At 71.6% G+C, this 55395-nt stretch carries 52 protein-coding genes and 1 pseudogene; 24 read left to right on the plus strand and 29 right to left on the minus strand.

Translation table 11 applies throughout. The annotated features are described in order from the left end of the window. Positions 1-131: 131 nt before the first annotated feature. Both ACFYXB_RS15330 and ACFYXB_RS15335 read right to left on the minus strand, forming a co-directional pair. The gene (locus ACFYXB_RS15330; protein ID WP_389581969.1) at positions 132-950 is read right to left on the minus strand and encodes a hypothetical protein; all 819 of its coding nucleotides are present in this window, start codon (positions 948-950) and stop codon (positions 132-134) included. A gap of 305 nt (positions 951-1255) precedes the next feature. Further along, positions 1256-2503, minus strand: a complete 1248-nt coding sequence (locus tag ACFYXB_RS15335; protein ID WP_389581972.1) for a YncE family protein — start codon at positions 2501-2503, stop codon at positions 1256-1258. 180 nt (positions 2504-2683) lie between these two features. On the opposite strand from ACFYXB_RS15335, the gene ACFYXB_RS15340 reads away from it, so the two are divergent. Further along, the gene (locus ACFYXB_RS15340) at positions 2684-3343 is read left to right on the plus strand and encodes a TetR/AcrR family transcriptional regulator (protein ID WP_389581974.1); all 660 of its coding nucleotides are present in this window, start codon (positions 2684-2686) and stop codon (positions 3341-3343) included. A 279-nt stretch (positions 3344-3622) separates the two neighbouring features. Here ACFYXB_RS15340 and ACFYXB_RS15345 read toward each other — a convergent pair whose 3' ends face one another. Further along, on the minus strand, positions 3623-3988 hold the full coding sequence (locus ACFYXB_RS15345) for a nuclear transport factor 2 family protein (protein ID WP_389581977.1): 366 nt from the start codon (positions 3986-3988) through the stop codon (positions 3623-3625). A gap of 175 nt (positions 3989-4163) precedes the next feature. On the opposite strand from ACFYXB_RS15345, the gene ACFYXB_RS15350 reads away from it, so the two are divergent. Then, positions 4164-4460 carry a hypothetical protein gene (locus ACFYXB_RS15350; protein WP_389581979.1) on the plus strand — a complete coding sequence of 99 codons (297 nt, stop codon included), beginning with the start codon at positions 4164-4166 and terminating at the stop codon, positions 4458-4460. Between the two features lie 79 nt (positions 4461-4539). On the opposite strand, the gene ACFYXB_RS15355 is transcribed toward ACFYXB_RS15350, so the two are convergent. Continuing rightward, positions 4540-6297, minus strand: coding sequence for an ABC transporter ATP-binding protein (locus ACFYXB_RS15355; protein ID WP_389581981.1), 1758 nt, complete (start codon positions 6295-6297; stop codon positions 4540-4542). A gap of 54 nt (positions 6298-6351) precedes the next feature. Between ACFYXB_RS15355 and ACFYXB_RS15360 the strand changes: the two genes are divergently transcribed. From ACFYXB_RS15360 to ACFYXB_RS15380, 5 genes are all read left to right on the plus strand, one after another. Further along, complete coding sequence (locus tag ACFYXB_RS15360; protein ID WP_389581984.1) at positions 6352-6639, plus strand: metal-sensitive transcriptional regulator; 288 nt, start codon at positions 6352-6354, stop codon at positions 6637-6639. Between the two features lie 118 nt (positions 6640-6757). Next, the gene (locus ACFYXB_RS15365) at positions 6758-7870 is read left to right on the plus strand and encodes an S-(hydroxymethyl)mycothiol dehydrogenase (RefSeq protein ID WP_351348104.1); all 1113 of its coding nucleotides are present in this window, start codon (positions 6758-6760) and stop codon (positions 7868-7870) included. Next, positions 7870-8499: an MBL fold metallo-hydrolase gene (locus tag ACFYXB_RS15370; protein ID WP_389581987.1), complete on the plus strand. Its 630-nt coding sequence runs from the start codon at positions 7870-7872 to the stop codon at positions 8497-8499. The genes ACFYXB_RS15365 and ACFYXB_RS15370 overlap by 1 nt, the downstream gene beginning before the upstream one ends. A gap of 51 nt (positions 8500-8550) precedes the next feature. Further along, a complete protein-coding gene (locus ACFYXB_RS15375; RefSeq protein WP_389581989.1) occupies positions 8551-8919 on the plus strand; it encodes a DUF4180 domain-containing protein in 369 nt (122 codons plus the stop codon). A 74-nt stretch (positions 8920-8993) separates the two neighbouring features. Beyond that, positions 8994-9908, plus strand: a complete 915-nt coding sequence (locus ACFYXB_RS15380; protein WP_389581992.1) for an SDR family oxidoreductase — start codon at positions 8994-8996, stop codon at positions 9906-9908. A gap of 1 nt (position 9909) precedes the next feature. On the opposite strand, the pseudogene ACFYXB_RS15385 reads toward ACFYXB_RS15380, so the two are convergent. Then, positions 9910-10330 (minus strand): annotated as a pseudogene (locus ACFYXB_RS15385) (hypothetical protein). 62 nt (positions 10331-10392) lie between these two features. Between ACFYXB_RS15385 and ACFYXB_RS15390 the strand changes: the two are divergent. Together ACFYXB_RS15390 and ACFYXB_RS15395 are read left to right on the plus strand one after the other, a co-directional pair. Further along, on the plus strand, positions 10393-11184 hold the full coding sequence (locus ACFYXB_RS15390) for an SDR family NAD(P)-dependent oxidoreductase (protein ID WP_389581994.1): 792 nt from the start codon (positions 10393-10395) through the stop codon (positions 11182-11184). A gap of 191 nt (positions 11185-11375) precedes the next feature. Continuing rightward, the gene (locus tag ACFYXB_RS15395; RefSeq protein WP_351348094.1) at positions 11376-12071 is read left to right on the plus strand and encodes a L,D-transpeptidase; all 696 of its coding nucleotides are present in this window, start codon (positions 11376-11378) and stop codon (positions 12069-12071) included. 39 nt (positions 12072-12110) lie between these two features. Here the strand turns inward: ACFYXB_RS15395 and ACFYXB_RS15400 are convergent, their stop codons facing one another. Further along, positions 12111-13322, minus strand: coding sequence for a Gfo/Idh/MocA family protein (locus tag ACFYXB_RS15400; RefSeq protein WP_389581998.1), 1212 nt, complete (start codon positions 13320-13322; stop codon positions 12111-12113). A 128-nt stretch (positions 13323-13450) separates the two neighbouring features. Here ACFYXB_RS15400 and ACFYXB_RS15405 point away from each other — a divergent pair, with 128 nt between their 5' ends. Both ACFYXB_RS15405 and ACFYXB_RS15410 read left to right on the plus strand, forming a co-directional pair. Next, positions 13451-14599 carry an ROK family protein gene (locus ACFYXB_RS15405; protein WP_389582001.1) on the plus strand — a complete coding sequence of 383 codons (1149 nt, stop codon included), beginning with the start codon at positions 13451-13453 and terminating at the stop codon, positions 14597-14599. 100 nt (positions 14600-14699) lie between these two features. Continuing rightward, positions 14700-14885, plus strand: coding sequence for a hypothetical protein (locus tag ACFYXB_RS15410; protein WP_389582004.1), 186 nt, complete (start codon positions 14700-14702; stop codon positions 14883-14885). Positions 14886-14950: 65 nt separating this feature from the next. Here the strand turns inward: ACFYXB_RS15410 and ACFYXB_RS15415 are convergent, their stop codons facing one another. From ACFYXB_RS15415 to ACFYXB_RS15430, 4 genes are all read right to left on the minus strand, one after another. Continuing rightward, a complete protein-coding gene (locus ACFYXB_RS15415) occupies positions 14951-15637 on the minus strand; it encodes a class I SAM-dependent DNA methyltransferase (RefSeq protein ID WP_389582007.1) in 687 nt (228 codons plus the stop codon). A 97-nt stretch (positions 15638-15734) separates the two neighbouring features. Next, positions 15735-17108 carry a S1 family peptidase gene (locus tag ACFYXB_RS15420; RefSeq protein WP_389582009.1) on the minus strand — a complete coding sequence of 458 codons (1374 nt, stop codon included), beginning with the start codon at positions 17106-17108 and terminating at the stop codon, positions 15735-15737. Positions 17109-17246: 138 nt separating this feature from the next. Next, positions 17247-18077: an SAM-dependent methyltransferase gene (locus ACFYXB_RS15425; protein ID WP_389582012.1), complete on the minus strand. Its 831-nt coding sequence runs from the start codon at positions 18075-18077 to the stop codon at positions 17247-17249. Between the two features lie 50 nt (positions 18078-18127). Next, positions 18128-19195 (minus strand): hypothetical protein, encoded by a 1068-nt coding sequence (locus ACFYXB_RS15430; RefSeq protein WP_389582015.1) that lies wholly within the window; start codon positions 19193-19195, stop codon positions 18128-18130. Between the two features lie 147 nt (positions 19196-19342). On the opposite strand from ACFYXB_RS15430, the gene ACFYXB_RS15435 reads away from it, so the two are divergent. Next, a complete protein-coding gene (locus ACFYXB_RS15435; RefSeq protein WP_389582018.1) occupies positions 19343-19729 on the plus strand; it encodes a PPOX class F420-dependent oxidoreductase in 387 nt (128 codons plus the stop codon). Between the two features lie 25 nt (positions 19730-19754). Here the strand turns inward: ACFYXB_RS15435 and ACFYXB_RS15440 are convergent, their stop codons facing one another. Both ACFYXB_RS15440 and ACFYXB_RS15445 read right to left on the minus strand, forming a co-directional pair. Beyond that, on the minus strand, positions 19755-20174 hold the full coding sequence (locus tag ACFYXB_RS15440; RefSeq protein WP_389582020.1) for a Zn-ribbon domain-containing OB-fold protein: 420 nt from the start codon (positions 20172-20174) through the stop codon (positions 19755-19757). Between the two features lie 175 nt (positions 20175-20349). Then, entirely contained in the window at positions 20350-21084 is a 735-nt protein-coding gene (locus tag ACFYXB_RS15445) for a TetR family transcriptional regulator (RefSeq protein WP_389582023.1), read from the minus strand. Positions 21085-21283: 199 nt separating this feature from the next. On the opposite strand from ACFYXB_RS15445, the gene ACFYXB_RS15450 reads away from it, so the two are divergent. Together ACFYXB_RS15450 and ACFYXB_RS15455 are read left to right on the plus strand one after the other, a co-directional pair. Beyond that, complete coding sequence (locus ACFYXB_RS15450; protein WP_389582026.1) at positions 21284-22123, plus strand: hypothetical protein; 840 nt, start codon at positions 21284-21286, stop codon at positions 22121-22123. Positions 22124-22188: 65 nt separating this feature from the next. Beyond that, positions 22189-22794 carry a peptidoglycan-binding protein gene (locus ACFYXB_RS15455; RefSeq protein ID WP_389582028.1) on the plus strand — a complete coding sequence of 202 codons (606 nt, stop codon included), beginning with the start codon at positions 22189-22191 and terminating at the stop codon, positions 22792-22794. Positions 22795-23090: 296 nt separating this feature from the next. Here ACFYXB_RS15455 and ACFYXB_RS15460 read toward each other — a convergent pair whose 3' ends face one another. The 3 genes from ACFYXB_RS15460 to ACFYXB_RS15470 form a co-directional block, all read right to left on the minus strand. After that, positions 23091-23471: a hypothetical protein gene (locus ACFYXB_RS15460; protein ID WP_389582031.1), complete on the minus strand. Its 381-nt coding sequence runs from the start codon at positions 23469-23471 to the stop codon at positions 23091-23093. Positions 23472-23874: 403 nt separating this feature from the next. Then, complete coding sequence (locus ACFYXB_RS15465) at positions 23875-24798, minus strand: MurR/RpiR family transcriptional regulator (protein WP_389582033.1); 924 nt, start codon at positions 24796-24798, stop codon at positions 23875-23877. Between the two features lie 133 nt (positions 24799-24931). Continuing rightward, entirely contained in the window at positions 24932-26641 is a 1710-nt protein-coding gene (locus ACFYXB_RS15470; RefSeq protein ID WP_389582036.1) for an ArnT family glycosyltransferase, read from the minus strand. A gap of 174 nt (positions 26642-26815) precedes the next feature. Between ACFYXB_RS15470 and ACFYXB_RS15475 the strand changes: the two genes are divergently transcribed. Beyond that, entirely contained in the window at positions 26816-28651 is a 1836-nt protein-coding gene (locus ACFYXB_RS15475; protein WP_389582037.1) for a hypothetical protein, read from the plus strand. Positions 28652-28703: 52 nt separating this feature from the next. Beyond that, the gene (locus ACFYXB_RS15480; RefSeq protein ID WP_389582039.1) at positions 28704-29258 is read left to right on the plus strand and encodes a TetR/AcrR family transcriptional regulator; all 555 of its coding nucleotides are present in this window, start codon (positions 28704-28706) and stop codon (positions 29256-29258) included. A gap of 23 nt (positions 29259-29281) precedes the next feature. Here the strand turns inward: ACFYXB_RS15480 and ACFYXB_RS15485 are convergent, their stop codons facing one another. Further along, positions 29282-29959, minus strand: coding sequence for a nucleoside/nucleotide kinase family protein (locus ACFYXB_RS15485; protein ID WP_389582042.1), 678 nt, complete (start codon positions 29957-29959; stop codon positions 29282-29284). A gap of 109 nt (positions 29960-30068) precedes the next feature. On the opposite strand from ACFYXB_RS15485, the gene ACFYXB_RS15490 reads away from it, so the two are divergent. Beyond that, positions 30069-30806, plus strand: a complete 738-nt coding sequence (locus ACFYXB_RS15490) for a beta-phosphoglucomutase family hydrolase (protein ID WP_389582045.1) — start codon at positions 30069-30071, stop codon at positions 30804-30806. Next, the gene (locus tag ACFYXB_RS15495; protein WP_389582048.1) at positions 30803-33145 is read left to right on the plus strand and encodes a glycoside hydrolase family 65 protein; all 2343 of its coding nucleotides are present in this window, start codon (positions 30803-30805) and stop codon (positions 33143-33145) included. Before ACFYXB_RS15490 ends, ACFYXB_RS15495 begins: the two co-directional genes overlap by 4 nt. A gap of 7 nt (positions 33146-33152) precedes the next feature. Here the strand turns inward: ACFYXB_RS15495 and ACFYXB_RS15500 are convergent, their stop codons facing one another. Both ACFYXB_RS15500 and ACFYXB_RS15505 read right to left on the minus strand, forming a co-directional pair. Next, a complete protein-coding gene (locus ACFYXB_RS15500) occupies positions 33153-34046 on the minus strand; it encodes a M48 family metalloprotease (protein WP_389582051.1) in 894 nt (297 codons plus the stop codon). Then, positions 34043-34426: a BlaI/MecI/CopY family transcriptional regulator gene (locus ACFYXB_RS15505; protein ID WP_351348053.1), complete on the minus strand. Its 384-nt coding sequence runs from the start codon at positions 34424-34426 to the stop codon at positions 34043-34045. The genes ACFYXB_RS15500 and ACFYXB_RS15505 overlap by 4 nt, the downstream gene beginning before the upstream one ends. Before the next feature lie 168 nt (positions 34427-34594). Here ACFYXB_RS15505 and ACFYXB_RS15510 point away from each other — a divergent pair, with 168 nt between their 5' ends. The 4 genes from ACFYXB_RS15510 (at position 34595) to ACFYXB_RS15525 (ending at position 38857) form a co-directional block, all read left to right on the plus strand. Continuing rightward, positions 34595-36073: a hypothetical protein gene (locus ACFYXB_RS15510; protein WP_389582113.1), complete on the plus strand. Its 1479-nt coding sequence runs from the start codon at positions 34595-34597 to the stop codon at positions 36071-36073. Beyond that, positions 36070-37017 (plus strand): lysylphosphatidylglycerol synthase domain-containing protein, encoded by a 948-nt coding sequence (locus ACFYXB_RS15515; protein WP_389582055.1) that lies wholly within the window; start codon positions 36070-36072, stop codon positions 37015-37017. Before ACFYXB_RS15510 ends, ACFYXB_RS15515 begins: the two co-directional genes overlap by 4 nt. Before the next feature lie 98 nt (positions 37018-37115). Next, the gene (gene prcB / locus ACFYXB_RS15520; RefSeq protein WP_389582058.1) at positions 37116-37973 is read left to right on the plus strand and encodes a proteasome subunit beta; all 858 of its coding nucleotides are present in this window, start codon (positions 37116-37118) and stop codon (positions 37971-37973) included. A gap of 68 nt (positions 37974-38041) precedes the next feature. Continuing rightward, positions 38042-38857 (plus strand): hypothetical protein, encoded by an 816-nt coding sequence (locus tag ACFYXB_RS15525; RefSeq protein ID WP_389582060.1) that lies wholly within the window; start codon positions 38042-38044, stop codon positions 38855-38857. A gap of 7 nt (positions 38858-38864) precedes the next feature. On the opposite strand, the gene ACFYXB_RS15530 is transcribed toward ACFYXB_RS15525, so the two are convergent. Genes ACFYXB_RS15530 through ACFYXB_RS15550 form a run of 5 tightly spaced genes read right to left on the minus strand, consistent with a single transcriptional unit; the run spans position 38865 to position 42903 of the window. Further along, on the minus strand, positions 38865-40232 hold the full coding sequence (locus tag ACFYXB_RS15530; protein WP_389582063.1) for a sensor histidine kinase: 1368 nt from the start codon (positions 40230-40232) through the stop codon (positions 38865-38867). Continuing rightward, positions 40229-40894, minus strand: a complete 666-nt coding sequence (locus ACFYXB_RS15535; protein ID WP_389582066.1) for a response regulator transcription factor — start codon at positions 40892-40894, stop codon at positions 40229-40231. The genes ACFYXB_RS15530 and ACFYXB_RS15535 overlap by 4 nt, the downstream gene beginning before the upstream one ends. Next, complete coding sequence (locus ACFYXB_RS15540) at positions 40848-41645, minus strand: phosphatase PAP2 family protein (protein ID WP_389582069.1); 798 nt, start codon at positions 41643-41645, stop codon at positions 40848-40850. Before ACFYXB_RS15540 ends, ACFYXB_RS15535 begins: the two co-directional genes overlap by 47 nt. Then, positions 41642-42244: a phosphatase PAP2 family protein gene (locus ACFYXB_RS15545; protein ID WP_389582072.1), complete on the minus strand. Its 603-nt coding sequence runs from the start codon at positions 42242-42244 to the stop codon at positions 41642-41644. Before ACFYXB_RS15545 ends, ACFYXB_RS15540 begins: the two co-directional genes overlap by 4 nt. After that, entirely contained in the window at positions 42241-42903 is a 663-nt protein-coding gene (locus ACFYXB_RS15550; RefSeq protein ID WP_351348038.1) for a DedA family protein, read from the minus strand. The genes ACFYXB_RS15545 and ACFYXB_RS15550 overlap by 4 nt, the downstream gene beginning before the upstream one ends. 294 nt (positions 42904-43197) lie before the next feature. Between ACFYXB_RS15550 and ACFYXB_RS15555 the strand changes: the two genes are divergently transcribed. After that, positions 43198-44274 carry a HoxN/HupN/NixA family nickel/cobalt transporter gene (locus ACFYXB_RS15555; RefSeq protein ID WP_388500306.1) on the plus strand — a complete coding sequence of 359 codons (1077 nt, stop codon included), beginning with the start codon at positions 43198-43200 and terminating at the stop codon, positions 44272-44274. A 13-nt stretch (positions 44275-44287) separates the two neighbouring features. On the opposite strand, the gene ACFYXB_RS15560 is transcribed toward ACFYXB_RS15555, so the two are convergent. The 4 genes from ACFYXB_RS15560 to ACFYXB_RS15575 form a co-directional block, all read right to left on the minus strand. Next, positions 44288-45247: a hypothetical protein gene (locus ACFYXB_RS15560; RefSeq protein WP_389582077.1), complete on the minus strand. Its 960-nt coding sequence runs from the start codon at positions 45245-45247 to the stop codon at positions 44288-44290. Positions 45248-45264: 17 nt separating this feature from the next. Beyond that, positions 45265-46737, minus strand: coding sequence for an APC family permease (locus tag ACFYXB_RS15565; protein WP_389582079.1), 1473 nt, complete (start codon positions 46735-46737; stop codon positions 45265-45267). Positions 46738-46969: 232 nt separating this feature from the next. Continuing rightward, the gene (sthA, locus tag ACFYXB_RS15570; protein ID WP_351348032.1) at positions 46970-48379 is read right to left on the minus strand and encodes a Si-specific NAD(P)(+) transhydrogenase; all 1410 of its coding nucleotides are present in this window, start codon (positions 48377-48379) and stop codon (positions 46970-46972) included. A gap of 599 nt (positions 48380-48978) precedes the next feature. Beyond that, the gene (locus tag ACFYXB_RS15575) at positions 48979-49194 is read right to left on the minus strand and encodes a hypothetical protein (RefSeq protein ID WP_351348030.1); all 216 of its coding nucleotides are present in this window, start codon (positions 49192-49194) and stop codon (positions 48979-48981) included. A gap of 181 nt (positions 49195-49375) precedes the next feature. Here ACFYXB_RS15575 and ACFYXB_RS15580 point away from each other — a divergent pair, with 181 nt between their 5' ends. Continuing rightward, positions 49376-51217 carry a glycoside hydrolase family 15 protein gene (locus ACFYXB_RS15580; RefSeq protein ID WP_389582082.1) on the plus strand — a complete coding sequence of 614 codons (1842 nt, stop codon included), beginning with the start codon at positions 49376-49378 and terminating at the stop codon, positions 51215-51217. 3 nt (positions 51218-51220) lie between these two features. On the opposite strand, the gene ACFYXB_RS15585 is transcribed toward ACFYXB_RS15580, so the two are convergent. Both ACFYXB_RS15585 and ACFYXB_RS15590 read right to left on the minus strand, forming a co-directional pair. Then, positions 51221-52540 (minus strand): hypothetical protein, encoded by a 1320-nt coding sequence (locus tag ACFYXB_RS15585; protein WP_389582084.1) that lies wholly within the window; start codon positions 52538-52540, stop codon positions 51221-51223. A 33-nt stretch (positions 52541-52573) separates the two neighbouring features. After that, a complete protein-coding gene (locus ACFYXB_RS15590) occupies positions 52574-55321 on the minus strand; it encodes a SpoIIE family protein phosphatase (protein ID WP_389582086.1) in 2748 nt (915 codons plus the stop codon). Positions 55322-55395 lie beyond the last annotated feature (74 nt).

Below are 55395 nucleotides of genomic sequence, written 5' to 3' on the forward strand. Positions count from 1 at the left end.
GGGGGTGTTGGGGGGGGGGCGGGGGGGGGGGGGGGGGGGGGGGCGCCCCCCCCCCCCCCCCCCGGGGGGGGGGGGGCCCCCCCGCCCCCCCCCCCCCCCCGTCCGGGTTCCGGCGATCTGAAGGCGCTGGCCTAGCTGTTGATCGCGCCCGGAAGCGGTGTGTGCAACATGTTCCAGGAGGCGGCGCAGGTCAGTGTGGCCGGGGTCGGGTCGCCGAGAAGCATGTTCTCGTCGCAGAGGATTTCCCAGACCTGCCCCGTGGTGGTGACGACGTCGATGGTGATGGGGTCGCTCTGGGCGTGCTGGTTGACGGACACGCCGCAGGGGACGCCGGCGTCGCCGCCCGAGGGGTAGTTCGTCCGGCCGCTGAGGTCGGTCCACCTCAACGTGTGGTCCACGTTGGTCCGGGTGTCACGGATTCCCGCGTACGTGATCCCGCCGGTCAACGCTCCTCGGAGCTCGAAGTTGGACGAGTCCTGTGCCGCGTCGATGTCGGAACACGGCCCGGTCGTTCCAGTCGCGCCGGTGGGCCCGGTGGGCCCGGTGGGACCGGTGGAGCCGTTTTCGCCGTTGGAGCCGGTGGGACCGGTGGGACCAGTGGAGCCGTTTTCGCCGTTGGAGCCGGTGGGCCCGGTGGGACCAGTGGCGCCGGAGCCGGTGGGACCGGTAGGCCCGGTCGGGCCCGTCTTGCCTCTCGGGCCGGTCGGGCCGGTCGGGCCCGTGCAGCCGCGCTCGCCGCCGCCGCCGAGCGAGGCCGAACGGTGGTCCTTCTTGCAGTTGTCGCCGCCCTGGACGTATCCATGACTTGACATGCTCTGCGCGGCCGCCGCGGTGGGGCCGACCAGGCCCACTGCCATGACCACCGCGAACGAGGCCAGCGTACCGGCCTTCCTGAAGCCGTCTCGCGCCAGCGGTCCCAGCAGCCGGGACGTCCTGTTCTCAGGACTCATGCATGTGCTCCTTGTGTGTATCGGGTCGGGTGATGGCCGATGCCATGGGCGAGATTGGCTCAGCTACACCGCCCAGATCTATGCAACTCGCAAGGAAACATGCAAACAAACACAAAGTGGACTATTAAGCACATTTGTTTCTTGCGGCCCGTGCCTTGCCGCGCTGCGCGCAGGATGCCCGCGTGCCGGTGGCGGACGTACGTCCGCGTCGCCGCGACCGCCGTGCAGTGCATGGCGACGGAGGGCGCGGCGAGCCGCACGATCAGGGCGGTGGAGCACCTGCCGGTCCGGGGCGCCGGTCGGCACTATCCCGCGGACGGGCCGGTCCAGCCGGCCGGTACGTGGCCCAGCCGTACACGTTGCGGATGGTCGCCGACCGGAACGGACACCAACTTCTCCCCGGTCGCGAAGTCGATCGCCGTGACCTGGTCGGCGCCGCTCTCGGAGACGATGCAGTCCTTGCCGTCGCCGCTGATCGTCGCCCAGTACGGCTTGGACGCGCCGACGAGCGGGCCCTCCTGCAGCGTGGCGCGGTCGACGACCGTGGCGTAGTCGTCCATGGTGCCCGCGACGCACAGCTTGGTGCCGTCCGGGTTCATCGAAATGCCGTGGTGGCGCGAGTCGTTGACCCAGGTGGTGCGGTCCTCGCTGGTCGCCGGGTTCTTCGGCAGCGTCTTCACCCGGGTGATCCGGTCGGTGGCGATGTCGTACTCCAGGAACCCGTTGAAGAACGAGACCTGGAAGTACAGCTTCGACTCGTCGGGGGAGAAGACCGCGGGGCGCACCGCGTCCGAGAAGTCCTTGAGCCCGATGGCGTCCAGTCGGGCCCGCATGTCGATGACCTTGACCTGCTTGTACGTCGTCGCGTCCACGACCGTGATGTGCCGGTCGCCCTTGGTCCAGTCCCAGAACGGGTCGTCGAGGTCGGTGTTGACGTCCCCGATGGCCATGTTCCAGATGTACTTGCCGTCCTTGGTGAAGATGTTCTCGTGCGGCTTGTCGCCGGTGCCGAACGAGCCCAGTTGTGCGCCCGTGTTGATGTCCAGCACATGCACGGTGTTCGACGTCGAGGCGGAGACCGCGACCCGGGTGCCGTCGGGGGAGACGGCCATGTGGTCGGCACGGTAACCGGACACCGGGAAGCGCCAGTTGACCCGGCCCGTGGCCAGATCGAGGGAGACGACGTCGGCGAAGCTCGGCCGGGAGACCACGACCGAATTTCCGTCCGGCGTGGCGTACATGTCGTCCACGAACTGGTCGTGGCCTTCGCCGACGGAGTTGCGGATGGCCATGAAGTAGATCCACTTGATCGGGTCGGCGTTGATCTCGGCCATCCGCTGGTCCTTGTCCGGGATGACGTTGATCCGGCCGACCTTCGCGAAGTCGCCGGAGGACTTGATGACGTCCGCGGTGCCGTCCCAGTTGTTGCCCACGAACAGCACCTCGCGCAGGGAGGCGTCGGACGCGGCGGTGGCGGCGGTCGCGGGGGCGGTGACAGTCAGGACGAGGGCGGCGGCTACGGAGCAAAGGTGCCTGGTTCTGAAGGCAGGCATGACTGCTCTCTCCTCTGGGTGGGGTGTGGACGGAGCACGTGCCCGGGCAGGCCGTTGAATCTGAACACGCGTGCATTCAGAGTTAACTTACTGAAAAGTAAGGAGGGGGCGGCTTCTCCACAAGACTGCGTACACGACAAAATTGGCGCTCTGTCGGGCGAGTTGGAGACGGGAGGGGCCGTGACGGGCAGGCTCAGGGCGCCGACCGGCCGCTATGCGGGCAAGTCCGCGAAGGAGCGGCAGGCCGAACGGCGGCGGCGTTTTCTGGACGCGGCGCTCCAACTCTTCGGCGACACCCCGGGCTTCCGCACGACGACCGTGGCCGCGCTCAGTGAGGCGGCCGGGCTCTCCACCCGACAGTTCTACGAGGAGTTCCGCACCCTGGAGGACGTCCTCGCCGCCCTGCACCTCCAGGTCAACGACTGGGCCGAGCAGGCCGTGACGGCCGCCCTGCCCGACGCGGAGGACCTGCCGCTCGCCGAGCGAGCCGCGGTGATCTTCCGCACGTACGCCGCGAACGTCACGGCGGATCCGCGCCGCATCCGCATCACCTTCGTCGAGATCATCGGCGTCAGTCCCCGCCTGGAGGAACAGCGCCTCGCCCGCCGCTCCCGCTGGGTCGACCTGATCTGCGCCGAGGCGCGGGCGGCGGTCGAGCGGGGAGAGGCGGCGCCGCGCGACTACCGCCTCGCCGCGACGGCCTTTATCGGCAGCGTCAACGGCCTGCTCCACGACTGGAACGCGGGCTGGGTGGACGCGACGCTGGACGAGGTGGTCGAGGAACTGGTGCGGCAGTTACTGGCGATCCTGCGGCCCGCCGAGTGGTCGCCGGGGGGTTGAGGGCGTGCGTCGGGCCGGGTGCTGTACGGAACGTGGCCCGCTCGTCGACGCGAGTGCCTCAGCGCGGTCGTACGTGCCGCGTCCGGAGCGCGTGGGTGGCGGGAGTGCGCGTGTGGGGGCGTACCGCCCGTAGCACGGACCGAAGCAGCGCGGCGGACGCCAGCCGGCCTGTCGTGGAGGGGTGTCGAGGCCGGGTCCGGTGTCCTTGTCCCAGTGCCGCGCGGGCCGAGAAGGTCCAGGTCAGCCGGGAAGTGACCTGGACCCTCGCGACTCTCTTCGCTACTCGTCCCATGCCTGGATCATGATCTGTTCGGCGATCTTCCCGTCGCGCAAGGTGATCATCGACTCGGCCAGGACACGGACGCCGTCCCCGTACGCGCAGGACTCGCTGAAGGCGGCGCGGTCGCCCTGCACGATGCACTGCTCCAGCTTGTGCGTCATGTCGCGGCTGTAGACGTCGTCCAGCATCGCCGCTATCTCGGGTCGGCCGTGCAGGATCCTGGGGTGGCTCGGCTGGGTGTTGCGGTCGATGATGCGGATCTCCGCGTCGTCCGTGTAGAGCGACAGAAGGGTGTTCCCGGTGTTCCCTTCTATGCCTCGGCGCAGGGTCTCGATGTCGAAGGCGGAGCCTGTCGCGGTGCCCATGGTGACCTCCTTCAGGGGTCGCGCGACCCGGTGAGGAGCGGGCCGTCAGAGGCCCCCTTGATACGAGACTCCTCCGCCCCGGCGCCCTCGGCAAACGCAGCTCAGGGCTCCGCCCGACGGGTGAGCACAGCCGTGCGACCGTGTCCGCACGGGCCCCGGCGCCGTTGCTGAGGACATGATCTCAACACGACGTATCGTCGCCGCCGTCGGTCTCGCCGCGGGTGTCACGGGCCTCGCCGCACCGTTGGCGAGCGCGGCCCCGGCGGGCGCACAGGAGAGCGGGAAGATCAGCCCGATCGCCACGCTCGACTCGCTCGCCGTCAGCGACATTCCCGCGGAGCACAGGGACGAGATCCCGGGGATCTCCGAGCAGTTGCAGGGTCTTGGTCGTCTCAACGAACTCAACCAGCTGCACCAGGTGACCGACCTGGCCGCACCCGTGACCCAGCTGCTGCCCGCCGTCGAGTACTGAGCGCCGCGCGCCGCACCGAGCGAGGGCCGTCCGGAAACGGGCGGCCCTTCGTCGTGCCTCTCGGGTTCCGGTCCTGGCGTCAGCCGGCCGTCGCCAGGAACTGCGTCGCCGCCAGTTCCGCGTACAGCGGGTCGGCGTCCACCAGTTCGCGGTGCGTGCCCACCGCGCGCACCCGGCCCGCGTCCATGACCACGATCCGATCGGCCATCGTCACCGTGGAGAGCCGGTGCGCGACCACGAGGACCGTCGTCGTCCGCGCGACGTCCGCGACCGTGTCCCGCAGGGCCGCCTCGTTCACCGCGTCCAGCTGGGACGTCGCCTCGTCCAGGAGCAGCAGCCGGGGGCGGCGCAGCAGGGCGCGGGCGATCGCGACACGCTGGCGCTCACCGCCCGACAGCTTGGTCCCGCGATGCCCGACCAGCGTGTCCAGACCCAACGGCAGCCGGGCCACCAGCCCGTCGAGGCGGGTCGTCGCCACCACCCGCGTCACCGCGTCCTCGTCCGCCTCCGGGTTGCCCAGCAGCAGGTTGTCCCGCAGCGAGCCCGACAGGACCGGCGCGTCCTGCTCCACGTAGCCGATCGCGGAACGCAGCCGGGGCAGCTCCCAGTCGGCCAGCGGACGGCCGTCGAGCGTGATGGCGCCGGAGTCGGGGTCGTAGAACCGCTCGATGAGGGAGAACACCGTCGTCTTGCCCGCCCCGGACGGGCCGACGAACGCCGTCATGCCCCGGGCCGGGATGTCGAAGCTGACCCCGTGGTGGACGTACGGCAGGTCGCCGTCGTACCGGAAGCGGACGTCCGTGAAGGCGAGCGACGCCGGCTCGGCGCCCGCAGAGGGCAACGGGGCGGGCTCGGACGACGGTTCGGCGGGCAGCCGCAGCGCCTCCTGGATCCGGGCCAGCGCCCCGGCACCCGTCTGGTACTGCGTGACGGCGCCGACGACCTGCTGGATCGGCGACATCAGATAGAAGACGTACAGTAGGAACGCCACCAGCGTGCCGACGTCGATCGCGCCGGTCGCGACCCGCGCGCCGCCCACGGCGAGGACGGTGATGAAGGCGATCTGCATCGCGAGTCCGGCCGTGTTGCCCGCGGCCGCCGACCACTTGGCGGCGCTCACGCTCTGCCGCCAGGACTCCTCGGCGGCCTCGTGCAGTGTGCGCTCCTCCCGGTGCTCGGCCCCGGACGCCTTCACCGTGCGCAGCGCGCCGAGGATCCGCTCCAGCGACGCGCCCATCACGCCGACCGCGTTCTGCGCGCGTCTGCTGGCCCGGTTGATCCGCGGCACGATCGCACCGAGCACCGTGCCCGCACCGGCGATCACCGCCAGAGTGACCCCGAGCAGCACGGGGTCGACCACGCCCATCAGCACCACCGTGGCGATCAGGGTGAGCCCGCCGGTGCCGAGGGCCACCAGCGAGTCGGTGGTGACCTCGCGCAGCAGCGTGGTGTCCGAGGTGATCCGGGCCATCAGGTCGCCCGGCTCGCTGCGGTCCACGGCGGTGATCTTCAGGCGCAGCAGATACGACGACAGGGCGCGCCGGGCACCGAGCACCACTGACTCGGCGGTGCGGCGCAGCACGTACGAACCCAGCGCGCCGAGCGCCGCGTTGGCGACGACCAGGCCCGCCATGGCGAGCAAGGGCCGGGTGATGGACCGGTCGTGCGCCAGATCGCCGATGAGGCCCCGCGCCACCAGTGGCAGCAGCAGCCCCGTCGCACCGGTGACCAGGGACAGCACGGCGCCCCACAGCAGGGCCCAGCGGTGTGGCCGTATGTACCCGAGGAGCAGCCGCCACACGGGCGGTCCGGTCCTGTCCGTCGCCGCGTCGCTCACGGTGCTCCTCGTCCGTCCGGTAGGATACCCCTGAGGGTATATGGAGGAGTGGTCGTGGAGCTGCAGTTCGAGAATGATGATCTCAGGTCCGTGCTGAACCGGCTGCGCCGGGCACAGGGGCAGATCTCCGGTGTGATCAAGATGATCGAGGAGGGCCGGGACTGCGAGGACGTCGTCACCCAGCTCGCCGCGGCCTCCCGCGCCCTGGACCGGGCCGGATTCGCGATCATCGCGACCGGACTGCAGCAGTGTCTGACCGACGCCGACAGGACGGCCTCGGACGGCGAGACCAAGGAAGAGTTGAAGGCCCGCCTGGAGAAATTGTTCCTGTCGCTGGCGTAGTGGTTTCTGTCGCCGGCCCGGCGGCCCGAAAGATCCACGACCTTCGTCGCGCTCCGTGCCGTGACCGATCGTTCCCGCGTACTGTCTGAGGGCAGGCACAACGAGGAAGGGGCCAGGCATGGCGCAGGAAGTACGCGGCGTGATCGCACCGGGGAAGGACCAGCCCGTACGGGTCGAGACGATCGTGGTACCGGACCCGGGGCCGGGCGAGGCCGTCGTACGCGTCCAGGCCTGCGGCGTCTGCCACACCGACCTGCACTACAAGCAGGGCGGCATCACCGACGAGTTCCCCTTCCTCCTCGGCCACGAGGCCGCCGGGATCGTGGAGTCCGTCGGCGAGGGCGTCACCGACGTTGCGCCCGGTGACTTCGTGATCCTCAACTGGCGTGCGGTGTGCGGAAACTGCCGCGCCTGTCTGCGCGGTCGGCCGTGGTACTGCTTCAACACGCACAACGCGAAGCAGAAGATGACCCTGACTGGGGGCACCTCCCGGACGAAGTCTGGGGGAGGCACGGAACTCTCCCCGGCCCTCGGCATCGGCGCCTTCGCCGAGAAGACACTGGTCCACGCCGGACAGTGCACCAAAGTCGACCCGGCCGCATCGCCGGCCGTCGCCGGCCTCCTCGGCTGCGGTGTGATGGCCGGCATCGGCGCCGCGATCAACACCGGCAACGTCGGCCGCGGTGACTCCGTCGCCGTCATCGGCTGCGGCGGTGTCGGCGACGCGGCCATCGCAGGGTCGAACCTCGCCGGCGCCGCGAAGATCATCGCCATCGATATCGACGACCGGAAGCTCGAGACCGCCCGCAAGATGGGCGCCACCCACACGGTCAACTCCAGCGAGACCGACCCCGTCGAAGCCGTCCGCGAACTGACCGGCGGCTTCGGCGCCGACGTCGTCATCGAGGCGGTCGGCCGCCCGGAGACGTACAAGCAGGCCTTCTACGCCCGCGACCTCGCCGGCACGGTCGTCCTCGTCGGCGTCCCCACCCCCGAGATGAAGCTCGAACTCCCGCTCCTCGACGTCTTCGGCCGCGGCGGCGCCCTCAAGTCGTCCTGGTACGGCGACTGCCTGCCCTCCCGTGACTTCCCCATGCTGATCGACCTGTATCTCCAAGGACGCCTGGACCTTGGGGCGTTCGTCACCGAGACCATCCAACTGGACGAGGTGGAGAAGGCGTTCGAGCGGATGCACCAGGGCGACGTGCTGCGCTCGGTGGTGGTGCTGTGATGACCGCCCGCATCGAACGCCTCGTCACCTCCGGCCAGTTCACCCTCGACGGCGGCACCTGGGACGTCGAGAACAATGTGTGGATCGTCGGGGACGACCATGAGGTGATCGTCATCGACGCCGCCCACGACGCCGACGCCATCGCCGAGGCCGTGGGCGACCGTCGCCTCACCGCGATCGTGTGCACCCACGCGCACAGCGACCACATCGACGCGGCGCCCGCCCTGGCCGACCGCACCGGCGCCACGATCTGGCTGCACCCCGACGATCTGCCGCTGTGGAAGCTCACCCACCCCGATCGCGACCCCGACGCGCATCTCGCCGACGGCCAGGTCATCGAGGCACCCGGCCTCGACCTCACAGTCCTGCACACCCCCGGCCACGCGCCCGGCGCGGTCTGCCTGTACGACCCGGGTCTCGCCACCGTCTTCACCGGCGACACCCTCTTCAAGGGTGGCCCCGGCGCCACCGGACGCACCTACTCCCACTTCCCGACGATCATCGCCTCGATCCGCGACCGTCTGCTCACCCTCCCGCCCGAGACGCAGGTCCTCACCGGCCACGGCGACTCCACCACGATCGGCGCCGAGGCCCCGCACCTCGAGGAATGGATCGCCCGCGGCCACTGAGCCGGAAAACGGCAGGCGGGCGTGCGGCCCCGAACCGTACGCTCACCTGCCATGACCGCCGACACACTCGTGACCCTGCGGGACGTACGCGTCCTGCGCTGCGCCCTCGCCGGCCCACTCCTCGACAGCGAGAGCACGGCCCTCGAACTGATAGGCGACGCCATCGGCCGGGATGCGCAGCTGGTCGCGGTGCCCGTGGAACGGATCGCGGACGAGTTCTTCCGGCTGCGGTCGGGTGTCGCGGGTGCAGTCGTCCAGAAGTTCGCCAACTACCGGCTGCGCCTCGCGGTACTGGGGGACATCTCCGCCCACGTCTCGGCAAGCGAGGCACTGCGGGACTTCGTGTACGAGGCGAACCGCGGCGACCAGCTGTGGTTCCTCGCCGACTCCGACGCGCTCGAGGAGCGACTCGGCCGGTAAAGGTGACAGGAGGTGTCCGGCTTTCCCGCCACCCTGGAGCACGACAGCAGTCGTACGGGAACGGGAGGCCGGACATGTCGGGTCCGCTGGAGAACAAGGTCGCACTGGTCGCCGGGGCGACGCGCGGCGCCGGGCGCGGGATCGCGGTGGAACTCGGCGCGGCCGGTGCCACGGTCTACGTCACCGGACGCACCACCCGGACCCACCGCTCGGAGTACGACCGCCCCGAGACCATCGAGGACACGGCCGACCTCGTCACGGCGGCCGGCGGCCACGGCATCGCCGTACCCACCGACCACCTCGACCCGGCCGCCGTACGCACCCTCGTGGACCGCATCGCGGACGAACAGGGCTGCCTGGACGTCCTGGTCAACGACATCTGGGGCGGCGAGTACCTCTTCGCCTGGGACACCCCGGTCTGGGAACATGATCTCGACAACGGCCTCAGACTGCTGCGGCTCGCGGTCGAGACGCACGCGATCACCAGCCACCACGCCCTGCCCCTGCTGCTGCGCCGGTCCGGCGGACTGGTCGTCGAAGTCACCGACGGCACCGCCGAGTACAACCGCGACACGTACCGGGTGAACTTCTTCTACGACCTCGCCAAGGCCTCCGTCCTGCGCATGGCCTTCGCCCTCGGCCACGAACTCGGCCCGCGCGGCGTCACCGCCGTCGCCCTCACCCCTGGCTGGCTGCGCTCGGAGATCATGCTCGACAACTACGGGGTACGGGAGGACAACTGGCGCGATGCCCTCGACCGGTCGCCGCACTTCGCGATCTCGGAGACCCCGCGCTACGTCGGCCGCGCCGTTGCCGCCCTCGCCGCCGACCCCGACGTGGCCCGCTTCAACGGCGAGTCCCTCTCGAGCGGCGGGCTCGCCCAGGTGTACGGCTACACGGACCTGGACGGGAGCCGTCCCGACGCCTGGCGCTACCTCGTCGAGGTGCAGGACGCGGGCCGACCGGCGGACGTGACGGGCTACCGGTGACTCACGCCGACGGCAGCGGCCAGCGCGCCGAGTGTCCGGGAGGCACTGCCAGATCCTCGCGTACGGCCGCGCAGTAGCCCTCGCGGCCGGCGCGCTGACGCTCCAACAAGGTCTGCAAGACCGGCGGATCGCGCCGCTCGTCCCGCAGGAACCGCTCCATCTCCATCACCACCACGACCCACTCCCGCGCCTTCTCCACCACCTCGGGACTGCCGAGCAGGATCAGCGCCTCCCCGGACGGATCCCGGGCGACAGTGGCGTCGGCCGGCAGGGGCTTCGCCTCCCGCGGCGACAGGGATGCGGATGCGGGTCGTTGCCGAAGGGGGCGGCAACCCCGACCGGGCCCGATCCCCGCGTACGACCGCCGGATACGAACCGAGCGCGCCGATCACGACGCCGATGAGCGCGGGAAGTTGCTGTATGAACGCAGACGTGTTCGCACGGTGTCTGTCGTGTTGATCGTTTCGGCTCTACGGTCGCTCCCATGACCGAACTCAGGCGCTTCGAAGGACATGGGGTACTCGTCACCGGCGGGGCACGCGGCATCGGTGCGGCCGTCGCCCGGCGGCTGGCCGGGGAGGGCGGGCGGGTCCTGGTGACCGACCGGGACCTGCCCGAGGCGGAGGAGACCGCGGCCGGTCTGCGTGAACAGGGGCTGGTGGCACGGGCGTTCGCGTGCGACGTGGCCGACCGGGCCTCGGTGGAGGCGGCCGTCGCGTACGCGGTCGACTGCTTCGGCTCGCTCGACGTGCTCGTCAACAGCGCGGCCCACTGCACCCCGGACATGCCCCTCTTCGAGGACGAGCCGGACGAGACCTGGGCCCGCGACTTCGACGTCACCCTCACCGGCGCCCTCCGCTGCTGCCGCGCCGCTCTCCCGCACCTCGCCGCCTCCGGCCGCGGCGCCGTCGTCTCCATCGGCTCGGTCAACGGCCTGCAGGACTTCGGCAACCACGCCTACAGCGCCGCCAAGGCCGGGCTCGGCTCCCTCACCCGCACCCTCGCCGGGCACGCGGCCGCCCGAGGGGTCCGGGTGAACCTGGTGGTGCCGGGCACCGTCCGCACCTCGGCCTGGGCGGGCCGCGACGCCGAACTGGACGCCGTCCGCGTCCTCTACCCCCTCGGCCGGGTCGGCGAACCCGAGGACATCGCCGCCGCCGTCGCCTTCCTCGCCTCCCGGGACGCCGCCTGGATCACCGGCACCACCCTGTGCGTCGACGGCGGGCTGACGGCCGTCAACACCGGCTTCCGATCGGCCCTGCGTGCGGAGACCTGAGACGTCGTACGGCCGCCGCGAGCACGTCGAGCACCCGCCGCCTGTCCGCCTCGGTGGTACGCCACTTGCTGAACCGGGAATTTCACCGTTTGGTCACAGTTCGGCTGCCCCTACAACCGACGGCCGCGCCCGACTGTCTAGGTCTCCGAATCGCAGGAATCGCGCGAGCGAAAGCAGGAGAAGGGCCTCTCATGGGGGACATACGCAGACGGGGCGTCGTCGCGCTCGGCGTCACGGGGCTGGTCGCGCCGCTCACGCTGGCGCTCGGCGCGGCACCGGCCCAGGCCGCGAGCTGCACCACGCAGACCGGGCCGTACCAGAAGCAGGTGGAGAAGTTCCTCGGCCGGCCGGTGGACGGGAAGCAGTCCGCCGCCGACTGCAAGGCCATCCAGGCCTTCCAGAACAAGCACGGCATCACGCCGAACATCGGCTACGCAGGGCCCGTCACCTGGGGCGTGATGGACCTGATGAACAAGCAGAAGGCCGTCGGGCAGACGCCCAACAAGGACGGCAAGTGCCCCGTGAACAAGGGCCGGATCGCGTGCGTGAACCTCACGCTCCAGCTGAGCTGGATCCAGGACGGCAGGAAGCTCGTGTACGGCCCGGTGCCGGTGCGCACCGGACGCAACGGGTACGAGACCCGCACCGGCCTGAAGAAGATCTACTGGCGGGACATCGACCACGTCTCGAGCCTCTACAACGTGCCGATGCCCTACAGCCAGTTCTTCGACGGCGGCCAGGCCTTCCACTCGGTCGGCCTCAGCATGTGGAACCCGCCGGGCTCGCACGGCTGCGTCAACATGACCACGAAGGACGCCAAGGCGTACTGGTCCCTCCTGAAGAAGGGCGACGACGTCTACGTGTACGGCCGCAAGCCGGGCACCTGAGTCCTGCGGGGCCCCCGGCCCGACGGCCGCGCGGAGACGTCACGCGTCCGGGGCGTCCCCGAAGTCCGGAATCTGCAGCCGCACTCCGCCCTGCCGCGCCGAGTCGTGCGCGACGATGCCCGGCAGGGTGTAGCGGGCCGCGACCCAGGCGTTCACGGACGGCAGCGACCGCGCGTTCACGGCGGTCACGAAGTCGTCCACCAGGAAGTGGTGGCTGCCTTCGTGCCCGTTGTGGAGGTGGTCGAACTCCCGCGGCAGCCGAGCACGGTCGTGCACCGGCGCGGAACCGGAGGTGAACGCGGCCCGCAGCTCGGGCGCGATGTGCTTCAGCGACGGGTCGTCCGGCGCCATGGTGGGCTTCGGCTCGAGCAGTTCGCTGATGTCCTTCACCCCGTTCTTGTCCTGCCACAGGGCTACCGTGGCGAGCTGCTCCATGCTCGCCTCCGTGCCGAAGAACCGGAAACGGGACTCCCGGATGTGCGAGGGGTAGCCGACGCGCCGGAACTCGTTGGTGCGGAACGATCCACCGCCCGCCACTTCGAACAGGGCGGTCGCGTTGGAGACGTCGTTGTCGAACTGGCTGACCGAACGGTCGAAAACGCCGTCCTGGCGCTCGTCGGTCACACCGATCGCCGACACGCTCACGGCGTGTGTCTGCCATGCCCCGAGCACTCCGCCCACCGAGTGCGTCGGGTACAGCAGCGGGGGATAGCTGGCGGTCGCCTTCCAGTTGTCGCCGCCGCTGTACTGGTAGGCGTCGTAGAAGCCGAGGTCCATGTCGTGGACGTAGTCGCCCTCGGCGTAGAAGAGCCGGCCGAAGGCGCCCTCGGCGATCTGGTTGCGGGCGTGGACCGTGGCCGGGTTGTACTGGCTGGTCTCGCCCATCATGTAGGTGAGCCCGGTCGTCCTGACCGCGTCGATGATTGCCGCGATCTCGTCCGTGGTGATCGCCATGGGCACGGCGGAGTACACGTGCTTGCCCGCATTCAGGCCCTGGAGCACCAGCGGTCCGTGGGTCCAGCGCTGGGTGAAGATCGCGACCGCGTCGACCGCCTTCGACTCCAGCATCGCCTCGTACGACGGGAAGGTGCCGGCGAGGCCCTGGGCGGCGGAGAGCCGCTCGGCGCGTTCGGGCAGGAGGTCGGTGACGTACACGTCGCCGACGCCGGGGTGGGCCTGGAACAGCGTGGCGAACTGGCCGGAGAACTGTCCGGCTCCGACGATGCCGAGGGAAAACGGGGAGAGCGTCATGCGGTTTACTTTTGCTGCGGAAGAATCATTCCGTCAAGGGTGCATCGTGCGCTGACGGATCGTGCGCTTGACCCCGATGGGCTGACCTGGTTACTTCTTCCTCAAAAGGAATTGAAAGGTCGGTCCTCATGACCAGCTGGCTGCCGCTGAGCCCAGGTGAACGCTCCGTGGCGATCGAGGTCCTCGTGCACGGCCCGCTGTCCCGCACCGAGCTGGCCCGCCGACTGCGTCTCTCGCAGGGCAGTCTCACCCGGCTGACCAAGCCGCTCATCGAGTCCGGGCTGCTGGTGGAGGTGCCGGACGCGGGCACCCCGGGGGAGGCGCGCCAGGGCCGGCCGTCCCAGCCGCTCGCTGTCGTCGCCGAGTCCCGCTCCTTCCTCGGCTTCAAGGTCACCGCCGACAGGGTCTACGGCGTCGTCACCAGCCTCCGCAGCGACATCGTCGCCCGCCTCGACCGCCCGCTGACCACGCACGACCCCGCCCAAGTCGCCGACCTGCTCGCGGAGATGACCGGCGCACTCGCCGCGTGCTTCCCGGCCCTCGCGGGCATCGGCATCGGCGTCGGCGGACTCGTACGGGACCGGGCCGTGGTCGGCGAGTCGCCGTTCCTGATGTGGCGCGACGTTCCGCTGGCCGAGCTGGTGGAGCGGCGCACCGGGCTGCCCGTCGTCGTGGAGAACGACGTCGCCGCCCTGGTCGAGGCCGAGACCTGGTTCGGCGCCGGACGCGGACTCGACCGGTTCGTGGTCCTGACCATCGGCGCCGGCATCGGCTACGGGCTGGTGCTCGGCGGCCGACGCGTGCCGCACGCCGAGGAGGACCGCGGCTTCGGACGGCACTGGATCCTCGATCCCAGCGGCCCGCTCACCCCGGACGGCGAGCGCGGCAGCGCCGTGTCGCTGCTCACGATCCCGAGCATCCGCTATCAGATCCGGGCGGCCACCGGCCGCGACGCGACGTACGAGGAGATCCTCGCCCTCGCCGACGCGGGCGACCCCCTGGCCGCCCGGGTGATCGGCGAGGCGGCGCGGGCGCTCGGCACGCTGGTCGCCCAGATCGCCAACTTCGTGATGCCGCAGAAGATCCTGCTCGCCGGGGAAGGCGTCGGCCTGATGGACGTGGCGGGCGCGGTGGTGGACGAGACGATCCGCGCCCACCGTCATCCGCTCGCGGCGCCGGTAGGTCTGGAGACCAAGGTCTCCGACTTCCACGACTGGGCCCGCGGGGCCGCCGTACTGGCGATCCAGGTGCTGGTGCTCGGCAGCACGCAGGGGTGAACTCCCCTGTGAACCTTGACAGATGGACGTGACAAGTAACACGGTCCGATATGCCCGTATTGCTCGTACTTACTCACCTCGTCTTCACGTCGACCCGCCTATGCTTCACAGCATGTCCACCCCTGTTGAAGCCGTCTCCGAGCGATCGGCCGCGGAGGTCAACGAGGAGATCAGGGCCCTGTGGCTCCGGTCCGGCGGGACACTGAGCGTCGAGCAGCGCGAGGAGTACCGGCGACTCGTCCTCGAGTGGGCCGCCGCGGCCCCGGAGCGCTCCGAGGCGGCCTGAGCGCCGCCTCCCGTCCCCGCGGGCCGCCTCCTCTCAGAGCCCTGCGGCCTCGTCGCGATGCCTCGTCACGCGTCCTGGTTCCGCCTGCAGCGCAGGAACATCTGCTCCTCCGGCTGCACATCCGCACTGGCCGGCGCGTACGAGTAGGAGTCCTCGCCGACGATCTCGAAGCCCGCCTTCTCGACCACGTCACGCAGGTCGTCGCGCAGATATCCAGAGACCCGGACAGTGGTCCCGATGAACGGGATCGCGAAGTTGTCCAGGTCCGCCTCCACCATCGACAGCACGAACAGGCCGCCGGGAACCAGCAGATGGTGCACCGTCCGCAGGGCGAGCGGGATCTCGGCGCGCGGCAGCATCAGCAGCGAGAAGAACGCGGCGACCCCGTCGAAGCGGCCGAGGTCCTGGGGGCCTCCCGGCCGCAGGTCCGCGATGTCCACCTGGTGGAACTCGGCCCCGGGCACGTTCTCCCGGGCCAGCGCGACCATCCCGCCCGACAGATCGACGCCGACGACCTTCAGCCCCGAGTCCGCCAGCCGCCGCGCGGTCGGAAGCCCAGTGCCGCAGCCCAGGTCCAGGACACGGGAACCGGCCGGCAGCGACTCGACGAGCCATTCCGCCGCGGCGACCTGCCCTTCCTTGTGCGGGAAGGCCTCGTCGTAACGATTGCCGAGCGCGTCGAAGGCCTCGGCCTGACCGGTGCGGTCGAGCCGTATGTTCCCGTAACCGGACGGACCGGTGGGGCTGTTCACGAATGATCTCCCTCGAACTCATGTGCGTGAGCGGCTACCCAGGGTAGCCGGATCCGCGGTCAGCCGTGCGAGCTTGGGGACAACCGGATCGGTCGGATCAGCCCCAGGTGGCCGAGTAGTACCGCTGATAGGCCTTGCGGTCCTGTTCCGCTCGGATGTACCGGGTCGCGACCAGGGCGATCAGGCTGCCCCCGATCACCAGGAGGCCCGGGCCGACGTTGCGGCTGTCCGTGAGCCGGGACAGCAAGGTCGTGCCCTGCGCGACACCGGTCGCCGGAGCCGACGAACCCGGCGAGGCCGCGCTCGGGGCGATCGCGCCCTGCGCGGCCGACGCCGACGGCGCGGGGGAGGGCGCCGCGCTCTGTGCGTTCTGCGCCGACACGATCAGCTGGACGCCGAGTGCGGACAGGGCCTTCGTCACCGGCTGGAAGAACGTCGTACCGCCCCTCGTGCAGTCGCCGCTGCCGCCCGAGGTCACGCCCAGCGCGATCCCCTCGGAGAACAGTGGCCCCCCGCTGTCTCCCGGCTCCGCGCACACGTCGGTCTGGATGAGTCCGGTGACGGTGCCTTCCGGGTAGTTGACGGTCGCGTTGAGCCCGGTCACCCGGCCGTCGCGCAGCCCGCTCGTGCTGCCGCTGCGGAACACCCGCTGCCCGACCGTGGGATCGGCCACCCCGGTGATCCGCACGCCCTTGCCGCCGCCCACGGCGACGACGTCGGCTCCGTCACCTGCCCTGCCCGACGCGTACTGGATGAGCGAGAAGTCGCTGCCCGGGAAGTTCGTGTCGACCGTCGTCCCCAGCTGCCGGTCGCCCCGGCCGTCCGAGAACCAGATGGTGTCGGCGGGCCCGCAGTGCCCCGCGGTCAGGATGAAGTCCCGCTGCCCATCGGTGACATTGAACCCCGCGGAGCAGCGCCCACCGGTCGACAGCATCGGCTGCGCCCCGTTGATCCGGGTGGTGAAGGCGCCCGCGGTGCGTTCCATGTGCACGAACCCACCGATGGCCGTGGCGACTTGGGACATCCGCGACCAGTCGCCGGCCGAGACGGTCCTGTCGGCCTGCACCACGACCCGGTTGGTCCGGTAGTCCACCGCCCATGCGGTGCCCGCCACACGGGGTGCCGAACGCAGCGCCGCGGTGGCCGACTTGAGCTCGTTCATGCTGTGCCGCACGAGCTTCGCCTCGGCGCCCGCCCGCCGTACCACCTGGACCGCCCGCTCGTCGGTCACCGCGACGACCGGCCGCCCGTCGGCGCCGATCCAGCTGCCCGCCGTACGCGAGCTGCCCAGCTCGGCCACCACTCCCGCGCCCGTGCCGGCGACGTCCTGCGCCGAGCTGAACGGGACGGCGGACGTGCCGGGAGTCTCGCTCGCCATGGCCGTGGTGACCATCGCGCCTCCCAGCAGGAGTCCGCCGACCGCCGCCAGCTGCGCCACCCGCCGGACGACCCGTCGTCGTGCGTGCCTCATGCATGGCTCCCGAACCCCGAACGCGCGGCGTCGCCACCGCGGGGCCCTCCGGTCGTCGAGCGCCCGTCCCTCCATACGTGGCCCGCGACGGCGGCGTTCACCGCGACCGTGGTCTTCTCGGGTTTCTGCAGAGCCTGTTCAGGGCTTGCGCGCCACGCCGCCGAACATCGCGACCTCCTCGGGCTCGGCCCCGTCGGCGTCCTCCGGGCGCCAGCGCGAGCAGGACACCACACCCGGTTCGAGCAGCTCCAGGCCGTCGAAGAAGCGGGCCACGTCCTCGGGCGTGCGCTGGGTGAGCTTCGGAGTGCCGTGCTCGTTCCAGAACTTGACCGCCTCGTCCACGTCCGGCATCGCGGGACTGGTGATGGTGTGCGACAGCACCAGATGGCTCCCGGAGGGCAGCCGGTCGACCAACTGCCGTACCAGCGCGTACGGGTCCTCGTCGTCGCCGATGAAGATGACCACGCCGAGCAGCATCAGCGCGACCGGTCGGCTGAAGTCCAGGGTCTTCGCCGCGTGTTCGAGGACCGCGTCGATGTTGCGGAGGTCCTCGTCGAGGTAGTCGGTACGGCCCTCGGGTGTGCTGGTGAGGAGGGCGCGCGCGTGCGTGAGGACGAGCGGGTCGTTGTCGACGTACACGATCCGGGAGTCCGGGGCCACGCGCTGGGCGACCTCGTGCGTGTTGTCGGCCGTGGGCAGCCCCGTCCCGATGTCCAGGAACTGGCGAATGCCCACCTCACCGGCCAGATGACGGACGGCACGCCCGAGGAACAGCCGGTCCGCGCGGGCGTACTCACCGATACCCGGGTGCAGTTGGCGGATCTGGTCGCCGGCCGCACGGTCGACCTGGTAGTTGTCCTTGCCGCCGAGCCAGTAGTTCCAGATCCGGGCCGTGTGCGGCTGGCTGGTGTTGATGCGCTGGCGCAGGGTCACGGCGACGTCGTTCGTGGCTGCCGGGTTGTCGGTCACGGAGTCAGCTCCTGGGGCCGGATGACGGGTACAGGGGTCCAACACGCAATCTAGACGCCGGTGTTGATATCCACTGCTCGTACGGCGTTTTCGGCAGCCGGACCGAGCCGCGACCAGCTGTCCGGGTCGCCCCAGACCGACTCCGCGCCCACGTACGGCCGCAGCAGCGCGGTCAGGGTCGCGTCCCCGCGCCCGCCCAGCTCGTCCGAGGCGATCTTCCGGGCGATCCCGGCGAGGAAGTCGGCGATCTGCACGCGCGCGTCCAGCCGCGACTCCACCAGCCGCAGCCCGCCCAGGGCGATCCCCTCGCGTCGCGCGCTCTCCTCGATCCAGGCGATCCGCTCCGGAGTCAGCAAGTTCTGCCGGTCGTGCACCAGGTTCACGGTGGCACCACCCGCACTCCAGTACGCGGCCGTCCGCACGACGGCCGGCGGCAGCGGATTGAGCAGGGGGATCAGGTCCGGGGTGTCCTCCACCCGCGCCCGATAGGCATCCGCGCGCGGCCGGGCCGCCGCGAGGCGTCGCAGCACGTCCGCCGCCTCCGTGCCCGGATGCGCCCGCCACAGGCCGTCCACCGTCCGGAAGAACGCGTCCACCGGCGGGTCCCCCTCGCTGCCGCGCACCCGCAGCAGCCGGTTGGACACGGCGAGGAACTCCCGCCACCGCTCGGCACCGAACGTCCCCGGCCCAGCCCGGAACAGCGTCACCGCGTCGTCACTGTCGTCGTCGCCGAGCAGCAGGCCCACGGCCCGGTCCACCACGAAGTACGCCTTCTCCGTGAGGTGCACATGGGACCGCCCGTGGATCGGCCCCGAAGCGTCCAGCAGCCACTCCAGCACCGCCCGGTGCTTCTCCCGCAGCAGATGGTTGGCCTTGTACTCCTCGGCGGGGGAGCGGATGCGGTCGCGTATCTCCCGCAGGCACTCGGCGGCCGTGTCCATCGGCAGTCGTACGCCGGCGTGCGCGAAGACGTCGGTGTTCCCGCCGGTGAGGTTCTCGCCGTCCGAACCGGACTCGTCACAGGCGACCTCCACGAAGCGGCCGTCCCGCGCGGCTCCCGCTCCCCGCGCCGCCGCCGTTCCCGCTCCGCGCTCCCCCTGCGCCCGATTCCAGGTCACAGCCCAGTCCCCTGTCGTGAGTCCCACGACCAGCATCCCGCACGACCGGCCGGGACTTCGACGGGATTACCAGTTCGGCGCGGCACCCGAGTTCACCACCACGTACGCCTGAGCCGCCTTGAGTGACGGGCTCCTAGACTGCCGGGCATGACGGACAAGCCGCTGGACCGCCTCGGCGCGGGCAAATACCTGCTGGTCACCAGCTACCGCAAGGACGGCACCCCGGTCGCCACCCCGGTCTGGGTGGTACGGGACGGGGACACCCTCGGCGTCTGGACCGCCGCCGACTCCTGGAAGACCAAGCGGATCCGGCGCCGCGGCGACGTCCTGGTCGGGCCCTGCGACCTGCGCGGCCGCCCGACCGGCGACCAGGTCCCGGCCACCGCCGAGATCTGCGACCCGGCCACCACCGCCCGCTACCGCGACCTCATCGCCCGCAAGTACGGCATCACCGGCCGCCTCACTCTCCTCGGCAGCCGACTGCGCCACGGCCTGGACGGCACCGTCGGTATCCGGGTGACCCTGACGCCCTGAGGACACCGCCCCGGCGTCGTCGCCGTCAACTCCAGGCGCGGTACGGCTCGTCCAGGAGCTGGAAGACCGGCTCGCCGCGCACCGGGTCCTTGGCCGTGGACAGTTGCACGCGGTCCCCGCTGTGGATGCCGACGGCAGGACCCATGACCCGGCCCCGCACGACGAACCCCTCCGCCATCTCGACCATGGAGACGTTGCGCGCGGCCGGGGTGTTGCGGTGCACGATCGCGGAGTGCCGGACCGTGCCCACGCCCTCACTGCGCTCCGTCCTGAGGTCGCTGCCCTGGCACACCGGACACAGCAGCCGCTGGTACATGGCAGTGCCGCACCAGGTGCAGCGCTGGAAGAGCAGGGCGTCCCTGGCGTCCGCGGGCTTGGCGTCGAGGACGCCCGTCGCGGTGCCGCCCGCCGTCGGCTGCGCGGCGCTTCCTGAGTGGTGGTACACGCTGGTCAACTCCCTGCGCTCGGCCGGAATCCCGCGTGCCCGGAACGAACGGGCACACCTGTGCCCGGTTCTCGGTGCCACCGCGCACAGCGACAGCGTATGGCACTCAGTGTCAGCGGTAAAGGCACTCCGTACCCCCGATTTTTAGCAGGATGGAGCCACTCGGTGGAAGCGGTCAGCCGCGGCCGAGTGCCGACTCCAACTCCTGCACCACTCGCCACAAGGGAGCGTCACGCCGGGAGACGAGAACGACTACGTCATCGGGCTGCTCGGGTCGTACCCCCGTTCGTTCCTCGGTGGGCGGGGCGACGGGCCGGCCGGCGCCGTACGTGGACCGGACGTATCCCAGCGCGCGGTCCACCGCGGCGTCGGCGTCGCCCTCGCCATCCGAACGCAGCCAGGAGCGCAGCGCGTTGTTGTGCGCGGCGACGACCGCGGCCGCGATCACGTCGGCGCGCAGGGTCCCGTCGGGGCGGTGCGCGAAGCGGCCGCGCAGATACTCGGCGAGGGCGCGCTCGTAACGCCACACCACCGACAGCTCGTACGCGCGCAGCCCCGGGACCTGCTTGGTGAGCCGGTAACGCTGCACGGAGAAGGTCGGGTTCTCGGCATACATCCCCAGTACCAGACGGGCCGCGTCGCAGACCCGCTGTACCGGTTCGTGCGCGTCGTCGCTGGCGGCGAGGAAGGCGGTCATGCCGGCCAGGAAGCGCTCGTGGTCGGGGAAGACCACGTCTTCCTTCGAGGGGAAGTAACGGAAGAACGAGCGCCGTCCGACGCCGGCGAGCGCCACGATGTCGTCGATCGTGGTCTGTTCGTAGCCGCGTTCCAGGAAGAGCTGGAAAGCCGCAGCGACCAGGGCGTCCCGCATCGGCGGCTTCGCGGTCGGCGCCGCGCTGCTGGAGCTCATGAACGCGAACGTAGCACCCGGCCGACGTGGATGGCACTCAGTGCAAGTGCCCTGGGGAACTGAGTGCCTTCGTGCTCGCCCGGCGAACGCCGGAACGGTTCGTGACGGCCGAGGCGGGAGCCGTCCGCACTCCGACGTAACCTTTTGGCGCCCGGTGCACTCCGGGCCGTCGCTGCCCCAGAAGGTCGAGGAAACCCGCATGTCCGCCGCCCGTCCCCGCATCCTCTACGTCACCGACCTGGCGTACCCGGCGCGCGGGCGCCGCTACTGCGACGAGGACATCCATCTGACCTCCCGGCTCCGCGACCACTTCGACCTCGCTCTGTGTCATCCGCTGGACGCGTCCGCGCTCATGGACGGCTTCGACGCGGTGGTCGTCCGCAACAGCGGCCCCGTGCTGGCGTACCAGGCGGCGTACGACGCTTTCCGTACGCGTGCTCTGCGCGACGGCGTGCGGGTCTACAACCAGCTCACCGGCCGGGCGGACATGGCGGGCAAGCAGTACCTCCTCGAACTGAGCGCGGCGGGCTTCCCGGTCATCCCCACCGTCGACCGCGCGGCATCCCTGGACCGGCTGCCCGAGTCCGAGCGTTACGTCGTCAAGCCGAAGCTCGGCGCGGACTCGATAGGACTGGAGATCGTCCCCGCCGACCGGGTGCTCGACCGGGTGAGGGGACTGTCCGACGGGTCCGTCCTCGTGCAGCCGTGCGTGGACTTCGCGTACGAGGTGTCCTTCTACTTCGTCGACCACGACTTCCAGTACGCCCTCTACGCGCCCGACCCGGACGAGCGCTGGCGGCTGGAGCCGTACACGCCGAGCCACGAGGACCTGGAGTTCGCCCGGCGGTTCATCGACTGGAACGGCATCGAACACGGTATCCAGCGCGTCGACGCCTGCCGTGCCCACGACGGCGCTCTCCTTCTGGTCGAGTTGGAGGACCTCAATCCGTACCTGTCCCTGGACGCCCTGACCGCCGAGGCCCGGGACGCGTTCGTCGCCGCCCTCACGGTGGCTCTGAGCCGCTTCGTCGACGCGTGAGGACGGGCTGAACCGGCGGGCCGGTGCGCCCGTATCACTTCCCGGGGACCGCGGAAGGAGAGCACGTGTCGACACCGCCGGACCCGGACCAGCCGCAGCGCGGTCCCGCCCTCGAACCCGTACGCGTCCTGCGCCCGCGTCGCTTCGACGCCCTCGCGGAGCTCATGCGCGAGGTACGGCAGGACGCCGAGGACTATGAGACCGTCACGACGGCACGGAGCCACGACACTGACGGCGCCGACGACCGGACGCAGGAACTGCCGCGCGTGCCCGCCACCGGCCCCGTCGGCCCAGGCCGTGGCCTTCGCGGAGCCGCCGCCCTGGTCGCCGTGACCGCCGCCGCCCTCGTCGGCTTCGGCTGCGCACTGTTGCTGCCCGGCAGGGGTGACGCGGCCACGCCCGCCCCCGCCCCCTCCGTCACGGTCCCCGACGGCCTCGGCACCCTCCGCCAGGGCGACAGCGGCCCCGAGGTCACCGAACTCCAGGAACGCCTCCTGCGCATCCCGGACGTCTACCGCGACGGCACCGTCAACGGCCGTTACGACGCCCAACTCACCGAAGCCGTGGCGCGATTCCAGCTCTGGTACGGGATCCGGGGCGACGAGACGGGCGTGTACGGCAACGACACCCGCCAGGCACTGGAGTCCCGCACGAGTACCGACGCCGGCTGACGAGCGGGCGGGTTCGAACGCCGGGCAACACGCGGGAAAGGACTTGGGCGGGGCAGCTGTCACGCGGCACCATGGGCCGTCACCCCATGCATCGCGGCCGCCGGTGTCCGCGCACCGCCCGCCGGAGCCGCGGACCGACGTTCGAAGACCGAAGGCCCCGCTCATGAACGGCTCCCGCGTACCCGGCCTCGTGCTGCCCGCCGTGTTCCTGCTGGCTCTCGTCGCCGGCGCGTGCTGGTACTGGTTCCACCGCCACGACGACTGACCGGGCCGGGCTCCCGTGCGGGGCCGTCGAGTCAGCGGCCCGCGCTGTGCCCGGCCAGGGCCTCCATGACGACGCGGACGCTGCGGGCGATGTGCTGAAGCTGCATCAGTTCGGCCGCGTACAGCTTGATCGTGTGCTCGATGACCGACTCGGGCAGTCCCAGCACCGGCAGTTCGGCCCGCGCGGTGTGAAGTGCCGTCCGCGCCACCCGGATCTCGTGCTGGACCTGGATCTGCGCGTGCCGCGCGAGCAGCACGGGGTGGCGGATCAGCGCGGGGTAGCTGGCATATCGGGCCGGCACCAGCTCGCGCAGCCACCGGGCCGCCGAGCGCTCCCAGTCGTAGCTGCCAGGCGACTTGACCTGGCAGGGCCAGTCCGGGCTGATGCGCGTGGTCGTCAGTTGCATGGTCATCGCTTCCGGGTGTGCGGCGTCGTGCGGGGTGGTCCGACGGGTGGGGCGGCCCCGGCCTAGGGGATGACCGGGGCCGCCACGGGCGAATCGCGCAGGCGATGCCCGATCGAACACCCCCGGCGCCGACGCGGGTAGGAGACGGCGGCTGCGGGTGTCCGTTCAGGAGCCCCGAGTGTCGGCTGCCTGCGCGGCGAGTGGTGCTTCGTGCGCACGGGCGGTCCGGCTTTCTCGGGGCGGGTGCGAGGGGTGAGTCCGTGGATGCGGAACGTGCCCGGAGCGGGCCGGGCGCGATCCGTGTGCAGTATTTATATATGCCGTCCGCTTTGCAAGACGTATGAAAACATTCATGCGTGATATGCCATGAATGATCCTGTTACGAGCTGTGCCGGTCCCGAGGAGTACGTCAGTCCTTCAGGAAGAAGTGGTGTTGCTCGGCGACTTGTTCGTACTCCTCGAGCCGCGCCTGGGTGCGCCCGGGGTCGGCGTCCGTCATCGCCTGGAGCAGTGCGGCGGACATCAGGCCGGGTGCGGCGTAGGAGTCGAAGACGAGACGGGAGCCGGTGCCGGTGGTGAAGGTCTCGTCGGCCTCGTCGGCGAGCGCCCCGAGCGCCAGGTCGGTCACCAGCGCGACCCGCAGTCCCGCGCCGCGCGCGACCCGGATCGCGGTGAGCGTCTCCTGCGCGTGCCTCGGCATGCCGAACGCCAGCACCCAGGTGCCGCCGGCCTCGCGGGACTGCAGCAGCGCGTCGTACGCCACGCTGCCGCCCCGGGTCACCAGCCGTACGTCGGGGTGGATACGGCGGGCGGCGTAGGCGAAGTACTCGGCCAGCGACACGGAGATGCGCAGCCCGAGCACGGTCAGCGGGGCCGACAGGGACAGTTCACGGCCGATCCTGATCACCCGGTCGGGGTCGGCGAAGTCCCGGCGCAGGTTCTCCAGGTTCTGGATCTCGGCGTCGACGGCCGCCTGGAGTTCGTTCGCACGGTTCACCTCGGCCGCCCCGGGGCTGACGGCGAGCGCGCCCAGCGCGATCGACTGGAGCTTCTCGCGCAAAGCGGGGTAACCGCTGAAGCCGACGGCCGCGGCGAAACGCGTCACCGACGGCTGGCTCACCCCCACCCGCTCCGCGAGATCGGTGATCGACAGGAACGCCGCCTCGGTGATGTGCTCGATGAGGTACTGGGCGATACGGCGCTGCCCGGGGGACAGCCCGTGTCCGTCGAAGAGTTCTCTGAGCTGGGAGGTCGGTGCGGCTTCGGCCGCCGGCACGGTCTTGCCCGAGGTGATCGCGGATGCCTGCGCGCGTGCCTGCTGGGGCGATGGCACCGGTGCGCGTCCTTTGTCTCCCACGAAGATTCAACATAGCTCACGGACCGTGGTGACCAGAGGTTGTGCGGGCACGCCCGAGCGCCCCGCGGACCGGCGACCGACCCCCGGTGATCGACCGGCGCGGAGGTGATCAGCGCCGGTAGATGGTGATCGAATGACCGACTTCATCGATCGGACGACTGCTGTCGATCAACTCGGCCAGTCTGCCGCGCGCCTTGGCCACGGACGAATCCGATACGACCAGCAGCCCGTGCACCTCGCCGACGGGCACCTTGCGCGGGTCGGGCGCGTGGATGCCGTAGTACGACGGCACACCACTGCCCTTGTAGACGAGCCAGATCCGCTCACCCCGGTACCGCGAATCCAGCCGCTCCGCGAGCCGGCCCAGGTCCTGGCCCCAGTCCACGTTGGCGTCGTGCAGCCGCAGGTGCGTCTTCGCCGGTCCGCCGAACGCCTCGTTGGAGTACGGCAGGTAGTAGGGGAACGTGCGCAGCGAACTGACGGCGACGAACAGCACCAGCGCCCCCGCTGTCACGGGCGCCCATCGCCACCTCAGGGCCAGGACTCCGGCCGCCGCGACCGCCAGGAACATCGGCACGAACACGGCGTACCGCGTGCCGAAGTCCCGGGCCCCGTCCATCGCCACCGCCAGTAGCAGGGCGGGCGGGAGCAGCACGTACGGCGCCGCGGGCCGCAGCCGCCGTACCGCCACGACCGCGACCGCACCCACCGCCCACAGCACGAGCATGCCCAGCGGTGTCTTCACCAGCAGGGCGGCCGGCAGGTAGTACCAGAGCGAGCCGGTGTACAGGTGCCCGAACAGATAGCCCTGCCACGGGTAGTCCTCCAGTCCGAACTGGACGCGCATCCCGTCCCGGTAGGCGCGTGGGAACGGCAGCAGCTCGACCAGTCGCTCGCGCAGCCCGTGGACGACCGGCACTGCTTCTGCGGGCGTGAAGCGCAGGCGCGGATCGACCACGAGATACGACGCCCAGACGACGGCGATCGCGGCCACCGCCACCACGGCCGCCCCCGCCAGCGCCACCGCAAGGGTCCGGCGGAGTTCGGCCCGCCCCTCGAGGCCGCGTCGTGCGTGCCACACGGACACCAGGGCGAGCGGGATCAGGGCCCCGAGCGCGGGCAGCGCGCTCATCTTGGTCGCCACGGCCGCCCCGAGCGCCACTCCGGCGAGCGGCAGATACAGCCGAGGCCGTCGCCGCGCCCGCCACACCAGCCACGCCGACGTGAGCACGAAACCGGCCGCCGGTACGTCCAGCGTGGCCAGCGAACCGTGCGCGACGACATCGGGGGAGAAGGCGTACAACGCGAGCGCGGCCACCCCGCCTGAGGTACCCACGACCTCGCGCGCGAAGGCGAACACGACCAGCCCGAACAGCAGCGTCAGAACGATCATCGGCAGCCGGGCCCACAGCATCAGCCGCCACGGGTCGTTGCCGGACTCGTACAGCAGATGCCGCCCCACCTGCCCCTGGCTGCCGGTGTACGACGCGTCGTAGTGCGGGTCGGCGATCGCCACCCCGGCCGCGATGACAAGTTTGCCGAGCGGCGGATGTTCGGGGTTGTAGCGCAGTCGGTGCTCGCGAAGATAGTCGGTGGCCGTGGCCACGTACACCGGTTCGTCGATCGTCGGAGTCTGCTCCACCGCCGTCGTCACCATGGCCACGGCCATCTGGGCGAGCAGCAGCACCACAAGGAGCGGCACGAGTCGGCGCCGCCGGTGCCGCAGTGCGGCGTACAGGCGCGGACCGGTGGCCCCACGTACCGTGTCGTCGTCGTGGACCTCGGGTTCGAGGACCGGGTGCAGTTCGCGCGCCATCATCCGCCCCGCGGCGCCGTCACCGCTTCACGAGTCGTACCGGCAGACCCTCTGCCGTACACACGAATACGTAACGCGGCCCGTTCGAGTTCATCTCGGCACGGTCGAACCGGCCGCGCGCCCTCGGCCACCCTGACCATGGCCTGGCGACCACCGGACTGAAGGGGCTGATCTCCCGTGCGTCTTCCTTACCAGCGCCGCCCGTTGCACGACCTGCCGGACACCCCGGAGGCGTACGACGCCGTCCTCGCCGATGTCACCGAGCAGGCCCTGGCCCGGCTGACGCCCGAGGGCAGCCTCGAACACCCCGGCGCCCGCCTCGACGTCGGCGACACCTCCCTCGGTGTGACCTCCCTGCTGGCGCTCGCCTGGCAGCGCGGCAGGGACCCGCGCCTGCCGGCGGCAGTGCACCGCAGCCTCGCCTTCCATCTGCGTGAGCGCGTCCACACCGACGACAACCCCGGCTACCCGAACCTCAGGATCCGCAACTCCGGCCTCCCGTACGCACGTTACGTCCTGAAGGCCGGAGCTCACCCCCTCGGCGACTGGCCCAGCACGGTGTGGGCCCTGCTCCAGGCGGTCAACGTCCTGGACGCGGCCGACGGGCTCCTCGGCGACGAACAGCGCACCGCACTCCTGGAGTTGGCCCACGGCTACTGGCGCCGGCTGACGGAGGCGACCTTCTTCAACCCACAGGAGGCGGGCAACCAGGCGATCGGCTGTGTCGTCGGCGGCCTCATGCTGGCCCCTCATCTGCCCCGGGACGAAGGCGAGTCGGTGCGCGCGCGGGCCCTCGCCCTCTACACCGACGAGATCCGGGCCCGCCGCGTCCGGGACCGGGGCGCGCTGCTGCCCCCGGAACACGGCGGCGCGTACGACAACAACTACGGCCCGATCTCCCTCTCCTTCCTCGCGCAGGCCCACCGCGTCAGCGGCGAGGAGGTCTTCGCCGAGGACGGGGACACGCTTGCCCGCTACATCGACGCCCGTCTGACCGGAGGCGGCTTCGACCTCGGCGGCCCGCGCTACAGCGAGCAGCACTCCGGGTTCGAGTCGGTCCTCGGGCTGCGCTACTTCAGCGGCCGTATCCGCTCCGACCTGGGCCGTTACCGGGGCGACACCCGTTGGGCCCGGCACGCGGCGCAGGCCGACGGCGGCATCGACGGGCACTTCGCCTGGATGCTGGTGTGGCAGATCCAGGACACCTCGCGCTGGCACCGCGAGCCGTCCGCGCGTCCGGCCCGGCACCAACTGCGCTCGGGCACGGTGTCGGTGGCCTTCGACGACCATATGACCCCGTCGTTGATCGAGGCAGGCGGAACGTACTGTCTTCCGGCCGCCGTCGACCGGCAGCACGGCTTCGGCCCGGTCCTCGACGGATTCCTGTTCTGCCGCCCCATGGGCGTGGTCCGGGTGCGCGACCTGAACGCGGACGGCCTGACGGCGAAGCTGGTCACCAAGCCGGTGGTCGGCCGCGACCACGTGCTGCGGCACGTGCGGTCCCTGTACGTCACGGACGGCACCCGGCTGTGGGTGACGGTCGCCCTGGAACGGCTCGACGGGGCGCCGTACCTGCTGGCCGGGCTGCCGTACGCCGCGGACGACGGCGACCGGGTGCGCAGGACGGCGAGGGCCGAGGCGGTGTCCGCGGGCGGGATGCGGCTGACGCATCCCGCCGCCGAGGGCGTCGACCACTTCGACGCCCGCGCCGAACTGACCCAGGAACAGGCGGCGTTCGAGCTGGCCGCCGACCCGCGCGTCTACGGCAACCCGGACGAGGGCTGGCGTCACCTGGTCAGCTCGACGGCCCTCGAGGCCGGCCCGGCGCCGGGCGCCCCGGAGGGACTGCACGTCTTCGCCGTACGGTACGGACCCGGCCCCGACGGCTCCTTCACGCCCGCCCTCGAAGCCGGCGAAGGAGGCCTGACCGTGCGGACCGAGGCCTTCACCGCCGTGATCGGAGAGGCGTCCGGCGACCCGCTCGGCGAACCCGAACTGACCCTGTTCGTATGAGACGTGGACCGAGGCTTTTGCAGGTAGGAACCTACTTACCTAATCTGGACACATGGCCCGCAACGCAGACGTCACCCGCCGGAAGATCCTCGACGCGGCGACCGAGGAGTTCGCCCGCCATGGCATCGCCGGCGCCCGGGTCGACCGCATCACCACCAACGCGGGCGTGAACAACGCCCTGCTCTACCGCTATTTCGGCAGCAAGACCGACCTGTTCGACACGGTCTACGGCCGCCTGGTCGTCGAGATGGTGACCGCGGTCCCGATGGACGCCTCCGACCTCCCCGGTTATGCGGCGCGCCTCTTCGACTACCACGAGGCCCACCCCGACGTCGTACGGCTCGCCGCCTGGCGTCAGCTGGAGCGCCCCGATCTGCCGGTGCCGGAGGCCGTCGCCGTGGCGCAGCGGGAGAAGGCCGAGGCGATCGCAGAGGCGCAGGCTCAGGGGCGGCTGCCCGGCACGCTGCCCGCCGCGGAGCTGCGGGATCTGATGGTCCTGCTGTCGCTGAGCAACTCGCCGCTCGCGCCGGGCGTGGGAACCGAGGGGCACCGGGCGCGGCGCCGCGCGACGGTCGTGGCGGCGGCGACGGCGGTGCTGCGGGCCTGAGCGCGTGAGTACGTGAGCGCCGCTCAGGCCGTCGCCGTCGTTCCGCTCGGTGCGCAGGGCGCCGGCAGCGCCGTGTCCGGGACGATCAGGTCGGCCCGGTCGCGGGTGGTCGCGATCAGGTCGGCGTTGCGCTGGTCCGTGCCCAGCACCCAGGCGAGCGCCGACGTATGGTCCTTGCCGAACTCCTCGTGCCGGGCGACGAGGCGGCGGATCCGCTCCTGCTCGTCGGCCTCGCAGAACCACACCTCGTCGAGCAGCGGCCGTACCCGGGCCCATGAACCGGTCTCCAGCAGCAGGTAGTTGCCCTCGGTCACCACGAACCGGATCTCCGGCGGCACCGGGATGACCCCGGCGATCGGCTGTTCCAGCACCCGCTCGAAGCCGGGGGCGTACACCACGTCGTCTCTGTCCTCGCGCAGCCGGCGCAGCAGTGCCGCGTAGCCCGCCGCGTCGAAGGTGTCGGGGGCGCCCTTGCGGTCCCGGCGGCCGAGCCGGTCCAGTTCGGCGTCGGCGAGGTGGAAGCCGTCCATCGGGACGTGTGCGGCCCAGGGCTCGCCGGACCCGTTCAACGCCTGCACCAGGTGCGCGGCGAGCGTCGTCTTGCCCGCGCCGGGGCTGCCGGCGATCCCGAGGATCGCGCGTCCTCCGCCCTCGGCGAGGGAGCGGGCGCGCAGCAGGAGGTCGTCGAAGGTCAGCGGCACACAGCAGAGTGTGACACCCGGCGGGCGACGGGTGTGAGTTCGCCGACAAGTGGGCCGGGTGTGGCCCAGGACACTCTCTGGGCGCGCCGGGTGGGGAACAGTGCTGGGTATGACAGAGCTCGGTCTGCCCGGCGAAATCCTGGCCTGCCTCTTCGACCTCGACGGGGTCGTCACCAAGACGGCCGTCGTACACGCCGCCGCGTGGAAGGACACGTTCGACGCGTTCCTGCGCGAACAGGACGGCGAACACTACCGCCCCTTCGACGCGCGCGACTACGACGAGTACGTCGACGGCCGGCCCCGCGCCGACGGCGTCCGCACCTTCCTGGCCTCCCGCGGCATCGAACTGCCCGAGGGACACCCCGACGACCCACCGGGCGCCCCGACCGTCCACGGCCTCGGCAACCGCAAGAACGTCCTCCTCCTGGAGAGGATCCGCACCCAGGGCGTCGAACCCTACGAGGGCACCTTGCGCTACATCGAGGCCGCCCGCGCGCACGGTCTGCGCACCGCGATCGTCTCCTCCAGCGCCAACACCCGTGACGTCCTGCGGGCGATCGACGCCGAGCACCTCTTCGACGTCCGGATCGACGGCGTGAGCGCCGCCGAACGCGGGCTGCCGGGCAAGCCGCACCCCGACACCTTCCTGGCCGCCGCCCACGACCTCGGCGTACGGCCGGCGCAGGCCGCCGTCTTCGAGGACGCCCTCGCGGGAATGGACGCCGGCCGCTCCGGCGCTTTCGGATACGTCGTCGGTGTCGACCGCGTCGGGCAGGGCGCCGCCCTGTACGCGCACGGCGCCGACGTCGTCGTAGGGGACCTCGCCGAACTGGGAGGCAAGGAGTGATCACCCAACGGTCGTACGCCGTCGAACCGTGGGCCGTGCGCGAGACCGAACTCGGCCTGGACGTCCTGGCGCAGAGCGAGTCCGTGTTCGCGCTGTCCAACGGGCACGTCGGCTGGCGCGGCAACCTCGACGAGGGCGAACCCCACGGACTGCCGGGCAGCTATCTCAACGGCATGCACGAACTGCACCCGCTGCCGTACGCCGAGGCGGGCTACGGCTACCCGGAATCGGGCCAGACCGTCATCAACGTCACGAATGGCAAGATCCTGCGGCTGCTGGTCGACGACGAGCCGTTCGACCTGCGCTACGGCCGACTCGTCGCCCATGAGCGGACCCTGGACCTGCGTCGCGGGGTCCTGGAGCGGACCTGCGAGTGGACGTCCCCGGCCGGCTCCACCGTACGGGTCCGCTCGACACGCCTCGTCTCGCTCACCCAGCGGGCGGTGGCCGCCGTGGCGTACGAGGTGGAGGCCGTCGGCCGCCGCACCCGGGTGGTGATCCAGTCGGAGCTGGTGGCCAACGAGCAGCTGCCGGAGCCGAACGGCGACCCGCGTACGGCCGTGGCGCTCCAGTCGCCGCTGGAGGCGGAGGAGAACTTCGCGGCCGGTCACCGGCTGCGGCTCGTGCACCGCACCCGGCGCAGCGGTCTTCGGGTGGCGGTCGCCGCCGACCACGTGGTGGACGGGCCGGGACGCACCACCACGCGCAGCGAGAGCGACGCAGACGTGGCCCGGCTCACGGTCACCTCCGTCCTGGAGCCCGGCCAGCGGCTGCGGGTGGAGAAGCTGGTCGCCCACGGCTGGTCCGGCACCCGCTCCCTGCCCGCCATGAGCGACCAGGTCGACGCGGCCCTCGCGGCCGCCGCGCACGACGGCTGGCAGGGCCTCCTCGCCGAACAGGGCGCCTATCTGGACGACTTCTGGGCCCGCGCGGACGTCGAGGTGGACGGCGACGAGGAGATCCAGCAGGCCGTCCGCTTCGCCCTCTTCCACGTCCTGCAGGCCGGTGCGCGCGCCGAGCAGCGCGCCATTCCCGCCAAGGGGCTCACCGGCTCGGGCTACGACGGGCACGCCTTCTGGGACACCGAGATGTTCGTGCTGCCCGTCCTCACCTACACCGCGCCCGGCGCCGTCGCCGAGGCGCTGCGCTGGCGGCACAACACCCTGCCCGCCGCCCGGGAGCGCGCGGCTCAGCTGGGCCTCGGCGGCGCCGCGTTCCCCTGGCGGACCATCGAGGGCTCGGAGGGCTCGGCGTACTGGCCGGCGGGCACCGCCGCCTTCCATGTGAACGCCGACATAGCCGACGCCGTGGTGCGCTACGTCGCGGCCACCGGGGACGAGCGCTTCGAACGCGACACCGGGGTCGAACTGCTCGTGGAGACCGCCCGGCTGTGGCGCTCGCTCGGCCATCACGACCACCACGGCGCCTTCCACATCGACGGGGTCACCGGCCCGGACGAGTACAGCGCGGTCGCCGACGACAACACGTACACGAACCTGATGGCCCGGGCGAACCTGCTGGCCGCCGCCGACGCCGTCGAACGCCACCCGGGGCAGGCCGCCCGGCTCGGCGTCGACGCGGAGGAGAGCGCCGCCTGGCGGGACGCGGCCGAGGCCATGCACGTGCCGTACAACCGCGACCTCGGGGTGCACGAACAGCACGCCGGGTTCACCCGCTACCAGCCGTGGGACTTCTCCGGCACCCGGCCCGACCAGTACCCGCTGCTGCTGCACTTCCCCTACTTCGACCTCTACCGCAAGCAGGTCGTCAAACAAGCCGACCTGGTGCTGGCCATGTACACGTGCGACGCGTTCTTCGACGAGGAGCACGTCGCCCGCAACTTCGCCTACTACGAGCCGCTGACCGTGCGGGACTCCTCCCTGTCGGCCTGCTGCCAGGCGGTGATCGCCGCCCAGGCGGGCCATCTGCGCCTCGCCCACGCCTATGCGGCCGAGGCCGCGCTGATGGACCTTCAGGACCTGGAGCACAACACCCGCGACGGGCTGCACATCGCGTCCCTCGCGGGTACCTGGATGGCGCTGGTGGCGGGCTTCGGCGGGATGCGCCGGCACGGCGACGGACTGCGCTTCGCGCCACGGCTGCCCGAGCGGATCAGCCGCCTCGCCTTCAGCCTCCAGCTCCTTGGCCGACGGCTGCGCGTGGAGATCCACGCCGACAAGGCGACGTACACGCTCCTGGACGGCCCGCCGCTGACGCTGCACCACCACGGGGAGCCGATGACCGTACGCGCCGACGGTCCCGCCATCCGCGCGATACCGCTCCCGAAGCCGCGCCCCGCGCCCGAACAGCCCCCGCACAGGGCGCCGACCCGCTGCTGACGCCCGGTTACGTCAGCACGCTCGAGAGCACACCGAAGAGGTCGCCCGTGGCGTCGACGGCGAGGAAGGCCGCGAGGGTGCCGAGGGCGAGGACGGCCGCGGCCGCGGACCACAGGCGCGGGGGCGGGCTCGTCTGCAGTGCCGCGATCCGGCGGGTGACGGCGCGGTCCGTGAAGTTCAGGCCACAGGCCGGGCGGGCGCGGCCCGCGCTGAGCGCCGCCCGGGCCAGGGCTCGGGCGGTGGCACCGCGGTCGCCGACGGTGTCCGCGGCCTGCTCGTCGGCCCAGCGCTCGACGAGATAGGTCACGGCTGCGCGGACCGGACCGAGCAGCGGATTGGCCGCGGCCGCCAGCGTGGCCGCGGTCACCAGGAGGCCGTGCCGGTGGGCCAGATGGGCGCGCTCGTGGGCGAGCAGCACCCGGCGCTCCGCCGGTTCCAGCGCGGACAGCATCGCCGAGGTGACCAGGATCCGGCCCGGGCTGCCCGGGATCGCGAACGCCTGTGGCACCGGGGAGGCGGCGACGATCAGCTCGGTGTCCGCCGGGTGCCCCGCGCACAGCCGGTGCAGCGCCCGCCGGGTGCCGCGTTCGGTCCGTACGGCCCGGTGGACGCGCCAGACGACGACGGCCAGGGCCACGATCGCCGCGATCCCGATGACCTCCGGCACGGGATCGGCCAGCGTCCGCCCGTCCTCGCGCGCCTCGCGGACCACCGGCGGCGCGTCGCCGAGCAGCGCGGTGGCCAGCAGCACCAGCGACCAGGTGGTCGCCGCGGCGGTCAGTACGGCGGCGGAGGTCAGCACGCGCGCGGCGAGCGCGGGGGCGACCCTTCTGCCGATCGCCGGGCTGATCACGGGCAGCAGCAGCGACAGCAGCAGGGGTGTGTAGACGTCGAACCTCATGCGCCGCCCCCGCCCAGCAGGTCGCGCAGCGCCCGCTCCTCCTCGGGGCTGAGACCGGTCACGAACTGCTGGAGGGCGGCGATCGGATCGGGGCCGCGGTCCAAGGCCTCGTGCATGGCCTCGGCGGTGAGCTCGGCCGCGTTCTTCGCCGGCCGGTACGCGCCGCGCCGCCCGTCGGCGTCCCGCAGCACAAGTCCCTTGTCGTACAGGCGCTTGAGGATGGTGTGCACGGTGTTGTAGGCGAGGCCGCCGCCGATCTCCGCCTGGATCTCGGCCGGTGTCAGCGGACGCTCGGTGGCCCAGAGCGAGGCCAGCACCTCGCTCTCCAGCTCCCCGGCACTGCGCCGCTCCACTCTGCCCCGGGAATCTGTGCCAGCCATGCCCCAACCTTACAGCGCGTAGGGCCGTCGGACCCATGGCGGTGTCCGCACGGCGGACTCCTCTGAAGTGGGCTATTTTGACCGTGTTTTCCCTGACTCCCGCCCTAGGTACTACACGCTGTAGGGTGTCAGCAGCCCTACGGCGTGTAGGGATACGAGGGGTGGATGATGTCCGGCAGCGCGAACGCCACACTCGCCGGGACACGGCGCGACCGACCACCGTACGTGTCCGGCGGCCTCCGCGCTGCCCGCGCGGGCGGCCCCCTCGCGGCCGTGGCGGCCCTCTTCACCCTGGCCCAACTCGTCCTCGTACGGCCCGGGATGGGTCTCGGCTGGGACGAGACCGTGTACGTCAGCCAGATCAGCGCACACGCCCCGGCGGCGTTCTTCAGCGCGCCCCGCGCCCGCGGGATCTCCCTGCTCGTCGCGCCCGTCACCGCCTGGTCGTCGTCCACACCGCTGCTGCGCGTCTACCTCGCCGTGCTCTCCGGCCTCGCCCTCTTCCTGGCGCTGCGCGCCTGGCGCGGCCTGTTCCCGACGCGTGTCCTCGCCCTGGCGGGCGCCCTGTTCGCCTCCCTGTGGGTGACGCTCTTCTACGGCCCGCAGGTCATGCCCAACTACTGGGTGGCCGTGGGTGCCCTCGCCGCCGTCGGCTGCTTCCTGCGCGCCCCCGGCGAGCGGCGCGCCCTGTGGGGCCTCATGGCGAGCGGGGCGCTGATGGCGTGGATGCGGCCCACCGACGCCGTCTGGGCGACCCTGCCCCTGTTCGCCCTCGCGCTGTACCGCCGCGCCTGGCGTCCGCTGCTCGCCCTTCTCGCCGGGCTCGCGGCCGGCGCCGTCGAGTGGGTCGTCGAGGCGTACGTCTCCTACGGCGGTCTCGCGCAGCGGCTCAAGGACGGCTCGGCGATCCAGGGCGGCCTCGGCTGGCACGTCGCCGTGACCGACCAACTGCGCAGTCTGGGCGGGCGGGCCCTGTGCCGACCGTGCACGGGGACCATGCCGAACCCGGTGGTCACCGTCTGGTGGTTCGTGCTGCCGCTGCTCGCCGTGCTCGGCCTGGTCCTCGCCGTCCGGGCCCGGCGCACCACGGCCACCCTGCTGCCGCTGGCGTGCGGTGTGACGGCGGCCGTCCCCTACCTTTTCATGATCGAGTACGCGGCACCCCGCTTCCTGCTGCCCGCCTACGCCCTGCTCGCCCTCCCCGTCGCCGACGTGCTCCTGCGCCTCGTCACCGCGTCCGCGCCCGCCCGGCGTCCGGTCGCCGTGACCCTGGTGGCGCTCGGACTCGCCGGGCACCTCGCGATCCAGCTCGCCGTCCTGGAGCACACCGTCGGCCGCACCACCGCCGCCCACCAGGCCTGGGCCCGCACCGCCGGCGAACTGCACCGCCTCGGTGTCCGACCGCCCTGTCTGCTCACCGGGCACGACGCCATCCCGATCGCCTTCTACGCCGGCTGCTCCTCCGCCGCGACCAGCGGCCACAACGCCAACACCACCCGGACAGCCGTCGAACGCACCGCCCGCCACACCCCCGTCGCCACGCTCGTCACCGCGGGGAGCCGCCCGCCCGCCTACGCCCGGCACTGGCCCTCCGAGCCCTTCGAGGGACTGCGCCTCTACCACGCCGTCCCGGCGGCCGGCTCATGACGTCCCCGGTGAACCTCGCCACTGCCCTGGGCCGCGGACGGGCCTACTGGCACAGCGCCCTCTGCCTCGCCGTGCTGCTGTGCGCCGCCTACCTGGCACGGCGGCACTGGCCCGCCGTGCACACCGGGGCCGTGCGGCTGGCCGTCGCCGACCACGGCTGGCTGCTGGTGGGTGCGACGGCGGCGGTCGCGACCTGGGCGTCCTCGGCGCTCGCCCAGCAGGGAGCGGTCACCCGACGGCTGCCCGGCGCCCAGCTGGTGGCCGCCCAGTTCGCCGCCTCCGCCGCCAACCACGTACTGCCCGCGGGCCTCGGCGCGGGCGCCGTGAACCTCCGGTTCCTCATGCGCTGTGGAATGCCTGCCGGCCGCTCTGCGAGCGCCCTGGCCGTCAAGGCCACCGCGGGCGGAGTGACCCGCTGCGCACTGATCGCCGCGCTCGTCCCGGCCAGCCCGGGCCTGCTGCGCGTCCCGCACGTGCCGCCGGCCGCGCTGGTGGCCGTACTCGCCGCGGCCGCGGTGGTGATCGTTCTGCTCAGCAGCCGCCTCGGGCCCCGGTGCAGGCGCGCGCTCGCCGCCGTACTGGCCGACATCCGGGCCGTGCACGCGAGCCCTCCGCGCGCCGCGGCCCTGTGGGGCGGCTCACTGGCCTTCGCCGCGCTGCACTCCCTCGTGCTGATCGCCGTCGCCCAGGCAGTCGAACTCCCCCTGCCCCCGGCCGAGGTGGCCCTGCTCTACCTCGCCGCCAGCAGCGCCGCCGCCCTGCTGCCCACCCCGGGCGGCCTCGGCTCGCTCGATGCCGCGCTCGCCCTGGCGCTCACCGCCTCTGGCGCCCCGGCCGCCCTCGCCGCCTCCGCCGTGCTCGGCTACCGCCTGCTGACCGTGTGGCTCCCGCTGGTCCCAGGGCTGCTCGTGCTCGGAGCACTCGTGCGGCGCCGGACGCTATGAACTGGGGGCGTTTCCCGCGCGCCCCCTTCAGGTAGGAGTCGCTTCAGTGGCAGCGTCGGCACGAGCCGAACGCCAACCGATGCACCAGGGGGAGCGCCATGGCAGAGAGCGACACAGGCGACGGCAGGCTCGGGGAGGAGTTCTTCGTCCCCGGGTCCTCGTCCTTCACACGGTTCCTCGCCGCGCACCGGCCCGGCCTGCTGCCCACGCGGAGCCCGCTGCCGTACGGCGTGCGGGCCGCACCCGACGGTGTCCCGCACGGCACCACGGTGCTCGCCCTCACCCACCGCGACGGAGTGCTGATCGCCGGCGACCGCCGGGCCACCATGGGCAACCTCATCGCCCAGCGCGACCTGGAGAAGGTGCATCCCGCGGACGACCAAACGGCGGTGGCCTTCGCCGGTTCCGTCGGGCTCGCGCTGGACATGGTCAAGCTCTACCAGGTCGAGCTGACGCACTTCGAGAAGATCGAGGGCATCCCCATGACCCTCAACGCCAAGGCCGTCCGGCTCGCCGCCATGATCCGCGAGAACCTCGGCCAGGCCATGCAGGGCCTCGCCGTCGTACCGCTCCTCGCGGGCTACGACCCCGCGGCGCCCGACGGGGAACGCGGCCGCATCTTCAGCTTCGACGTGGTCGGCGGGCTGTACGAGAAGTCGGACTTCCACGCCGAGGGTTCCGGCTCCCCGTACGCCCGGGGCGCCCTGAAGAAGCTGTACCGGCCGGACATGTCCCGTCGCGAGGCCGCCCTGGTTGCGCTCCAGGCGCTGTACGACGCGGCCGACGACGACTCGGCCACCGGCGGCCCCGACATCAACCGCCGGATCTTCCCGATCATCTCGGTCATCACCGAGGACGGCTTCGAGCGGCTGCCCGAGCAGGAGACGGAGGACCTCACCCGCGAGATGGTCGAACAGCGCCGCGACCGCCCGGACGGGCCGGGCGCCGCTGTGTGAGCCGCGCCTTCACGGGCGGCGCCCGACAGGCAGGATGGGTTCAGGTTTCCGGTAGCACCGTCGGCCTCATGACATCAGAGACCTCATTGGCCCACGCCGGCGCCCCGATCCCGAGCAGCCGGTCGCGCTGGAACAAGGTGCCCGAAGTCACCGTCTACTTCTGGGTGATCAAGGTGCTGTGCACCATCGTCGGCGAGACGGCGGCCGACCTGCTGAACGAGAAGGCCGGACTCGGCCTGACCGGGGTGTCGCTGCTGATGAGCGCGCTGCTCGCGGTCGTCCTCGTGGTGCAGTTCCGCACCAAGGCCTACCGGGCCGGGGTGTACTGGCTCGCCGTCGCCCTCATCAGCGTCGTCGGAACCCTGATCAGCGACAACCTCACCGACAACCTGGGCGTACCGCTCGAGACGAGCACAGCGGTCTTCGCGATCGTCCTCGCGATCGTGTTCGCCGTCTGGTACCGCCGCGAGCGCACCCTGTCGATCCACAGCATCGACACCGGCCGCCGCGAGGCCTTCTACTGGTTGGCCGTCCTGTTCACCTTCGCCCTCGGCACCGCGGCCGGCGACCTCGTCTCCGAGCGCATGAACCTCGGATACTGGCTGGCCGCCGTGCTGTTCGCCCTCGCCATCGCCGCGGTCGGCATCGCCCACTTCGCGCTCGGCCTCGACGCGGTGTGGAGCTTCTGGATCGCCTACATCCTCACCCGCCCGCTCGGCGCCTCGATCGGCGACTACCTGTCCCAGCCGGCCGGCGACGGCGGACTGGGCCTGGGCACCGTGGTGACCAGCGTCCTGTTCCTCACGGTCATCCTCGGCCTGGTCGTCTTCCTCTCGGTCACCCGCAAGGACGTCACCGAGCAGCGGGCCGTACCGGCCGCGTGACCTGCGGCTACCCGGCGGGCAGGGTCACCACGAACCGTGCCCCCGGCCCGTGTTCCGGATCGTGGGACACCTCACCGGCGGCGGAGCGGGCCAGGCGTCGCGCGAGCGGCAGCCCGAGGCCCGCTCCGCCGTGCCCGTCCCCGGGATCGGCCCGGCGCCCCGGCTGGAAGAGTGCGCCGGCGAACCACTCCGGCACGCCGGGACCGTCGTCCGTGACCTCGACGCGCACTCCGTCCGCCGCCCTCCGGTGAACCGTGACGGTGACCCTCGTACGGGCATGGCGCAGGGCGTTGGCGAGCAGCGGGCTCACGATCCGCTCCAGGAGCGCCGGTTGCACCCCGGCACGCAGCGGCGCGTCCTCGCCGGTGACGGTGACCTCCAGCCGGGCGGGGACGTCCAGCGCGTCGACGGCGCGGCGCAGGACGGGCAGGACCTCCGCCGTGCCGGGGGCCGTGGGTATGCCGTCGCGGGCCTCGGCGAGCAGCGTGTCGCAGATGGTGCGCATCGACCGGGCCGCCTCGGCCATCACTTCGTGCGCGGCCCGGGTCTCGGCCGCCGAACGCGGGCGTGCGCGCCACCAGTCCAGCTCGGCGACGATCCGGCTCAGCGGGGTGCGCAGCTCGTGCGACAACTCGCCGGTCAGCTGCCGCTCGTGGCGCAGCACGGCGCGGATACGATCCAGCAGCGCGTCCAACGAGGCGCCCAGTACTGCCAGTTCGGCGGGGCGGTCCGTGCCGCCGAAGCGCTCGTCGGAGGCCACCGCACTCCACTGGGTGGCCTGGTCCGTCATGGTGCGCACGGGGCGCAGCGCCCGGCCGACGGCCAGGCGGGTCAGCGCGTAGGTGCAGGCCAGCATGACCGCATCCAGGGCGAACGAGCCCAGGAGCAGGGTCCGGGCCGAACTCCGGTACGGCGACAGGTCGAGCGCCGTCACGACCATGGCCGGCGCCCGGTGCCCGCGGACCGGCTCGGCGCACAGCCGTATGGGAGCGTGCGCGGCGACGGTGGCGCAGCCGCGGACCCCGTGCGCGGCGAGCGCGTCGGCCGCCCGGGTGAGGGTGCCGCTGTGGGTCGGCGGCCCTTCCAGCAGCCGGGTGCCCGCGTAGATCCACACGTTGGCGTCCAGGAGCGTGTCGTTGGACGTCTCCAGGACCCGTACCGTCCCGGTGTGCGTGTCCACGGTGGTGGCGACGGCCGCGGCTCGGGTGCGCAGCTCGTCGTCCGCCTCGCGGTCGAGGCGGTGCCGGACCACGGTGTTGAACACCACGGTCAGGATCACCATCAGCAGGGTTGCCGTCGTCAGCGCGATGAGCGACAGCCGGCCCCGCAGGGTGCGCGGCGCGAAGCGGTGCAGGTGCCGCAGCGGGTGCCTCATACGAGCCGATGACCGATCCCGCGCACGGTGCCGATCGTCAGCTCGCTGCCCGCCTCGCGCAGCTTGCGCCGCAGCCGGGTGAGGTACTGGTCCAGGCTGTTGTCGCTGACGTGTGCGCCCTGAGGCCAACCTGCCCGCACCAGTACGCGCCGGCTCACGAGGTCGCCGCCTGCCGAGGTGAGCGTGGCCAGCAGCCGGAACTCCGTCGGGGTCAGCTCGATCAGGGTGCCGTGCACGGTGGCCCGGTGCCGTACGGCGTCCAGCACCAGGCCACCCGCGACGGCCGTCGGCGGCCGCGGAACGGCCCGCTTGAGCGCCGCCCGCAGCCGGGCGGCCAGCTCGGCCAGATGGAACGGCTTGGGCAGATAGTCGTCGCCCCCGGCGGAGAACCCCGACAGCCGGTCCGTCAGCCGGTGATGCGCGGTCAGGAAGATGACGGGGGAGAGGAAGCCGCCCGCGCGCATCGCCTGGCACACGTCCCGGCCGTCCGCATCGGGCAGCCCGACGTCCAGCACCGCGGCCGCCACGTCGGGCGTCGCCAGCCGCAGGGCCGTCGCGCCGTCGGGGGCGGACACCGTGTCGAAGTCCTCGTCGCCGAGTCCGCGCCGCAGGACGTCACGCAGGGCGTGATCGTCCTCGACGACCAGGATCTTGGGGCGCATGGTCCTCCTGGGGAGTGGTGGCCGGGTCCGTGGGGTGCGGGATGCCGGCGGGGGGTGTCGTACGGTTCGCCGCGCCGGTTGCGCGGGCCTGTTTCCCGGCTCCCGGGACGAGCCGCCCCGGGAGCCACCAGGCCGCCGCGCACAGGCAGACACCGAGCCAGCCGACGGCGAACAGCCAGCCGCCGATCACGTCGGTGAACCAGTGCACGCCGAGGAAGACCCGGGTCAGTCCGACGAGCGCGCCCCAGCAGCCGACGGCCAGGCACAGGGGCAGCCTGCCGCGTGGGGCGCGTACGGCTATCGCCAGGATCACCAGCCCGGCCGTCAGCGCGGCCGTCGTGCTGTGGCCGGAGGGGAACGACCAACCCGAGGCGTGCGTCTGCCAGTCGGACTCGGCGGGGCGGGGCCGGCCGACCAGCTCCATCACGCCGTACCGCACGGCCTGGCCCGCGCCGAGACACAGGGCGGCAAGGAGCACGGCGGCGAGTCGCTGCCGTGCGGTCCGCCCCGCGATCAGCCCGGCCAGTACCACCAGCGCGTACGGGATCACGCCTGTACCCGTGGCGGTCACCCCGCGGGCCACGGCGATCGCGATCTCCGGGCGATGCTCGACCGACCAGTGCAGCAGGCCGTCGTCGAGATACAGCGGGGCACCGTGACCGCCGACGACGACCATGGCCAGTACGCCGAACGCCGTCCAGGCACCGAGGCCCACGCTGCCCGCCAGTTCGGCGACACCCTTGCGGTTCATGACACCAGGAGCGGCCGCAGCCGGGTCGCGGCCAGCCGCTCTGCCAGGTCCCGCGGCCACCGGCGCAGCGCCCGCATCGACCCGAACGCGACGAGGCCGCCGATCATGACACCGGCGATCACGTCGTGCGGGTAGTGGACGCCGATCCAGACCCGGGAGACCGCCATCGCACCGGCCGCCACGACCGCGACGGCGCCCAGCCGGCGGGCCACGAAGAACAGGGCCACCGCCGCCGCGGCCGCGATCGCCGCGTGATTGCTCGGGAACGACCAGTCGCTCCGCGCCGGACACGTCTCCAGCGTGCTCACCCGCAGGCTCCGGCACGGCCGCACCTCGTGGACCAGCAGCTTCAGTACGGCGTCCACGGCGAACGCCACCACCACGGTCACCGGCACGGCCAGCGCCGTCAGCGCCGCCGTCGCGCTCACTCGGCGCGCCCGCCACCAGCCCACGGTCATGAGCACCGCGAACAGGGCGAGCCCGTACGCCGACCAGACCGTGACCGAGTCGTCCAGCCAGGAGGGGGAGGACTGCGCGAGCCGCACCACGTCCGTGTAGGCGTGCCCGTCGATCGACGAGCCCTGGAACGCGAGGATCATCCGCGGACCTCCTTGGCGGCCCGGCGGGAGCGCAGCACCTCGACGGCGAGCGGCAGCAGCGACACGACCACGATCAGCGCGATCACCGGCAGCAGGTACTTGTCGACGCTCGGGATCGTGGAACCCAGCGCATAGCCGGCCAGGGTCAGACCGACGCTCCACACCAGCCCGCCGACCGTCTGCCACAGCGTGAACGTCCGGGCGGGCACGCCGAGCGCCCCGGCCATCGGGTTGAGCACCGTCCGCACCACCGGCACGAAGCGGGCCAGCACGATCGCCTTCGCGTGTCCGTAGCGCTCCAGCAGTTCCTCGGCACGCTCCGCGCCTTCGTGCAGCCGGGCCGAGCGGCTGCGGGTGAGTAGTGCCCCGCCCGCCTTCCGGCCCAGGAGATAGCCGCACTGCGACCCGGCCAGCGCGCCCACCGCGGCCGCGACCAGCAGCGGCGCCAGCGACAGGTGCACGCCGCTGCCCGCGGTGCCGGTGCACAGCAGGCCCGCCGTGAACAGCAGCGAGTCTCCGGGCAGGAAGAAACCGATCAACAGCCCCGTCTCGGCGAACATCACCACACCGACGCCCAGCACACCGAAGGCGGCCAGCAGCGAGTGGGCGTCCAGCACGTTGACGGCAAGCTGCGACGACAGGTGCAGGGGAGTGGTCATCGTCGCGCGCCCTTTCGTCCGGTGAGGCGGGCGCGCGGAACGGCACCCGACTGTCGACTACACATGCGTAGACGGTCTACTGAACTGTAGACGATCGGGAGGGGTGGCGTGCGCAGGGACCGGCCCGGACGGCGGCTGCCCGGGACCTGACTTTTCCTCCCTGTGGACAAGGTCTGACCCCGGCTTTGCCCGCCATTACTGCAAATGAGTTGCAGGTGCGGGAGGATGGCACATGGCCGCCCGGTGTGGCCGCTCATGCGCCACCGCTCGGACGAAAGACGAAAGACCCTCACCATGACGCGACAGGAGTGGATCAGGGTCGCCGGCATGGCCGCGTTCGTGCTCGCCCTGCACGTCATCGGCTGGTTCACGCTCGTGGCGATCGTCGCGCCGCAGCACTACGGCATCGGCACGAAATCCTTCGGCATCGGCATCGGCGTGACCGCGTACACGCTCGGCATGCGGCACGCCTTCGACGCGGACCACATCGCGGCGATCGACAACACCACCCGCAAGCTGATGAGCGAGGGACGGCGCCCGCTGTCGACCGGCTTCTGGTTCTCCCTCGGCCACTCCAGCATCGTGTTCGGCCTCGCCGTCCTGCTCTCCCTCGGCATGAAGACGCTCGCCGGCCCGGTCCGCGACGACAACTCCCGCCTCCACGACGTCACCGGCCTGATCGGTACGACCGTCTCCGGGACCTTCCTGTACGTCATCGCCGTGATCAACCTGGTCGTCCTGGCCGGCATCTGGAAGGTGTTCCGCCGGATGCGCACGGGCCACTTCGACGAGGCCGCTCTGGAGGAGCAGCTCGACAGCCGGGGCTTCATGAACCGGCTCCTCGGCCGCGTCATGAAGTCCATCACCAAGCCGTGGCAGATGTACCCCCTCGGCCTCCTCTTCGGCCTCGGCTTCGACACGGCGTCGGAGATCGCCCTGCTGGTGCTCGCCGGATCAGGTGCCGCCTCCGGGCTGCCCTGGTACGCAATCCTGTGTCTGCCCGTGCTGTTCGCCGCCGGCATGTCCCTGCTCGACACCATCGACGGCTCGTTCATGAACTTCGCCTACGGCTGGGCGTTCTCCAAGCCGGTCCGCAAGGTCTACTACAACCTCACGATCACCGGCCTGTCCGTCGCCGTCGCCCTGATCATCGGCACGGTCGAATTCCTCGGCCTCCTCGCCGGCAAGTTCGGCCTGCACGGCCCGTTCTGGGACCGGGTCGGCGGACTCGACCTCAATGTCGTCGGATTCGTGATCGTCGGCCTGTTCTTCGCGACCTGGGTCGTGGCCCTGCTGGTGTGGAAGTTCGGCCGCATCGAGGAGAAGTGGACGGCGGGCCTCGCCCGGCCCGCCGAACAGGGCGCGGAGTAGCCCCGTCCAGGCCTCACCCCCGCAGCCCCAACTCCCTGCGCCACTTGGTGAACTGCTTCTCCGGATCCCCGGTGTACGACCACGGAGTCCGCGTCGCCCGGCGGCCCAGCATGCGCATCAGCGCCGCCGCGATGTCCGCGGCGCCCGCCTGACAAGCGGCGTGCGTCAGGTAGTTGAGGTCGCGCAGCTCACCAGGAGCCACGATCGTGTCGCCGCGGCCCGTGATCCAGCGCTGCCAGGTGCGGCGCACGTCGCTCACCGCGCCGTCGTGGTCCCAGTGCTGGCCCAGCCCCATCGCGGAGTGCTGTCCCTTCGCGCCGTCCAGGGCGTACCGGTACTCCTCGACCCGGGCGTACTGCACGAGCACCGGCAGCGCACAGCCGGGCGGGGCGACACCGGCCGCGTCGCGGGCGAAGTCGTACATCAGGCCGTGGGTTCCGTGCCAGCGCGCGGAGTAGTAGTGCAGCACCTGGAGGTGGCCCTCCACGCTGTAGGGGTCGCGCCGGTGCAACTCGTCCCACCAGCACGCCAGTTCCTGCCGCCGTACGCCCGACGGGTACAGCCGCGCCACCGAGATCAGGGAGATCCACGGCGTGGGATCGTCGGCCCACGCCTCGGTGGCCTGGAGGCAGGCCAGTACGGCGGCGTCTATGCGGTCCCGGTCGATGGGCGTGCCGCGGCCCGCGGCGATGGCCATGGTGAAGGCCCGGGACGTCTCGGTCGCCGCACGCAGCGCCAGGGCGTCGGCACTGCGCGGCTCGGCGGCCAGCCAGGACTCCACCGTCGTACTGCCCGCGCAGGCCTGCGCAAGGAGCCGTATCCGGTGCCCCCGGGAGAGCCAGTCGGCACCGGTGGTCCGCAGCAGGTCCCTGAGGCCCTGCCAGCGGCCGATCACGATGTCGTGGCGGGCCGAACTCAAAAGCGCGTCCCCGCAGTCGGGATCGAAGTCGGGGGCGAAGCGGTCTCGCGCCATCGGGCGGTCCCCTCGGATCAGAAGTCGGTGGGGAGGCCCTCGTAGGCACGGGACTGCGCGTTCGCGTGGTCGTCGGGGACGTACTCCGCCTCGATCGTCCGGGTGGCGTCGAGTCGGGCGGGCCGGTAGTAGTCGCTGCCGCGCCGCCAGTACCAGAGCATCGGCCACAGCCCGACGGCCAGGCCGCCGATGCCGATCGTGATCGCGGCGCCGCTCAGTTCGCCCAGCGACTCGACGAAGATCCAGAACATGAACAGGGCGCCGAACAGCGGCCACACCCCGCCGAACAGGAAGTTCGCCGCCGACTTCAGCAGCATCTTGCGGTAGGCGACGACCACGGCGAGGCCCGCGAGGCCGTAGTAGACGGCGATCTGCAGGCCCATCGCGGAGATGGCGTCGGAGAGGATGTCGCCCACCGTGCCCAGCGCGTTGGAGGCGATGAACATCAGCAGGGCCACCCCGCCCACCACGGCGATCGCCACCCACGGCGTGTTCCAGGTGCGGTGCACCCGGCCCAGCGCGGACGGCATCGTACGGTCCCGGCCCATCGCGAACAGCGAGCGCGTGACCTGGATCAGCGTCGTCTCCAGTGTGGCGATGGTGGACAGCATCACGGCGACGATCAGCAACTTCCCACCCCAGCCCGGCCAGACCTCCTCGCCCAGCACGGCCAGCACGTTGGCGTCGTTCGACGCGATCTGCCGCGAGGTCAGGATGATGTTCACCGCGATCGTGAACACCTCGAACAGCAGGAAGACGATGCCCACACCGATCAGGCCCGCGAGTCCGGTCGTACGACGGCTGTTGCGGGTCTCCTCACTGAGGTTGCTGGTGACGTCCCAACCCCAGTAGTAGAACGCGGCGATGAGAGCGCCCGAGGCGAACCCGGACAGCCCGTCGAACTGGCCGAAGCCCAGCCAGGACCAGTCGAACGCGCGGGCACCACCGGTGTGGATCACGGCCAGCGCCGCGAACAGCGCCAGGATGGCCAGCTCGACGCCGGACATCAGCAACTGCGCCCGAACGGTGAGCCGGGCGCCGCCGAGCACCACGCACAGCATCAGCAGGAACCACGCGGCGCCGACCACCGTCGACAGGGCCGTGTCGTCGGCCAGTTGCTCGTCGAACAGCGCGAGCGTCATCGAACCGGCGGGCAGTGAACCGGCCACCATGAAGATGGTCGCCGACACCACCAGCGCCCAGCCGCTCATGAAGCCCAGGAACGGGTGCAGCGTGCGGCCCACCCACGAGTAACTCGCGCCCGCGTTCACATCGATCCGGCCCAGATAGCTGAAGGCCAGCGCGATGCCCAGCATCGGTATCGCGCAGTACAGCAGGGCCGCCGGGCTGGCCAGTCCCACCGCGCCGACCAGGACCGCGGTGGTCGCCGCCAGCGAGTACGCCGGTGCGCTGCCCGCGACGGCCATGACCACCGTGTCGAACGTTCCGAGGGCATTGGCCTGCAGCCCTCTGCCCCTGTTGTTGCTCATGGTTGCGCTGCTTTCCGGTCGTGCACGGCGCCCGGGCGGGCCGGCCCGACGGCGTACTGGAGTGGGGGGTGAGGACCCGCCTCGACCGAAGAGGGATGGCCTCGGGTCAGAAGCCGGGCAGGTGAAGAAAAGTGCTGGTGGGCACCGATCAGCCCTGCGTCGGCAGTCGGTCACACCGCGTGTGGGTGTGATGATAGCGGCACCCGTTGACCTTTCCGGCCGTTCGGTGCGGTCAGTCCTCCAGCCGGTCGATCTGGCGCAGTTTGTTGGTCGCGTCGAGGGCGGCGACCTTGTAGGACTCGGCCAGCGTCGGGTAGTTGAAGACGGCGTCGACCAGATAGTCGACCGTCCCGCCGCAGCCCATCACCGACTGGCCGATGTGTATCAACTCGGTGGCGCCGGCGCCGAAGCAGTGCACGCCGAGCAGGGTGCGGTCGCCGGGGGAGACCAGCAGCTTGAGCATGCCGTGGGAGTCGCCGATGATCTGACCCCGCGCCAGTTCTCGGTACCGCGCGATGCCCACCTCGAACGGCACGCGGTCCTCGGTGAGTTGGTCCTCGGTCCGGCCGACGAAGCTGATCTCCGGGATGGTGTAGATGCCGATCGGCTGGAGGTTGTGCATCTGCCCGACCGGCTCACCGCAGGCGTGGTACGCCGCCGCCCGGCCCTGTTCCATCGAGGTCGCGGCGAGTGCCGGGAAGCCGATGACGTCACCGACGGCGTAGATGTGCGGGACCTCGGTGCGGTAGTGCTCGTCGACGGTGATCCGGCCGCGCCGATCGGCGGTCAACCCGGCCTTGTCCAGGTCGAGTTCGTCGGTCAGGCCCTGGCGGCCGGCGGAGTACATCACCGTGTCGGCGGGGATCTTCTTGCCGCTCTCCAGGACGGTGAGCGTGCCGTTCTGATGGCGCTCCACGGCGGCGACCGTCTCGCCGAAGCGGAAGGTCACCGCGAGGTCGCGCAGATGGTACTTGAGCGACTCGATGACCTCGACGTCGCACATGTCCAGCATCCCCGGCCGCTTCTCGACGACCGTCACCTTGCTGCCCAGCGCGGCGAACATGGACGCGTACTCCATGCCGATGACCCCTGCGCCGACGATCACCATGGACCGCGGCACCCGCTCCAGCGAGAGCACGTTGTCCGAGTCCATGATGGTGCGCCCGTCGAACTCCACGCTGTCCGGGCGGGCCGGGCGGGTGCCGGTGGCGATGACGATGTGCTCGGCGCTCAACAGCCGTTCGTGGCCGGTGACTTCGCGCAGGGCGACGGTGTGCGGGTCGACGAAGCTGCCCGTACCGGCGTACAGGGACACGTGGTTGCGGGACAGCTGGCTGCGGATGACGTCGACCTCGCGGCCGACCACGTGCTGGGTGCGCGCGGTCAGGTCGGCGACGGTGATGTCCTCCTTCAGCCGGTAGCTCTGCCCGTACAGGTCGCGCTGGGTGAGACCGGTGAGGTACAGCACCGCCTCGCGCAGCGTCTTGGAGGGGATGGTGCCGGTGTGGATGGAGACCCCGCCGACCATGTCGGGGCGGTCGACGACGGCGACCCTGCGGCCCAGCTTGGCCGCTGCGATGGCGGCCTTCTGACCGCCGGGTCCGGATCCGATGACGAGTATGTCGAAGTCGAAGTCAGGCACCCACGGGAGTCTGTCAGCTCGCAAGCCGCCTCGGAAAGGCCGAACGGGAAACGACCGCCACGGCATGTCACGGTGAGTGAGCCTCTGATGGCGGGATGCGACTATTCGCCCGGCTCACGGAGCGTCGTCTGTGAGCGGCCGTGCACGTGGCCTGCGGTGGGTTGTCTGTGAGTGGCCGAGGGTCTGGCGCGTGGGGGGGTCGTCTGTGAGCGGCCGGTCGTGTGGCCTGGGGTGGGTCGTCTGTCCGTGGTTGTGTGCCTGGCTCGCGGTGTGCCGTCTGTCAGCGGCCGCGTGGTCGGCCTGCGGGGCTCCGCTCGTCGGCGGCTGTGGGTCTGGCCCGAGGAGGGGCGTCTGTGAGGGGCGGTGCGCGTGGTCTGCGGTGGGTTGCCTGTGAGCGGCCGCGTGCCCGGCCCGCGGGGCTCCGCCCGTCAGTGGTTGTGCGCCCGGCCCTTCCTGGGGCGTCCGTGAGCGACCGGGTGACCTGCTCGTGAAGGGGCGTCCGTCAGCGGCCGTGGGCCCGGCGCGGCGCGTCGTCGGTCCCTCGCTCGCCTGCGGGCGGCCGCCCCCACCGCAGTCGGCCGCCCTCATCCCGGGGTGCCCTACGGCAGCAGCCTCTCCACCGCCGACGGGCCTTCCGCCTCCAGCTTGCGGCGGGCCCACTCGAGGTTCTTCGGGGTGATGTCCCGGCCCGTCGCCAGGACCAGGTCCTCCGGTGCGACGCCCGTGCCGGGGGCGGTGTGGAGCAGGGCGTCCGGGGTGAACTGGTCCTCGTCCTTGCCCGTCGACCGGGATGTTTCGGGTTGTGGCGTCGACATGGTGTCTCCTCCTCGGGTCCGTGAGGCCGCTTCGGTACCCGTGCCGCGAGACCGGGGCACACTCTCACCATTCCCCGCCGGAGCCCGCCCTGCATCCGGAGAACGGTCCGACCGTGCCGGAGCCCGGTCCCGCTCCTAAGCTGGAGGCAGCCCGCACACCCGTACCGGGGAGGCTGCCGCCATGGTCGAGACACCTTTTGCCCAGGACATGCCCGGGCGCCCCCGCTACCTGCCGATCGCCGAGCACGGGCTGATCGGCGACCTGCGCACCGTGGCCCTGGTCGGCAGCAACGGCACCATCGACTGGTACTGCTGCCCGTCCTTCGACGCCCCCAGCGTCTTCGCGTCGGTGCTGGACGCAGAGCGCGGCGGCCGCTTCGAGCTCGCCGCCGCCGTGCCGGCCCGCACCAAGCAGTTCTACTTCCCCGACACCAACGTGCTGATCACCCGCTTCTTCACCGAGGAGGGAGTCGGTGAGGTCCAGGACTTCATGCCCATCATCGGGGAGCCCGAGTCCCCGGAGTCAGGACGCCACCGGCTGATCCGCCGCGTGCTGTGCGTGCGCGGAACGGTTCCGTTCCGGGTCCTGGTCGCCCCGCGCTTCAACTACGGCGCCGACCCGCATACGCTGAGCAAGCAGGACCACACGGTCCTCTTCACGTCCCCGGACCGCTCCCTCGCGCTCACCTCGACCGTGACGCTGGAGTCCGACGGCCGGGACGTCAGCGCCGACTTCAAGCTCGCGGAGGGCGAGTCCGCTGTGTTCGCCCTCGACCAGGTCGACGAATCCGTGGCCCCCCGCGGCTGCCCCCATGCCGAGGCGGAGCGCGAGTTCGCCGCCACGGTCGCCTACTGGCGCCGCTGGCTGCACCAGTCCCGCTATCGCGGCCGCTGGCGCGAGATGGTGCACCGCTCCGCGCTCACCCTCAAGCTGCTCACCTATGCGCCCACCGGCGCCATCGTGGCCGCCCCGACCACGAGCCTGCCCGAACAGCTCGGCGGCGAACGCAACTGGGACTACCGCTACGTCTGGGTCCGCGACGCCGCGTTCTGCGTCTACGCCCTCCTGAGGCTCGGTTTCACGGGCGAGGCCGAGGCGTTCATGAAGTTCCTGGGCACCTACATCAGCCACGGCGACGGCTGTGCCTCGGGCCCCCTGCAGATCATGTACGGCATCGACGGCCGCACCGACCTGCCCGAGCGCGTGCTCGGCCACCTCGAGGGCCATCAGGGCTCCGCCCCGGTCCGGGTCGGCAACGGCGCCGCCGGCCAGCTCCAGCTGGACATCTACGGCGCCCTGATCGACTCGATCTATCTCTACGACAAGTGGGCCGAGCCCATCTCCAGCGACGCGTGGGACGACGTCTGCCATCTCGTCGAGTGGGTCATCTCCCACTGGGACCAGCCCGACGAGGGCGTCTGGGAGACGCGCGGCGGCCGCAAGAACTTTCTCTACTCGCGGCTGATGTGCTGGGTGGCCATCGAGCGGGCCATCCGTCTCGCCAACCACCGCGGCCTGCCCGCCGACCTGGGTCGCTGGCGGAAGACCCGCGACATCATCTACCGGCGGATCATGGACCGCGGCTGGTCGTCCAGGCGCCGCGCCTTCATCCAGTACGAGGGCAGCGACGTCCTCGACGCCTCCCTCCTGATGATGCCGCTCGCCAAGTTCATCGCGCCGACCGACCCCAAGTGGCTGTCCACACTGGACGCCCTGACCGAGGACCTGGTCTCCGACTCGCTGGTCTACCGCTACGACCCGCAGGCAAGCCCCGACGGACTGCGCGGCGACGAGGGCACGTTCTCGATCTGCTCCTTCTGGTACGTCGAGGCGCTGGTGCGCGCCGGACGTGTCGACGAGGCACGGCTGGCCTTCGAGAAGATGCTCACCTACGCCAACCATCTCGGCCTTTACGCCGAGGAGATCGGCCGCACCGGCGAGCAACAGGGCAACTTCCCGCAGGCGTTCACCCACCTGGCCCTGATCAGCGCCGCGTTCAACCTGGACCGTGCCCTCGGCTGACCGTCAGGCGAATCGTGAACTGCGCACCGGGCCGGTCGAGTTGAGGCGTGCCCGGTCCCCGCGCAGCCAACCGCCGCGCACGGCGCCGGCGAACGCGGTGAACGCCTCGTCCGAGTCCGCCGGCCCCTCCCCGTCGCCCTCGTCCGCGGCCGGGTCCGCCGCCGTGATCGCGGCCGCGAGCTCTGCCTCCGGTCGGTCGTCGGCCGGCGCAGGCTCGACACCGCCATCGGCCCCCTGGCGCAGTTGCTCGCCCCACGGCGCCACCACCGACTGGTGGAGCAGGGCGACGCTGTCGGCGGTGACGACCGGAGTGTCGGTCCAGCAACTCGCGTGCTCGTGGAGCACCTGCCCGGGCGCCCGTTCGAAGAGCTGCCCGAGGATCTCGGGGCCGCCGTCCTCCTCGGCGACGTCGTTCAGGTCGTAGGCCACCACGACGGTGTCCTCGCGACCGGCAGCGAAGGGCTCGGCGCGAACGCCGAGCACCTCGGCGGCGGCCAGGCCCAGGATCCGTGAGCTCCGGCCGGGCAGCAGCGACACCGACCGCGGGTACACCTCGGCGGCCGCCAGGAGCGACTTCAGCCGCAGCAGACCGTGCAGGCACTGGCCGAGGGTGTCCTGCAGCCAGGCGTACCGGCCGGTCATCCCCGCGGCGAAGCCGAACGGGGACAGCGTGCCGAGGACGGTCCCGCCGATCACGAACTGCCAGCCGCGCAGATCCGTGAGATCCAGCGCGGTGGCGGACTCGGCGAGGGCCGCGCGCTCCAGCATCCGGTTCTGCCGCTCCCGCGCGGAGAGCCACACCTCGTTCTCCGGGTCCGGCAGCAGCGCGTGCTGGCGCCGGGCCAGGGCGAGATCGCCCGCCATGAGCGCGTTGAACACCAGGAGATAGCGGTCCGGCCAGTCGGCGAAGTCGGCCTCGCGCCGGGCCAGTTCCGCCACCGCCTCCTGGTGGCGGCCCTCGCGCTCGTACGCCGAGACGAGTTCCCGCAGCACCCCGGGCGAGCCAGGGTTGCGGCGCAGCACCTCGCGCAGGGGCGGGATCGCCAGGTGGGGCAGGCCGCGTTCCACGCACGCGTACCCGAAGTCGAAGAGCGCCTGCGCCTGTTCGGGCCCTGCGGCCAGGGCCGCCGCGGCCTGTTCGAGGTCGTCGAAGCCGACCGCCCGCGCGGCCCGTCCCACCACGAGGGCCACCTCGCCCGGCGGGGCGTCCTCCCCGGCGGCGCGCACCTGCCGCAGCGCTGCGGGTATGTCACCGGAGTCCAGACACTCCCAGGCCTTGAGCAGTTGAGGGGACTTCGGGCGGCGATTCCTGCGCGAGAACATGCCGGAAATGATCAGCGATCGTGCGGGGCGCCCTCAACTCATTTCCGGCAGCGCCTGCTCAGCCCAGATGATCTTCCCGGTGGGGGTGTAGCGGGTGCCCCAGCGGTCGGCGATCTGCGCGACGAGGAACAGACCGCGCCCGCCCTCGTCCGTGCTCGCCGCGTAACGCAGGTGCGGGGAGGTCGTGGTGGTGTCGGAGACCTCGCAGATGAGCGTGCGGTCGCGCAGCAGCCGTACACCGACCGGTGGACGGCCGTAGCGGATGGCGTTGGTGACCAGCTCGCTCAGAATCAACTCCGTGGTGAACGTGAGCTCTTCCAGCCCCCACTCGGCCAACTGCCGCGTCACCGCGGCCCGTACCTGAGACACGGCCGCCGGGTCGGAGGGCACCTGCCACTCGGCGACCCGGTCGGCGCCCAGCGTGCGGGTGCGGGCGACGATCAGCGCGACGTCGTCGCTGGGGCGCGCCGGGAGCCGGTCGAGCACGGCCAGACAGGTCTCCTCGGGCGAGTCGCCGGCCTGCTCCAGGGCGGAGCGCAGCAGGTCGAGCCCGACGTCGATGTCCCGTACCCGGTCCTCCACGAGCCCGTCCGTGTACAGCACGAGCCGGCTGCCCTCGGGCAGCTCCAGCTCTGCCGTCTCGAAGGGCAGGCCGCCGAGGCCCAGCGGGGGACCGACGGGCACGTCGGGAAAGGAGACGGTGCCGTCCGGCCGGACCAGCGCCGCCGGCGGATGGCCGGCCCGGGCCAGCGTGCAGCGGCGGGAGACCGGGTCGTAGATCGCGTACAGACAGGTCGCCCCGGTGACCGCGGCCCCGCCGTCCGCGGGTGTCTCGTCCTGGTCGATACGGGCCACCAACTCGTCCAGGAGGCCGAGGAGTTCGTCGGGCGGCAGGTCCAGCGAGGAGAAGTTGTGCACCGCCGTGCGCAGCCGGCCCATCGTCGCCGCGGCGTGCAACCCGTGCCCCACCACGTCCCCGACGACGAGCGCCACCCGGGCGCCGGACAAGGGCAGTACGTCGAACCAGTCGCCGCCTACTCCCGACTGCGCGGGCAGATAGCGGTAGGCGACCTCCAGGGCGTCCTGCACGGGCAGCGTGCGCGGCAGCAGGCTGCGTTGCAGCGTCACCGCCATGCTGTGCTCCCGGGTGTAGCGGCGGGCGTTGTCGATGGAGATCGCGGCGCGGGCGACGAGTTCCTCGGCGAGGGCCAGGTCCTCACCGTCGAACGGCTCGGGCTTCTCGGAGCGCCAGAAGGTGGCCACGCCCAGCACGAGACTGCCCGCCCGCAGGGGTACGGCGATCAGCGAGTGGATGCCGAACTCGACGACCTGCTCGGCACGTTCCAGGTCCTGCGCCAGCCAGCCGGGCGCCTCGCCCAGCCGCGGTTCGACGACGGACCGACCCGAGACGAGGCCGCGGCCCTGCGGCGAGGTGGCGACGAACCGGATGCGTTCGCCCACCGGGTACAAAGGCGCGTCCTTGCGGATCCCGCCGCAGGCGACGCGGCGCAGCGCGTCCCCCGGCTGCGGTTCCTCCCCGCGCAGCACGGCGTCGTACACGTCCACGGTGGCGTAGTCCGCGAACCGGGGCACGGCCAGCTCCGCCAACTCCTCGGCGGTGCGGGTCACGTCCAGGCTGGTGCCGATGCCGACACCGGCGTCGTAGAGCATGCTGAGGCGTTCGCGGGCCACCTCCGCGCGGCCCGAGAGGGCGCGCAGCTCTGTGGAGTCGCGCAGCGTGGTGACGCTGCCGGGCGGGCCGCCACGCAGGTCGGTCGGCCGCTGGTTGACGGCCAGCAGCCGGTCCTTGACCAGATGCACCTCGTCCGTGGCGACGCGTCCCGAGGCCAGCAGCCCGGCGGTGTCGGCGTCGAGACCGAGGTCCGTGACGGTCCGCCGCTCGGCGTCCTCGGGCAGGTCGAGCAGCCGGTGCGCCTCGTCGTTGGCGAGGAGCAACCTGCCCTCGCCGCCGACGATGAGCACGCCCTCGCGCACGGAGTGCAACACCGCGTCGTGGTGCTCGTACATCCGCGTCATCTCATGCGGGCCGAGGCCGTGCGTCTGCCGCAGCAGCCGCCGGCTCACCAGTGCCGTGCCGGCGGTGGCCAGCGCGAGGGCCGCCGCTGCGGAGGCGAGCAGGAGCGGCAGTTGCTGGTCGGCGGCGCCGCCCACGTGCTCGGTCGTGATGCCGGCCGACACCAGGCCCACCACGGAACCGTCGGGCGCCCGGACGGGCACCACCACCTGCACCAGCCGCCCGATGGTGCCGACGATCTCCTCGCTGACGATCCCGCCGGCCAGCGCCGGTGCGATGGTTCCGACGAACTTCTTGCCGATGCGGTCCGGCTTGGGGTGCGTGTAGCGGATCCCGTCGGTGTTCATCACCACGATGAAGTCCACGCCGGTGGCCTTGCGGGCGGCCTCGGCCCTCGGCTGCAGGAGCGCCGTCGGGTCCGGAGTGCGCAGGGCCGCGACCGTGCCGGGCGCGTTCGCGAAGGTCTCGGCGACGGCGAGGGAGCGGTTGCGGGCCTCCAGGGAGCTGTCGTGCCGTACTTGGAGCACCTGCGCCACCACGGCAGACACGACCAGCAGCAGCACGATCACGACTTGCAGCACGAACACCTGCCCGGCGACGCTACGTCCGCTCAGCGCCGACCGCAGCCTCCCGGCCCTGGTGCGGTGCGGCCCGGTTCCGTCCAACTGCCGCGGATGCAGCGGGGCGAACGGAATCCTGGGACGACGAGACAGCCGGATCTCGGACCGGCCGGGCAGTCGGACCATGTGCCATGTCTACACTGCCCGGCTCGGTGAGGCGAGGGGCATCACGCGAGACGACCGGCGACGACCGCGGGGCC

This window comes from Streptomyces sp. NPDC002619 (assembly GCF_042889305.1).
Lineage (GTDB): Bacteria > Actinomycetota > Actinomycetes > Streptomycetales > Streptomycetaceae > Streptomyces.

Excerpts from the sequence above, each read along its gene's own strand:
- ACFYXB_RS15405 (WP_389582001.1), top strand. The coding sequence starts at position 13,451 with ATGACCAGCTGGCTGCCGCTGAGCCCAGGTGAACGCTCCGTGGCGATC.
- ACFYXB_RS15585 (WP_389582084.1), bottom strand. The coding sequence starts at position 52,540 with ATGTTCTCGCGCAGGAATCGCCGCCCGAAGTCCCCTCAACTGCTCAAG.
- ACFYXB_RS15490 (WP_389582045.1), top strand. The coding sequence starts at position 30,069 with ATGACAGAGCTCGGTCTGCCCGGCGAAATCCTGGCCTGCCTCTTCGAC.
- ACFYXB_RS15560 (WP_389582077.1), bottom strand. The coding sequence starts at position 45,247 with ATGGCGCGAGACCGCTTCGCCCCCGACTTCGATCCCGACTGCGGGGAC.
- ACFYXB_RS15580 (WP_389582082.1), top strand. The coding sequence starts at position 49,376 with ATGGTCGAGACACCTTTTGCCCAGGACATGCCCGGGCGCCCCCGCTAC.
- ACFYXB_RS15590 (WP_389582086.1), bottom strand. The coding sequence starts at position 55,321 with ATGGTCCGACTGCCCGGCCGGTCCGAGATCCGGCTGTCTCGTCGTCCC.
- ACFYXB_RS15445 (WP_389582023.1), bottom strand. The coding sequence starts at position 21,084 with ATGAGCTCCAGCAGCGCGGCGCCGACCGCGAAGCCGCCGATGCGGGAC.
- ACFYXB_RS15330 (WP_389581969.1), bottom strand. The coding sequence starts at position 950 with ATGAGTCCTGAGAACAGGACGTCCCGGCTGCTGGGACCGCTGGCGCGA.
- ACFYXB_RS15395 (WP_351348094.1), top strand. The coding sequence starts at position 11,376 with ATGGGGGACATACGCAGACGGGGCGTCGTCGCGCTCGGCGTCACGGGG.
- ACFYXB_RS15460 (WP_389582031.1), bottom strand. The coding sequence starts at position 23,471 with ATGACCATGCAACTGACGACCACGCGCATCAGCCCGGACTGGCCCTGC.
- ACFYXB_RS15545 (WP_389582072.1), bottom strand. The coding sequence starts at position 42,244 with ATGATCCTCGCGTTCCAGGGCTCGTCGATCGACGGGCACGCCTACACG.
- ACFYXB_RS15410 (WP_389582004.1), top strand. The coding sequence starts at position 14,700 with ATGCTTCACAGCATGTCCACCCCTGTTGAAGCCGTCTCCGAGCGATCG.
- ACFYXB_RS15345 (WP_389581977.1), bottom strand. The coding sequence starts at position 3,988 with ATGGGCACCGCGACAGGCTCCGCCTTCGACATCGAGACCCTGCGCCGA.
- ACFYXB_RS15375 (WP_389581989.1), top strand. The coding sequence starts at position 8,551 with ATGACCGCCGACACACTCGTGACCCTGCGGGACGTACGCGTCCTGCGC.
- ACFYXB_RS15365 (WP_351348104.1), top strand. The coding sequence starts at position 6,758 with ATGGCGCAGGAAGTACGCGGCGTGATCGCACCGGGGAAGGACCAGCCC.
- ACFYXB_RS15400 (WP_389581998.1), bottom strand. The coding sequence starts at position 13,322 with ATGACGCTCTCCCCGTTTTCCCTCGGCATCGTCGGAGCCGGACAGTTC.
- ACFYXB_RS15525 (WP_389582060.1), top strand. The coding sequence starts at position 38,042 with ATGACATCAGAGACCTCATTGGCCCACGCCGGCGCCCCGATCCCGAGC.
- ACFYXB_RS15435 (WP_389582018.1), top strand. The coding sequence starts at position 19,343 with ATGACGGACAAGCCGCTGGACCGCCTCGGCGCGGGCAAATACCTGCTG.
- ACFYXB_RS15380 (WP_389581992.1), top strand. The coding sequence starts at position 8,994 with ATGTCGGGTCCGCTGGAGAACAAGGTCGCACTGGTCGCCGGGGCGACG.
- ACFYXB_RS15555 (WP_388500306.1), top strand. The coding sequence starts at position 43,198 with ATGACGCGACAGGAGTGGATCAGGGTCGCCGGCATGGCCGCGTTCGTG.
- ACFYXB_RS15565 (WP_389582079.1), bottom strand. The coding sequence starts at position 46,737 with ATGAGCAACAACAGGGGCAGAGGGCTGCAGGCCAATGCCCTCGGAACG.
- ACFYXB_RS15575 (WP_351348030.1), bottom strand. The coding sequence starts at position 49,194 with ATGTCGACGCCACAACCCGAAACATCCCGGTCGACGGGCAAGGACGAG.
- ACFYXB_RS15450 (WP_389582026.1), top strand. The coding sequence starts at position 21,284 with ATGTCCGCCGCCCGTCCCCGCATCCTCTACGTCACCGACCTGGCGTAC.
- prcB (WP_389582058.1), top strand. The coding sequence starts at position 37,116 with ATGGCAGAGAGCGACACAGGCGACGGCAGGCTCGGGGAGGAGTTCTTC.
- ACFYXB_RS15350 (WP_389581979.1), top strand. The coding sequence starts at position 4,164 with ATGATCTCAACACGACGTATCGTCGCCGCCGTCGGTCTCGCCGCGGGT.
- ACFYXB_RS15335 (WP_389581972.1), bottom strand. The coding sequence starts at position 2,503 with ATGCCTGCCTTCAGAACCAGGCACCTTTGCTCCGTAGCCGCCGCCCTC.
- ACFYXB_RS15530 (WP_389582063.1), bottom strand. The coding sequence starts at position 40,232 with ATGAGGCACCCGCTGCGGCACCTGCACCGCTTCGCGCCGCGCACCCTG.
- ACFYXB_RS15420 (WP_389582009.1), bottom strand. The coding sequence starts at position 17,108 with ATGAGGCACGCACGACGACGGGTCGTCCGGCGGGTGGCGCAGCTGGCG.
- ACFYXB_RS15500 (WP_389582051.1), bottom strand. The coding sequence starts at position 34,046 with ATGAGGTTCGACGTCTACACACCCCTGCTGCTGTCGCTGCTGCTGCCC.
- ACFYXB_RS15550 (WP_351348038.1), bottom strand. The coding sequence starts at position 42,903 with ATGACCACTCCCCTGCACCTGTCGTCGCAGCTTGCCGTCAACGTGCTG.
- ACFYXB_RS15390 (WP_389581994.1), top strand. The coding sequence starts at position 10,393 with ATGACCGAACTCAGGCGCTTCGAAGGACATGGGGTACTCGTCACCGGC.
- ACFYXB_RS15535 (WP_389582066.1), bottom strand. The coding sequence starts at position 40,894 with ATGCGCCCCAAGATCCTGGTCGTCGAGGACGATCACGCCCTGCGTGAC.
- ACFYXB_RS15505 (WP_351348053.1), bottom strand. The coding sequence starts at position 34,426 with ATGGCTGGCACAGATTCCCGGGGCAGAGTGGAGCGGCGCAGTGCCGGG.
- ACFYXB_RS15540 (WP_389582069.1), bottom strand. The coding sequence starts at position 41,645 with ATGAACCGCAAGGGTGTCGCCGAACTGGCGGGCAGCGTGGGCCTCGGT.
- ACFYXB_RS15370 (WP_389581987.1), top strand. The coding sequence starts at position 7,870 with ATGACCGCCCGCATCGAACGCCTCGTCACCTCCGGCCAGTTCACCCTC.
- ACFYXB_RS15470 (WP_389582036.1), bottom strand. The coding sequence starts at position 26,641 with ATGATGGCGCGCGAACTGCACCCGGTCCTCGAACCCGAGGTCCACGAC.
- ACFYXB_RS15480 (WP_389582039.1), top strand. The coding sequence starts at position 28,704 with ATGGCCCGCAACGCAGACGTCACCCGCCGGAAGATCCTCGACGCGGCG.
- ACFYXB_RS15515 (WP_389582055.1), top strand. The coding sequence starts at position 36,070 with ATGACGTCCCCGGTGAACCTCGCCACTGCCCTGGGCCGCGGACGGGCC.
- ACFYXB_RS15510 (WP_389582113.1), top strand. The coding sequence starts at position 34,595 with ATGTCCGGCAGCGCGAACGCCACACTCGCCGGGACACGGCGCGACCGA.